Source organism: Nostoc sp., assembly GCF_036917615.1.
Lineage (GTDB): Bacteria > Cyanobacteriota > Cyanobacteriia > Cyanobacteriales > Nostocaceae > Nostoc.
Genome location: NZ_JBALCZ010000021.1, coordinates 1 through 57,671, shown reverse-complemented (window position 1 = coordinate 57,671; position 57,671 = coordinate 1). Strand labels below are relative to the sequence as shown.

The following is a 57,671-nucleotide window of genomic DNA, read 5'->3' as shown; positions in this document are numbered from 1 at the left end:
GAATTATTTGACTGCCAATTTTAGATTTTAGATTTTAGATTAAAGAACAAAGAATTTTATTTAGTTCATGCCCCGTCCCTTGTGGGCGGAATAAATCCTCTCATCCAAAATCCTGTCTGACGACACGCTACGCGAACGCATGGACATGCCCAGCATTCATAGTGGAGCGAGTGCTCTACTTGGGGAACACCCCAAGTAGAGCAACTTGCGTGGCGGAACAAATCCTCTCATCCAAAATCCAAAATCCAAAATCCAAAATTATTTGACTCAGACTTTCAAACAGAGTTAGCAATCAGATCAAGTATTAGAAATTTGACGTTGTTGAATGAGGGGAATGCGAATGATAAACTCAGCACCAACTCCTGGTTGCGAAACGCATTCTAAAGAACCGCCATGTCTTTCTGTGATAATTTGGTAACTAATAGCCAGCCCCATCCCTGTACCTTGTCCAACGGGCTTGGTTGTAAAAAAGGGATTAAATAGTTGCTTTTTAACATCTTCTGGTATTCCCAGTCCGTTGTCAGCAATGCGAATTGTGAGTTGATTTGGCGCTGGTAATTGCGTGCGAATATAAATTCGGGGATTATCCATCAGAGCTTGTTTTTTTGTTGCCCACCGACCTCTAACCACTGAATCTTCTAAAGCATCGATCGCATTCACTAAAATATTTAGAAATACTTGGTTTAACTGCCCAGCATAACATTCAATCAAGGGGATGTTGCCGTATTCTTTGATCACCTCAATTTGGTGGCGCTGGTCAGTAGCCTTGAGGCGGCTATTGATCAGCACCATCGTACTATCAATTCCCTCATGTATATCAACCGCTTTCATTTCCGCTTCATCTAAGCGTGAGAAAGTCCGTAGGGAAAGTACAATCCCTCGAATCCGCTCTGCTCCCATCATCATTGATTTGAATAATTTGGGTAAGTCTGACCTCAAGAAGTCTAATTCAATTAAATCTGTAAACTCCTCAATTGCCTTCACTGATTGGGGGTAATGTTTTCGGTAGAGATCTAACAGTAAAATTAATTTTTGAGTGTATTCATCAGCCGGGTAAAGGTTGCCGTAAATAAAGCTAACTGGGTTGTTAATTTCATGTGCAATCCCTGCTACAAGTTGTCCCAAAGCCGACATTTTTTCACTTTGCACCATCTGTGTCTGGGTGCGATGTAATTCTTTTAAGGTCATTTGTAATTGGTCATTTTTTTGGTTTAATGCTTGGGTGCGTTCTTTCACCCTGTCTTCTAGTTCCGCGTACAAACACGCATTCTCTAAGGAGATTGCCGCTTGGGACATTAATAAATGCAAAATTTCTAGGCGATCGCGCGTAAATGCTCCCAGCGTCAGGTTATTTTCTAAGTATAAAATGCCAATCAACTTGCCTTGGTTGAGAATTGGCGCACATAGAATACTCTTGGGTGAGTGGTGCAGCATATAAGGGTCAGCCGCTAGGGTTGCATCAACTACTGCATTCTCAATCACAGCCAAGGTAAGGGTATTTTTGACCCGATTGATCAGAGCAACAGGTACTGTTTGATGATCGTCAAAGGGCAGCGAGAGTGCATCCGCACCGCTACGCGAACGCAAGACAATGGCAGGCTGTTCGAGCTGGGAGAGGGCTTCAATTAACCACCGATCTCCTTTTGGCATGAGCAACGCACATTTATCAGCTCCGGCATTTTTGAGTATCACCTCAAGTAGGGTCGAGAGTAATTTCTCCAACTCAATTTCACTCGATAAAAATTGAGAAGCTTTGAGAATACTCTCCAGATCGAGGGATTCTGAGAGGCTAGTATTACTGAAGGTGTAAGTTTGGCTCGGATGAGAGGAGATCGGAATTATCGTTTCTGTCGGTTTGAAAGATGGTTGCTGTTTTTGCAAAATTGTTACCAGTAGTTGGGGATAACGGGTTTCTAAATCAACCACTTTGGCTAATGCTCCCCATCGGGCATAACAGTAATACGCCTCAGTCATGTAAGCTTGAGCAACTTTTTCTTTGCCCCAATCAAGATAGAATTTGGCAGCAAGTTCGTTCGCAAGGGCTTCTTCGTTGAGGAATTGGTTTTCTTTAGCGAGGGAAATCGCGCGATCGTACTGTTCAATCGCCTCTGCTTTTTTGCCCAAAATCCGATCCTTTTCTGCCTCAACTAAATGCCATTTATGCAGATGATTCATGGGAGCAGTGTCCGCCCACTGATGCAGCGTGCTTTGATCGGCTTCTACTTGGGCGAAAATTTCCGCTTGCTCAGTTTCTGACTGCATGGGGAAGATTGCCAATTGCGTCAGAGCGGCATAGAAATGGAAAATGGGAATAATAACGGTGCCTCCTACGGAAAGCAGATAGGGTTTGCCTTGAGCGATGTAGTCTAGTCCGTTTTTGTAATAACCAAAGACGTAGGCAAGTGATAATTTATATATATAGCCAACAGCGATCGGAGTTAATTCATTGTTCTGCTGGTGCTTAGGACGCATCACCGTTTCATTGTAGGCAGTTCCAATTAAGTAATCTGGTTGGCTTACGGTTTCCCTAAGGTTCCTCACCATCTGCCAGTGCATATCTAAATAGGCTTGAGCAGAATATTGTTTTGCCTGCGCCATCACAGCACTGTAACTGGCTGCTTCAACTGCACAGGTGTCTAATTCTACTCCACAGAAAATTTTAGTACTTATGTAAAGAGATGTGCTGTAGCCAGCGTGGATCAAATCACCACTTTCTATGCCTGCGGTATAGCTAGCTTTCAGGGTTGGTAGTACTGCCAAAAAAGCTTCCTGACGATGCTGAATAAATACCCCAAACAAAAATAGAACTGAGGATTTAAATTCCAGTAGATTGAATCGATCGAGTAATTTCAATGCCACTTCACCAAATCTATAGCCTGTTTTCACTTCTTTGAAAACAGCACACAGCACCACGCTGTGAATGGCATACCCCATAATAGATGCTGGTGCATTGCCAAACTGGAGGGATAAACGTACCATCGTTATGCTTATAAAAGGCATTAAACTCGGATTTCCCTGGTAGATCGTGCTAAACAACACTCCTAAGAGTTGCATTGCTGCCACTGACGTGGGATCGCTCATCAATGGCAAATCAACCAGTTCTCCAAGCTGTCTACCCTGGAGTTGGTGGTTCAGGTCTTGTAAGGCTACACCAATCTTGGCTTCGTCTACTTCCGTAGGGAGTTCTACCCCCAATTCTACTAGAGCATTTCTGCCAACTGCGATCGCCTCTAACATCTGGCTTTGGGCGGTCAAGGCAATAATTTGAATTTCGGAAATTTTTACTTTGTCTAAAATTGTCTGGGCATTCTGCAACACCAGTGCTGCCATCTGTTCCATACCCTCAAAGTCACCATTCAAATAGCTGGCTTCGGTGATTACGACGTAGAGATTTAGGGTCAAATTATACTGACTTTGCCAACAATCCACCTCTAGTAGATCGATTCCAGTTTGTAGATACATTCTGGCGACCGCATAGGCAGTTGAATTTCTGGCTTTACTGCCAGCTTTGAAGTTGAGTTTAGCTAAGGCTTCCCGTTCCTTTGGTTGATTAATTAATGCCTGTCCTCGATTCAAATGTCCGACAATATCGAATAGTTTTTCTTCTCGTTCTATTTCTGAAAAGTTTTGCTGAAGTAACTGTCCAATTTTGAGATGGACTGCTTGCTTTTGGTGATCAGGAATCAAGGAATAAGCTGCTTGTTGAACGCGATCGTGCAAAAATCGATAAGTCGGATTCGCTCCTACATCAGAAACTGACGCACTGTCAGACTGAATAAAGAACTTATATATTTCCGTATTCGGAATAATCAATCCTTCTTGCAACGCTTTCCATAAATCAGCTGCTGCATCTTCTAAGGATTTTTCTGAGACAATCGCTAAAGCCACCAGATCAAACTGTGTTCCAATACAAGCTGCCAGTTTGAGCATATTCTGAGTCTCGGTCGGCAATTTCTGCAATTGCAGTGCCATAAACTCCACTACATCATCAGTAATTGCTAAGGCTTTGACTTGAGCAATATCACACTGCCAATATCGATTCTCCCAATCAAAACTAATTAGCTTGTCATCATGTAATGCCTTGAGAAACTGCATCGCAAAAAACGGATTACCTTGGGATTTTTGATTAACAAATTTGGTCAATGCTTTGGCAATAAATGACTCGCAATTGAGCGTATCTGCCACTAAATGATTTATATCTGGTTCGCTTAACGATGACAAAGTAATCGTATTCACTATTACCCCAGTTTTGACGATTTTATCCACTGTTAAGATAAATGGATGGACGGGTGAAACTTCATTATCTCGATAAGCACCTAATACTAATAAATATCCTGTCTCTTGCATCAATAATTGTACCAAATTCAGCGATGCAGAATCTGCCCATTGCAAGTCATCTAAAAACATTACTAAAGGATGTTCAGCACTAGTAAAAACTTGCACGAACTTTGGAAAGAGCATATTAAAGCGATTTTGGGCAGCACTTGCTGATAGTTCTGCTGCTGGTAATGGTTTACCGATAATATTTTCTAATTCAGGAATCACGTCAATCAAGACTTGCCCATTGTCGGCAACGGTTTCCAGAATATTGCTTTTCCAGGCTTGCAGTTGTGCATCTGATTCTGAGAGTAATTGCCTGATCAAATCGCGGAACGCTTGGACAAAGGCGCTGAAGGGAATGTTGCGCTGGAATTGGTCATATTTCCCTTTAATAAAATAACCACGTTGGCGCACAATTGGTTTATGAACTTCGTTGACAATTGCTGTTTTACCAATTCCAGAAAAACCCGCTACCAACATCATTTCAGTTGCACCAAGACTAACTCGCTCAAATGCTTGCAGGAGGATTTCTACCTCGGTTTCTCGACCGTAGAGTTTTTCTCTGATGATAAAGCGATCGCACACATCCCGTTGGGCAATTGGGAAACTCTTAATTTCACCATAAACTTGTAGCTGATGTAAACAAGTTTCTAAATCAAACTTTAGTCCCAAGGCACTTTGATAGCGGTTCTCGCTATTTTTAGCCATCAATCTCTTGACAATCTCTGAAAGGAAAAACGGGATTTGTGGATTAATTTCAGATACTAAAGGTGGAAGTTTCGCAATATGACAATGCACCAATTCCATCGGATCATTAGATTGAAAGGGTAAAACTCCAGTGAGTAACTCATAAAAAGTGACCCCGACTGAATAAAAGTCAGTGCGGTAGTCAATCCCCCGATTCATTCTTCCTGTTTGTTCTGGCGAAATATAAGCTAGTGTCCCTTCTAATATATTGGGATTGATGAGTATTTGAGTTTCCCGTGGTAGTAGAGATGCAATACTAAAATCAATTAATTTAACTTCTTTTGTTTCGGGATTAATTAAAATATTGTTGGGTTTAATATCTTTATGAATAATCCGCTCTCGATAGAGAATATCTAAGGTGTTGCAGAGTGCGATCGCTATCTGCAAAAATTCCTGTAGAAACGCGATAGCTCGCGTCTCTACAGAGATGAAATAATCTTTTAAAGAAATCCCTCCAAAATCTTCCATCACCAGCGCATAGCCATTTTGGCAGGGTTCTAGGCTGTAAGTGGCGATGATTAGGGGTGAGTTGAGATTTTTGGCGATGGTGTACTGATTGCGAAACTGTACCAATTCGCCAAAACGCGGATATGGATTTTTCAGCAGTTTAATCACCACAGGTTTGTGGTCAGTCTCTCGATAACCACGATAAACCAGGGTTCTAGAACCATTGTAGAGTTGTTCACTTACTTGATATCCGGGAATATTGGCTAGAGTGCTTACCATACTGCGCTCATCCTGAAGACTTTCAGATTTAGTGTTCCCAGATATAGCCCTCCCTAATCATTCGTCAGAGACAAGATGCCCGAAAGCTTTTATGAAGTCGAGTATCTGTAACTTCAATTCTCACAAATCAAATAGAATGAGTAATAACTTATACTTAAATTTCAATAAGGAATTCTCTCCCCTGACTGAGAATAGAGTTAGCACTCAATTTTCCTGCGTGATTTTTTTCAACAATTTGACGAGCGATCGCTCGCTTATCAGGAAAGTAGCGATCGCTTTTGCGTTGCTGAATACAGCTATGAATCGTTGATGTAGAGACGTTACATTTTACGTCTCTACAAGGGTTATGGTTGCTCAAACACGCCCATTGGCCCAAGCCGAATAGTGAGTATTTCCACATCGGTAATGGCTATGTGGGGCCCTTATTGGGTGTGGGCTGGCGTGAAAACTATTCTCTAGTCCCCATTGCCCCTTATCTCCAAAGAGCGCCACGAGTTCCCCAATCCCCAGTCAAAATGCCTAATCAAATTTGGTTATCACAGTTGCAAAAACACCGAGCGATCGCAGTTATCCGCGCCCCTAAAATCGAATTGGGACAGCAAATGGCAATGGCTGTAGCATCTGGGGGAATGCAGTTAATTGAGATTACCTGGAATAGTGATCGCGCCGGGGAATTAATCACTCAACTACGCTCAGAATTACCAACTTGTACCATTGGGACTGGTACGCTATTCAATGTGCAACAGCTACAAGAAGCGATCGCATCTGGGGTGCAATTCCTCTTTACACCTCACTTTGACGCCGCAATGATTCAAGCAGCACAAGAAAAAGATGTGCCCATCATCCCAGGAGCGCTGACTCCTACAGAAATTGTTACCGCCTGGAGTCAGGGCGCTAGTTGTGTAAAAGTGTTTCCCGTGCAAGCAGTGGGAGGGGCTAATTATATCAAAAGTTTGCAAGGGCCGCTGGGTCAGATTCCCTTAATTCCTACTGGCGGCGTCACTCTAGAAAATGCTAAAGAATTTTTACAAGCGGGAGCGATCGCTGTCGGTTTGAGCGGTGAATTATTTCCCAAAAAGCTTGTCACAGAGGGAAATTGGCAGGCGATCGCATCTGGGGCAAGAAAGCTGATGCGACAGTTAGCTTAACTTAAGAATCAAATCATCAAAAATTCACGTCTATTAAAGTAATAGATAGGGAAATAAAGGTGAAAACTGATAAGTTTCCCAAGACCCCGTGATTTCAGTGTGAGTGTATCTAAAATGAAAAGACTGATTTCTCCTGACTGGGTGCGTCGCTTACAAATACTCCTCACTAGTACAGCACTGTCCTTAAGTGTTTTTACTACTACTGGAACGAGTGAAGTGTGGGCGAATTCCAAAGATCAAGTTATTGCACAAACAATCCAGACATTACAACAATCGGAGCAGCGCTGGATTCAAATTAATCTTTCAAAGCAACGATTAATAGCTTGGCAAGGTGACAAAGTTGTTTATGGAAGTGCTATTTCCTCTGGCAAAAAATCCACTCCTACTCTTGTTGGTACTTTTAAGATTCAATCCAAGTTTAAAACTACGCGGATGCAGGGAGAAAACTACAATGTTCCCAACGTTCCGTATGCGATGTTTTACCAAGGTAATTACGCTATTCACGGAGCTTACTGGCATAAGAGATTTGGCACTCCCGTGACCCACGGCTGTGTGAATATCGCACCTAAACATGCAAAATGGCTATTTGAATGGGCATCAGTAGGGACACCAATAGTCATCCAGAAATAGTAGGTGAAGCAGCCAAAAGGCAATTTAGCAGAAATTATAAATGACAACAAATCAAGACAATTTAGTGATTCCCAGCAATATTTGATGCTGGGAATATTCGGAGTTGGAATTACGGAATTTGAAATAAAATATAGAAAAGGGCATTCAACAATTTGCCCAAAGAAATAAGCGTAAATCCTGACAATTACTGTGTGAAATTACAAATGCAAATATAATTCGGGCAAAGTTTGCATTTGGGCATTTAAATGACAGATTTTTTGTAAAGGTTGTCCTTTGTAATTAGTCATTAGGAATGTAGATTAAACACAATACAAAACTTCTGTTTCGTAGGGTGCGTTAGCTAAGAGCATAACGCACCATCCCAATATTTTCGGTGCGTTACGGAAGCCATAACACACCTTACGAATAAATCCGTGTCCTTTAGTGAATAACAAAGGACAAATGTGCAAACTGGATGCGGATTAGCTTAAGACTTGTCTTGAGAAGCATTAGCGGATGAATTGCGTAAATCCTCCACATAAAGCGAGTAATCGCTCTGGAAATTTGTAGTTTTCCAGAAAATTACTTCACTTGATGATTTTTGCGTAGTTTAGAAGGTGAGGCATAATGCAATCCTGGATTCGCAGTGGTGGGATTCGTTCTTCAGGAACTTTTTGTACAGGCGTGGCGCTGATGGTGGTGACTTTATTTTCTTGGTCATCACCGTTAACAGGTACACCAAACTCGACTACAGCAACAGCTACGTCAGTCGATGAAAACAGCATCGCTCTATCTAATAGATCTCAACCTCGCTGGATTGAAATTGACCTCTCAGAGCAACGGTTACGCGCATGGGAAGGTAAAAAACTTGTTCATTCATACCGCATTTCTGGAGGTAAGCGATCGACCCCCACACCCATAGGTAGATTTTGGATTAATTCTAAGTATCGCACTCACCGAATGCGAGGCAGTGGCTACAATATTCCTGACGTTCCTTACACAATGTATTTCTACAGAGGCTATGCCATTCATGGTGCTTACTGGCATAACCGTTTTGGGACTCCAGTCAGCCACGGTTGCGTAAATTTACCTGTTAAGCAAGCTCGTAATCTTTACAACTGGGCTTCAATGGGAACTTTAGTAGTCGTGCGGAAATAATTGCAATTCTTACCTTGATGTATGGACAGGTGCGTTACACTGCGTGAAAATACCTGTCCATATATACTGCGTAGACTAAAAACACATTTTCGAGAAATTCAGGAGCTATGAGCGCCACAACTACTCAACGACTTACCCTGGAAGAGTTTCTGAAGCTTCCAGAAACAAAGCCTGCGAACGAGTATATTAACGGTAAGATTATTCCTAAATCAATGCCGAAAGGGAGACACAGCCATTTACAAGGTAAACTTTGTGCTGTTGTTAATGAAGTCACGGAAAATCAGAAGATTGCCTATGCATTTCCCGAATTACGGTGTAATTTTGGAGAACGCTCAATAGTACCCGATGTGGCTGTATTTCAGTGGGGACGTATACCGTTTACCCTTGATGATCAAGTACCTAATAATTTTGAATTTCCACCAGACTGGACGATTGAGATTCTCTCGCCAGAACAAAAACCCAACAAAGTAATTGGGAACATTCTTCACTGTCTGAAGTATGGCAGCCGCCTGGGATGGTTTCTTGATGACCTCAGTATTTTGGTATTTCTATCAGAGCAACAGCCAGTGCTACTCTAGGGAGAAGATTTTTTGCCTGTATTACCAGAAATTGAACTTGCACTAACCGTCAATCAAGTTTTTGGATGGTTAAAAATGGGCGTCTAGAAATAACTTGCCTGGAATCGAGAAAAACCAAATTATAGACATGTTTTACGCGTAAGCGCTTGTTGCTGCAACAGCTTTCTTTCGTTTTCTGTCAGTTGCACAGAGTAAGTTTTTTGCTGACCAATCATAGTACTGAATGGTTAAGGGATGTTTATGTATGCTTACCGTAACCTCAAAAATTTTCTCTTGTCAATTCGCTACGAACTTATGCAAAGCTGTACATAGATAAATATATTACTAGTATATCTATCTATGTATTTAGTTTATCCCTATTTTTCTGACTTTTCAACAAAAAAGCGCACTGTAATTTATAAAGTAAATGTGTAATTACTTATTTTTCAGTAATAATACTGATTTACTAAGCAGTCTGCTAGCTATAAGGTGGTTACTTGACAGCTAAAGGCGGTGACAACTCTGTTGAATTTTAGTACTCCTATTTGATTTTGAACAACTAAACTGCTTAGAAGCTTGACATACAAAGGACAGACTTATCATTGCATCGTCTGCCTAATTTGAGCACTCATTTGGAATAGCATAATTGCTAATTCTGTTAAGTTTGGAGTATTAATTACTACCTAATTGTTATTTTCAACTAATGATTGCTAGGGTGGCGAGTACAACAATATTTGTCAGGAGTTTTGTGATGAAAACATTCAATAAACAATTGCTTTTAGGCTTGACAGGTGCTTGTTTGGTATTTGGATATTCCAGTTTATTAGCCACAGAAACTCCTCGGCAAAGTCTGTCAACCTCAAAAGATGAAAAGTCGTTGCAAAAAGAAGCAGACAAAGACAATGTTAATCAATATCTTTTTAAGAAGAAACGGGATAGTTATAATTTCCTCGAAGCAGAGTTAAACAAAGCTATTAAGGATACAGAATTTACAGATGATAAGACTAAGGTGATAAAAAATCTTATTGTATTGGGAAAAGATAATAAGGTTAATAACATGAATGAAAATACTAAGGAACAAAAAATATTAATGGTGTCTTGGATAGATTTAACAAAGGATTACAATAAACATTGGGGAAAGCGTTTGAAGACACATGAACCTTATAAAATAAACTATACTACTTGGTTAACAGTACCTGATCAAGTAAAAGATTTTTGTAATAAATGTAAAGGCATAGGTATGAAAATTGATGACAAAGATATTGATGGCAAGGACAAAGGCAAAATGATGCTTTCGCTAAGATTGCAGCAATATTTAGGCTTACTTTTAACGCCAGGAGATAAGAAAACTCATTTTGTAGAAATATGGGTCAAAGCTAAGGATATAGAAAGGCCATGTAGCAACTCAGATATTAGTAGTTCTAGTTGTAAAAATTTTGCTCATAATAGCCTTGATAAGAACAGTTTTTTGTACAAGCAATTCAATAAAAGTCATTATTTGAATGAAAAAAAAGATAATAAACTGTATCCATTTACAGGGTTAGGTTACACATATGATTGGGGGAATCCTAAAACACATGTAGGGGCTACTGAATTTATCATAGAACCAAAAGAATCAGGAACATGGGTAGATGTTTCCTCAATAAAATCTACAGAAGAATACTGTGAAAAGAACTCTCTTCTAACAACACTTTCGCAAAAATCAAGAGGGCTTTCCTTAGTAGAGGATTTATGAATCAAGAAGAATTGACAATCACGACGCGTAAGAAATTCCTGAAAATCTTGGCGATCTTTGTTTTGGCAGTGGCAGTTACCTTTTGCGGCGATCGTTACGCGATCGCTGATGAACCGCCACCCGATGCCTCAATCATCTGTACAGAACCTAGTACGCTAGCAAAGAACTTGCGAAGCAAACTGGGGGATAAATTACTCACATACGAAGGTTGTCCAGAAGAAATGGGCGCTTGGTATATGCTACCGATGCCCAAAAACGAAAGCGATCGGATGCAAGCTGTTCACGCAGCGCTATTACCCAACAACAAAGTCCTCATTGTCAACGGTAGCAGCAACCGCAACCGTGTTACAGCACAAGACAAGATAGAAGACGGTGTTAATACTAAAAATTACGATGTCGTCAATAACACCTCTATCTTCGATCCCTCCCTTTCCGATCCGTTAATCGAGAACCCAAACATAGACTTCAATAAATCTCCTTTCCAGCGTATTGACTCACCCCTGGCAGAGATAAACGGCGAAAGCAATGACCCTTTCTGTTCCGGTCATTTACAGCTGCCCAATGGGGATGTGCTATTTATCGGGGGTAGCCGACTATACTATCCAGGTGTACGCTTCGCTGGGTCAAAACAAGCCAATATTTTTCACTGGCAAGAAAAGGACTGGCAAAAAGAAGACCAAAAGACGAAGAGGTGGGAAAACCTGGGTTTAACCAAGGATGGTCACTGGTATCCTACCCTCATTCCTTTAGCCGACGGGGCAATCGCTTCCTTCTCAGGATTCACAGCAGATCCCTCTCAGATTGTTAGCACTCTAGTGGAAATCTACGATCCTAAGCTGAAGACTTGGCAGTCTATCGATGTCAAGAATCTTCCCAACAATCCGTTTGTAACTAAGATGAACGACGAGAGCTACGGCTCTGACATCATAGACCTCTACGCCCGCATACTACCCACCAAACAGAAAAACCGATTCTTAATTACTGGAGATGGCGGTGGTAAAAATGAACCCAAAATTGCACACGCAAGTACCCATAGCTATTTCGTGACGTTCAATAAAGATCAGGACGGAGAGTATTCCATTAGCTTTGAGCCAGGTCCTGATAGACTGGCAATCAACAAAGTCTATGGCACTGCTGTCCTCGACCCCAGTTCTCCTAACGGGGATGTCCTGTTATTGGGTGGGATCATGGGCACCAATAACATTGGTATTGGCCCTGGAAAAGACGTTATCAAGGGAGCAACCATCACTGCTAGCCTAGAGCGTTGGAAAGCACCACAAGACACTAGCACTAAAGGTTCGTGGGAGATCGATAAGGACTTCTTAGGCAAAATCGATGAAGACATCCTGCTGAATACTGAGGACATCGTAGATGGCAAGGTGAAGAAATTTCCACTTAATTATAAGTATGTGAAACAGTCTTCAAGATTGGGTCGCTATGGCAAACGAGCTATGGAACAGGCGGTTATTCTACCCACCAAAGAAATTTTGGTGGTCAATGGAGGTAACTACGCCGAAACCCGTCCGGCTTACAACCCCACCCTGTTGATTCCCGATCACACCAAAACCGGACACCAAGGCTTCCGTACCAAGCTTATGAACCCGGATATCGAACCCAGGCTTTATCACAATACCGCTTTGCTCTTGCCGGATGCACGGGTGTTAGTCATGGGTGGTAATAACTCTCGTGCCGCCAGATACGATCAGGACGGAACAGTTCGTCTGGATACCAAGAATGATTTCGCCTTTGTTAACAAAGGCACTGATGGCAATAGCGGTGAGATATGGCAACATGCGATCTTTTACCCCCCCTATCTCTTCGGAAAGAGCGATCGCCCAGAAATTGCGATCGCTCCTGAAAAACTGCAATACGGTGCGTCTCAAACTATCTCTGTAAGCAATGCCTCTACAGATCAACCAGGTTCTATAGTTCTTGTAAAATTGGGATCTGTCACCCACTCCTTTGATAATGGTCAACGATTGGTAGATATCCAGATCGACAAAAAACAGATTAAATACTTGAGCGCAAACGAGCAACAACAAGGTGGCTTTAAATACAACGCTAGCATTCCCTTCACCGCTCCCACCAACGACCACTTTACCCCACCCGGCTACTACATGCTGTTCTACCTCAATAGTGCTGGAAAGCCTTCCCACGCGAAGATTGTGCAATTAGTAAATAGCTAATTGCCTCGTCGTAAATTCTTCCACAGAGGAGATATTTGTAGTAGTTTTTTAAACTCACTACTTATCAAATATCTCCCAGTCCGACTCTTAACCAGACAAGTTTAGATAAATCTGAAGTCAGGAGTTAGTTATGACAAGCGAAATCAAGGAAATTGACATCAACCAAATCGTCGAAATTGCTACCCCTTTTGATGATTTTGAACACGAATCACTGTTAGATGAGATACAGGGCAACATTCTCAAATCACACGGACGAAACCATGCTGTTTATTTGTTCTTAAAATTCAAGGGCGACATTGAAATAGGCAAGCAATGGATTGGCTGTTTTACTCACAGGTATGTCACCTCAGCACTGGAGCAAGCCGAGCAGGGAAAGCTGTATCGGCAGAATAAAGACGTATCAGGCAAAATATTCGCCAACTTCTTCTTGACAAGGGCTGGTTACATGCACTTAGGGTATACCTACCAGAATCTGCCCAATGAAGACGCATTTCGGCAAGGGATGAAAGATCCCAACATGCAGAATGAACTCGGCGACGATTCCGGCCAATGGGAGGATGGTTTTAAAAATAATGAAATTCATGCTCTGGTCTTGCTGGCAGCGGATAAGATAGTAGGCCCCAGAACCCAGGAAGCAAAGCTTGAGGAGCAGAAGGATCAGAATAAGCTGCGTCAGCAACCTGCTCTATTGAAAAACAAAGTAGCGGCAATAAAAAAAGAGCTGGATGCGATCGCCTCTATTGTCCACGAGCAAATAGGTTACGTCCTCAGAGATCAAAATTCTGGAGAAGAGATCGAACACTTCGGATTCCGAGATGGAGTCAGTCAACCGTTGTTTCTGAAGCGAGATGTTAACAAGGAAAGAGAACATAGCGACTTTTCCAAATGGGACCCCCGCGCACCCCTAAGCTTGGTTTTGTTCAAAGATCCCTTGGGTACAAAACACGAGAGTTACGGTAGCTTCTTGGTGTTCCGTAAACTGGAGCAGAACGTTAAAGCCTGGAACAAAGATGTTGTCGATAACCTAGCCCAGAAGTTGAAAGGTTCTGGAGACCCAAATCCAGCTTTAGCAGGGGCATACACTATGGGACGCTTCCAGGATGGAACACCAGTGGTGAAGACATCAAGCGGTAAAGATCCTAAAGATAACAACTTTAATTATCAAGATGATCCGCAAGGTTTCAAGTGCCCCTTCCACGCTCACACTCGCAAGGTCAATCCCCGTGGGGATACATCAGTCGTTGTATCAATCCCTCTAGAAGAGGAGAAGATGCATCGGATTGCCCGTCGGGCAATCAACTATGGCACTCTCCCCAGCGAAGAGCCAGAAAATAACGCTGGATTGCTGTTTATGAGCTTCCAAGCCAGTTTAATAAAGCAGTTCAACTTCATGCAGAAGGCATGGGCTAAACAAAAAAACTTTATCAAGCAAGATGTGGGAACAGATGTAGTCATTGGTGTAGAAAAGAAAGGAGACAACAATATAGCCGTCACGGAGACATACAATTGGCCGACTAACTGGGGCGCCCAAGAGCAGACTGAAGCTGACTTTACGCATTGGGTAACTATGAAAGGCGGAGAATTTTTCTTTACCCCCTGCATGAGTTTCCTCAAGTCGCTCGCTCCCGAACCCAGCCGCAATATTGAATTTCGGGGAGTCCCTAAACAAGAGATCAAAGCTGCTCAAGGCGTAATCGCTGAACTACAGAATTACAAGCACAGGAACTGGGCAATTGGTCTAAATGGAGATACCATTGAGCCGGACGGATTCCTCACCTTCTTCAACCAGCGAAAGCTGCCATTCAAGTTTTATTTGCAAAATCAAGTTCGATTGGGTAAATCCTCTGCCTACGATGATAATATTAAAATCCTAAATCAGTACATTGCAGATGTAATTCATCAAGAGAGTGACGCCTGCGAATATAAGATCGCTGAACTTGAGGAATACAAAGACCGGAAGTGGGGAATTGGTCTAAACGGAGATACCACTGAGCCGGACGGATTTGTTTATTTCTTTGGCGAACGAGAGCTACCATTCAAGTTTTTTGTGCAAAACGAACGTGTTTCATTGGGTGATTACTCTGCCTACGATGATGATATCAATACGCTGAATAACTACATCAGTTCTTTCAAGCAGTAACTAGGTTCTAACGGGGTTTACTTTACACTTCATCCTTCAGATGACCGTTGTGAAGTGCGATCGCTGATCGTGTAATCGCTTTCCTGATCACACCTCACTCTATATTGCTCAATTTTTTATTTCGTCATAGGCGCTGTAGCTCACTATCCTGGATTTCTCCCAAGGGGAGACGCAGCGCGTAGCTTGCTTCTCCGTAGGAGTATAAGTCGGGGAACCGCTTGGGCGCTGTACTTCCCCAACCTACATCTAAATTCATAAAAATTATTAATAATAAGGGTTTCAGATTTTTATCTAGCGAGAGTGATAAGTGATAAAAGAGGGTTAGTAAGAGGTTGTTTGAAAAGGGTCGGCTTGAGCCTCAAGTGCAACTCAGGGGCGCAATCTAAAATCCCAAAACTCCGATTCTCTCGTGGCAATTTCTCGGTAGCCAGGGTAGTGAAACACACGCTTAAGGACTTTTCAAACATCCTCTAAGACTCCAACCTAATTCTGGTGTACTGAAATGGCCATCATTAGCTTCCTCTATAGTTCTGAGTGCAATCACCGTTGAAGAAATATTTTACGGACTGACATTCAAGCCCAACTCTAGAATTCAAATATGATTCGATAGCTTTTTGGAAAATAACTGTGAAGTATTGCCCATCACCATTGAAATTGCCAAGCGCTCTGGTGAATTGCGAGGTCAACTAAAATTAAGTGGGAAAACACACACCCAAGCAGATATGATCATTGCTGCTACTGTTCAAATTCATCAATTGACCTTAGTAACGCGCAACATCCGGGATTTCGACGGCTGCGGTATCCCACTTTTAAATCCTTTTAGTTAAATAGTTAAACGCGCAGTAGTCTAACTCAACTGTGCCACGAATTGATTCTCCAAAAGCGGATCATTTTAATAAAAAAAAGCCTATTGATTTACCTCCTAGATCATCTTTACTAGCTGAATCTTCAATAATTGATGATTTGGCATTGTCAGGGATTCCTATAGTAGGGACCTTCGATAATTTCGCCATCAGGAAAGGTAGTTTTCAAGAACAGAGCGCCTTTGCTACTGGGGAAGAGCATTCCAGTTTGTTCCAAGGGTGGAATCCCCAATTTCTTAGCTCCAGTAAAATCAGTATTGGTCAGGATAGTCCAATCCAAATTAATCCCAGCGAATTCAACTTTAGTCAAATTAGCACTATCCAAAGCAGCCCCAGTAAAATCAGCATTGGTCAGGTTAGCGCCATCCAAGGAGGAGCAAGTCAAACAAGCACATCTCAGGTTAGCGCCGGTCAAGTTGGCATTAGACAAAATGGCTCCTCTCAAATCGACACCTCGCAAATTGGTGTAACTCAAATTGGCATTTATGGCTACGCCTACGCTAATATAGCGCTTCTGACTCCGTTTCAAATAACCTCTAACTCAACTGTGCCACAAGTTTATTTTCCAACAGCGTATCATTCATCAACAAGTCTTCAACGGTGATTCGCAAAAAGCGTTGCTCATCGACTTCAAAAAGGATTTTGATCCGATCGCTTCCTGGATATCCAGTTGGTGTCAGTTGGGCAATTGTCCTAGCACCTTCTTGATCGTTGAGGGGTTTGACGCTGATTTCACTACTGTCCAGACGGCGAGTAATCAAGCGATCGCCATCAAAATAAACTTCGGTATTGCCTGTATCTGCTCCCAATTCTCCGATAATTAATTCAATGCTGGGCTGATTCTCCATAGAAGCGCCTAAGACTAATTCCACTGGCTGACTCATTGGATATGCCTGTCCAGCTTTAATTAAAGAATGCCATTTGTGACGCTGATTGCGGCGATCCCAGTAGCGGATACCATAACTATGGTAAAGAAAGTCTTTGATTTGCACGCCTTGAGCTAGCTGTAATGCACCTTGAGCGATCGCTTCAAAAGGACGTTCGCAACGGATTTTTTCTGGTTTAAAATACTGTTTTATCCATGTCTGCACTACCGGCAATTGCACGGTGCCACCAACTAACAAAACTGCATTAATATCTGGAAGTTCTATCCCTTGGCGCCTTGCTTGCTGCAACAGTGTCGTCATCGACTCATCCAATAACTCAAAAAATGCGTGTTCTTTGAGGATATTTTCAAAAGTGTCGCGGTTTAGTTTCAGTTCATAGCTTTCAAATGTCTGATCATCAAAATAAACTTCACTGGCTTGGTTTTGGCTTGATAGCTGAATTTTCACCCGTTCTGCCAATCGTGTTGTCAAGGGACTTATCGTCAGTTCTTGAGTTTTGGTAAAGTAATCTACTAACCAATTATCAATATCAGTACCGCCCAAATTTTGCCCAGCTTTCGCCAGGACACGGGCAGTTTTTACTTTTTGTTTTGAATCTTCAGCCAGGGACTTATTACCCCACTTGAGGATAAATCCCAGCGGCTTTGTGGCTGCTTGCACACCTTGATCCAATCGGACAAGAGAGAAATCCAAAGTGCCGCCACCAAAGTCAATCACCAAGAGAATTTCTTGATCTGCCAAGCCATAACCCAAAGCGGCGGCTGTGGGTTCATCCAGCATCCGCACCTGTTCGACAGGAAGGGCTTGACAAACTTTTCCCAGCCAGTGACGATAAGCTTCAAAACTATCTACGGGTACAGTTAACACTAGAGAATCTAACCCACCTTCCAGGGGTGCTAGTTGTTCAATCACCTGGGTGAGGAACCATTGCCCTACTTGTTCAAAGGTGACAATTTGCCCATCTAGTTCGGGTAAAAAACCTTGGATATCTGCACCAATACCGCGCTTGAAGCTGCGGAAAAATCGCGTTTCGCCCTTGAGGTCAAGACCGCGATCGCGTACTTGTTGCCCTACTAAGACTTTATTTTGTCTTGCGTCTTCAACATAAACCAAGCTGGGAATCAGTGGCGGATTGAGACTTTGTTTAATTGATAAACCTGGTAGATTCAGGGTTTCTGGCTGCTGGGTTACAGGGTTCCAACGAGCAATGACTGTGTTGCTAGTACCAAAATCGATTGCGATCGCCATATTTTATATTTATTCTTTCGCAGGAAGACGCCAAAGTTACTTTATTTTTGATTATTCTCTATAACCCACCAAGAATGCAAATGCGCCCAGACGCTAACTTCTTTGCATCCCAACCCAGATATCGATTCAGTCCGTTGCAGCGAAGTGTTAGCTGCAACAGATAGCACAGTTAGACAATGATCCTGGGTTTTGACGTGTCCAGGATCTGCAATTAACTCATAGTTTTTCAGCCGAACTCGGTCATGCCAGTAGTCAAACAATACCTTGCTGTCGTCCATTATTGTGTGATCGCTTGTAAATATCCTCCGCGATGACGAGTACTGATTGATTCTCTGGGGATTCTGAGGATTCACTTAACAATTTAGCAGTGGGGAGTGGTCAAAAGCTGGTGACATCTTTTCCCAATGTCTCTAATCTCTCTACTAAATTACTACCTTTATTTATTGCTAATTCCAACTCTTCCTTTTCCAACTGTCCAATTTCATATTCCAAACATTTTATTTTATTTTCTATATCAGGGATAATTAAACTTGAGATAAATTCATTCATGTTTATTGAATAATTTTTGTCAATACTTTCTCTTCCTTTCTTTAATCGCTCTAGTATTTCATACACTGACATCGTTTTAATAACAGTACCAGAAAGTTCAATTCTTTTATGAAACTCAGAGATTTGGTATCTTAAGCTATCATATAATTGATTGATTTTTTCATAAACTTCAATCCAAGTTACTTTCTCAGCTACCCTTAATTTTATATCACCATAATAATTAGAATTATTTCTTAGTAATAGAAGTTTATTATTTATTAAATTATGCACTTCTGAGAATTTATGATCTGCATCATTAGGTAGCCGGAAAATACAAATAAATGTAAATGAATCTTTTTTTTTAAGCAAATCAACAGACTTTTCTAAAATTCTTTCAATCTCTAACTTTAATAACTTTAAATATTCTAACTGTGGGAGGTTTAACTCATCCTGTTTAATATTTACTAAACACATATCAAGCCTTTTGTTGTAAAAATGTATAATAAATACTAAATTTCTTTTGCTTAAAAACCCTCAGAGAAATCACAGTTATCTGTGAAAATAAATTACATAAGTAGACTTTCAGTAATAAATTATTTTTACCAACTTTATGGAGTGCGATCACCTACGGCGGGCGGACACGCCATCGCACTTTTAGACTGAAGATTCTTTTTACCGAAAGTTTCTCATGTTTTTAGGTGGTGGCTTTACTGACTGCGCCAATTTTGTTACAAAGGTTTTCAAATTATCAAATGGTACAACGGCACAGAAACCGTCTTTGTCCTTGAACTCAAGGCTAGTGATTTGAACGCCATCTCCATGCAGGCAAAGACTGGTATGAGCAACGGCGTTTCTGAGTTTTTTAACGAATTTCGGTAGAGTGTGATGGTCTTCCAATCCCCAATCTTGGATGAAGTCGGGGCATAGTCCCCACTCTTCTAGTTCTTTAATAGGTTTATTAGGAATATTCCTATAGCAATGTTCTTTGGGTAAAACCAAAAGACCGAGTAGGCAGTTGATGAGTAGCGTAACTTCAAATTGCTGGTTTTCTGAAACACACTTCATTACGTATTTTTCATACTGCTCAACGATTTCGAGAGTTCGAGCGATAAAATCGCGTTGAAAGGTTTCGTTATATTCCATTTTGCCCTCCGCGTTCTGAATAAATTTTTTAGCGAAAGTCTCTCATCTTAAGGGGACGCTTTTGTACGTAATCGTTGACGGCTGGTTGCAGCACTGCACGTTGGGGTAACTTACGACTTCAACTTACAGACTTCACCAGCTAGTTGGTGGAAGTGCACGAAGGGAAAAGATGGCAAACCTACTTAACGCGATGTGCGACTTAATATTTCGCAAAATACTAAAACCTAGTCATAGCCAATATTTTGTCGATGAGTGTTTTTTCTTGATCTAAATCGCTCATCTTTGGAATGGTTGTGAAATAAGAGTTTTGGAAAAGTCGCACACGGCGTTACTTATGTAGATTACATTGTTAAATTGCCTAAGCGATCGCTGGAGGAGTTTTGTCGCTGGGTCTAAGTGGATGCACTGGCTAATGAGTATTAGTACAGAAACTTGGTCTAACCCGGAACTCCGGGTTAGTGGTAGATAGTTTACGCTCAATCTTCATGCCGTAACTGCCATACTGCACCAAAAGCGGCCCCAGCCCCAGCTAACAATCCACTACTCATTCCTTGGATAGTTTTTTGGATTGGATCTTGGGTGAGACACTCACTTGTAACCTTACTATCATCCAAGCAGAGACTACTTTCTGCCCAACCGGCAGTACCTCCTAAAATTACACCAGTTATACTACAGCAAACAACTAGCAGCAAAAGACGTTGCGTTTTTCTAACCATAGATAGATGTGTCAAATATTATAAATAGTGATTGACTTTAAATTACTATACACATTCTTGCTAGCAAATGTCAGCTGGTTTCAAGAGAACTGGCGGCTATTCAAAACCCAGACAAGTATTAAAAAATCTGATTGAACATCGCATCTTAAAAAAATAACCTCTGGGGAAGGGATATCACCAGAAGTTTTTAATAAAGACATTGGAATAGTGAACTATTATAAAAATAAATTTATTTTTTTGCCAGCACTATTTCCTCTTTCTTAAAGACAGATCAAAGTTAATTTTGCCTGTAATTAAGGATACAAATTAGACTGAGAAATTGCATAGATGGTATTTTTATCTCTTTTGAGGCACTAATATAGACAGTTGACGGACGCCGGCTACAAATTTGGCGTGTTGTCCAACAGTCAAAACATTGAACTGACTCGATATAAGTTCCAAACTTTTGTTCACTATTGCTAACTTTTTGTAGGTGGGAACACTCATTCCAGGGAAAAATGATAGTTCTGGCACATCCTCTTGACTTAAAAAGTCTGTAGGATGGAATAGCAAAGAAGGCTGGACGCGTGTAAGTTTACACAGCCACAGGGCTATTCGGAGGTAGAGTAACGCCACTTCCGAAGAAAATGTACTTAGATACATTATGTAACTGAAGTGAATTGGCACCTTGAAAATTGGCATGGTGGTAACGGGAATCTCAGTGAGTTTATCCTTACCCATGTGCCACTGATAAGGTTTCAGAGGCTGCAAACCGTCTTTGAAACCGCCAAATAAGGCTTCCCGTTTCTTGCGTTCTTCCTTGCTCAGTTTACAGGTCATCAAATAATACGCTCGTGCTATGGGCCCCAAAAATGTGGGAAAAGTCGAAGCATCATATTCATATCCCCGTCGTGCTAAGACTTTCAATACCGCAGGAGAAAAACTGTATCCAGGCCCCCGGAAGCCGATAGGATGTTGATGAGTGACGCGCTTGATATGTTCTTCGGCCAGCGCCACCTCTTGTTCAATTTCATCCTCTGAATACAGATGTAGCCAAGGATCATGGTAGAATGAGTGATTGCCAATTTCGTGACCAGCGTTAGCGATCGCTTGTAATGCCTTGGTGTTCTTTTCCAGCGCTGCATCCTGACCCACAATGAATACTGTGATTGTCAAATCCCATTGCTGGAGAATATCTAAGAAACGAGGTACTGCGATATCCAGGTAAGAGGGGAAAGTCTCCCAACCCGGAGCGCCCTGATTTTTTAGAAAAGACCAAATATTATCCAAATCTAAAGAAAGGCTGGCTATTGGTCTGTTTCCTGGTCGCTTGTTTTTCATTATTAGTTCAGCTATTTGGACAATTATTAAGCGTAAATTATAGTGTTAGGTTTGGGCTTGATCAGCCAAGTTTCATAGTTGGACTCAGGGCTGGTTTTAGCGGAAATCTCCAGCCAGAAGGTTTGCGGTTCATTCTTTTCAAAATAAAGAGTAACTTTCAGAGCAGCATTGCATAGGCGTAGCCCGTCCGTCAGAGAGATTGCCTAGATTGAACACTAACAACTGTCCCATATTTGTAAACAAATTCTGTTTGTCTAAAAGATATTTCGGCTCAATTAGATAATGGGTTTTCAATGCTCATTTTATCTCGACTTTATCAGCCCTTTGAACAACATTTTACGCTGATACTTAATTACTGGTCATCAATATATTATAACCAAGACACATTTAAACATATGTTATAAACAAGTCTTAGCCTTCGCACCACATAAGTAAGTGGGCAAGAATAAATCAAACTATGTTACTCAATATTAAATGAATTAAATTGGCTCTTAGTAAGCGGCTCCAGCCCGATTTTCAGGGCTGCCGCTTACTACAAACCTTTAATTATTCATGCCCACTTATTCATATAAATTATTAATGATTTTTATGCTCAATTTCTATGAACACTTCCAAGAAAAAGCGATTATACAAAAAATTTTCTCAACATCCTAGTACAGCAGGCGCGTAAATCCACCTACCATCTCAATTAACAAGGGGCTTAACCAATTCTTAAGCCCCTTGTTAAAGGTGGGCAAACTGACGCCACAGCGTACTAAATATTGATTTGCTGCTTGTGAGTCAAACACATTGCAATTCCCTTTTCATAGTAAGCTGCCTCATTAATAAAAATAGGCCAAACGGTAGATGTTCCCTGATAAACAATTGTTTTATCATCAAAAGTTATAAAAATTGGATCTCCTGGATTCAAGGCTTGATAATCCTTATCTTGAAGCTCTGGATGAATTATCCCAAAGATTGTACCATCCTGTTTTTTTGGATAGTCCACAACAGATAAGTGGTCATAGAGAATCAACGTTTCCTTTGTTGATGGAATTTCACCCTGGTTAAATTGTTCCAGATAGTCCAGAACCGCATGAACAACTTTCTCTGTTTGTTGGAATAATGTCGCTTTTAATACACCTTGGGCAATAGGGCCAACCTCGATCGCAAAGCCTAATTCGCACAGGGAATTTACAAATGGGTTTTCTGCAATTGATTTAAAAGAGCAGCGATAAACCTTCACCAAAGGACTGACATGGCTCAGATAAGCAGCCAATTTCAAGTTTAAGGGATGACTGTTTACCAAAATAATTGTCAGACCCATATTAGCTGTAGTGCTGTGCAAGTCTAAGATGAAATCTGCTTGTTTATCCCCATTTGATGCTAGGGTGTCCTGAATTGATTTAGCTTGCAATTCTTCGTAACTGTTCAAAGTCGGATCTTGTAAATCCTGTTTGAGAAAACAGCGATTTAAATCCTTCTCTACATATCGCCTCCCCGCCGCAAAAGCGTTAGGATTTGCTAATAGAGTAACTGTCTCAAAACTTGGTCTAGTAATTAAATGGGGAAACTGGGCAAATTTTTGGATCACGTAGGCCCCCGTAAACTCATTGCCATGAGTTCCACCGACAATTGCAACTCGATTAATCTGGTTCACGATTACACCAACTCCGGAATGCAGCCATCGAGATATCAGTTCTCAATGTACCTTATGAAGCATTCACTTTGCCGATGCGATCGCGACCATGTGGTTGATAAAGATAAGACATATCAGGCCCATCGGGAATGATCCCGCCGGGATTGAGTGGGAATAGGTTCCCGTAGTAGTCCCGCTTCACAGTTTCTACATCGCAGGTGTCAGCTACACCTGGAAGCTGATATAGGTCACGTAGATAACTTCCTAAATTCTGATAGTCTTGAATTCGCCGCCTATTGCACTTAAACAACCCGTAGTAGGCACTATCAAACCGAAATAACGTCGTGAATAAACGCACATCTGCGAGTGTGAGGTTGTCTCCACACAGATATCGACTAGTCTGCAATGCAATCTCAATCTCATCGAGAGTTGCGAACAGTTCATTACAGGCTTGATTGTATGCTTCTTGGCTCTGGGCAAAACCGCAGCGATATACACCGTTATTTACCGCGTGATAAATCTTCTCATTCCACCAGTCAATTTTATCTTTGAGTTCTTCTGGGTAGAGATCGAGTGTGGGATTGTTGGCGAACTCCTTAAACTGAGAGTTCAGCATCACGATAATCTCTGAACTCTCATTATTGACAATAGTTTTTGTTTGGTTATCCCATAAAATTGGAACTGTGACGCGTCCGCTGTAGCCAGGTTCTGCCAGCTGATAAAATTCAAGTAGTGTGCGGCAACCCTGTTCTTCTTGGTTGAATATCCAACCGCCTTCAATGGGAGAAGGAGAGACGATACACACTGATATTACCGCTTCGAGTTTTTTGAGCGATCGCACAACCAGGGTTCGGTGCGCCCAAGGACAGCCCAGCCCAACATAGAGTTTGTAGCGCCCCGCTGCTGGTCGGTACGGATTCCCTGACTCTGTGCCAATGAACTTCCGAAACTGGCTATTAGGACGAATATACGCTCCCGACTGATTGCTAGGAGCAAGCTTTGACATCATAATCTGCCACATAGTCGTCCAGATATACTTTCCCAGCCAGATGATTAGCTTGGGAGGGAGTGTCCTACCCTTCTTCTTTGGAAGATTTTTATCGTCATCTATTGGAGTTGAGTTGCTCATCGCGACGGTCTTGCTTTCAGAGCGATTGACGTTACCACTGTCTCTAGCGTTCACATTTCTACTAAGTAGGTTTCCATGCTTACAACCCACTTTGAATTTTACTACTTTACTTTACTACGCTTTGCCTGTATTTTGTATCATCCTCATTCGGAAAAATCTTTAAACTTTAAACAAATCTTCATTCAAATTGCATTTTTGCGTTTATGTAATCTTTGTAACATCACATTGTTGGTAACAAGTTAAAGCTATCAACCATTTGTTAATAAGTAATAGTGTTTAAAACCTAGTCAAAAATCGAAGTCACAAACACAATTCTTAAGCCCCGATGCCCAATGGCAAGCTGCTTTCAAAGTTATGAGCAAAGGAAACTGACCCTGAAACTTCTCTTTTCGTCTACGCATCATATTTACTACGCATCATATTTAAAAGCATCGTTCATCCTAAGCCAAAAAACTTAGTATAAGGCTTAATTAGATACTCGACAGCATGAATAATTAACAGCGTAATTACTATTGACAAAACGGATTTTATATTACCTTGTTATAAAAAACATCACATCTTAACATTAAGTAAGCCTAAAAAAGTATAAATATAAATTTAGGAAGAAGTTACTGAAAGCAAAAACAAAAACATAAAATTTACGTAGGAATGATTGTAAATCAAGTGACTCAATCTAATAACAGGACTAACTTTGAAGAGCAAACGGATTTAGGGACTTTTATAGCTCAGGCTACTACCACAGACAAATGGGAAGTATTGTCGTACAAAGCTCCAATTTTACCTATACATGCCGCTCTACTTCGTACTGGTAAAATATTGTTTTTCTGTGGCTCAGGTAATGATCCCGCTAAGTTAAATACTCCCGATGACAGTGTGGTTTGGGATGTTAGCAAGGGAACCTTTTCCCGTCAAGCGCCTCCATTGGATAGTAATAATCAACCTATTGACCTTTTTTGCGCTGGCCAGTCCTTCCGCTCTGATGGTCTATTAATGGTTGCGGGTGGAACTCTGCGCTATGATCCATTTTATGGTTCACCCTATGCTTTTATGTTTGATCCCATTACCGAGGAATGGGTGAAAAAGCCATCAATGAATAATGGGCGCTGGTATCCTACTGTGTTAACACTAGGCAGTGGTCGGATCTTTGCGTTGTCTGGATTAGATAAAGATGGCAACCTCAACAGACAACCAGAAATTTATTCTATTTCATTTGCAAATGGTTGGAACGCTTTTCCAATAACTGGTTACTTCCCGCCATACGCAAACCTGTTTCTACTAGATGGTGGAAAAATTTTTTATTCAGGTGCTCAGATGGGCGGCAACTATCAAGCAGTGCCAACTATACTAACCCTACCAGGGGCATTTACGCAATCCATTCTCGGAAAAGCGGTACCAGGGCTGCAAGACCCTACTTTCGGCGATCAAGGTACCAGTGTACTTTTACCACCTGCACAAGACCAAAAAGTCATGATTCTCGGTGGGGGTGATCCTGCTACTAATACAGCAACAAACAGAGTCAATATTGTAGATTTCAAAGCTAGTAACCCAACTTACGTAGCAGCAAAGTCTCTAAACTATGCCCGGAAGCATCTCAGCGCAGTTTTGTTACCCGATCGCACAGTGTTTGTTTGCAATGGTAGCAAAATTGGTGAGGACATAACACAATCAATGCTGCCAGCAGAAATCTACAATCCAGCTACAAATACCTGGAGAGTAGTAGCTAAACAAAATATCCCCCGCGTATATCACTCGGTGGCCTTACTCTTGCCAGATGGTAGGGTAGCCACAGCTGGGGGTAACCCTGGACGGACTGTCAATGAACTGCGATTAGAAATCTACAGTCCTGCATATATGTCGCGGTCACGACCAATCATTCAGAACACTTCCAAAATATTGAGCTACGGGCTGCAATTTACGATTCAAACACCCCAGGCTGCAAATATTAAATGGGTTAGTCTGATTAAACCAACGGCAAACACCCATTCCTGCGATACAGAACAACGGTTAGTGGATGTACCGATTAATTCTAGAAACGCTACTTCTCTCAATGTCACCGTAACAAACAATCGAGACATAGCGCCACCAAGCTGGTACATGCTTTTTATTACTGACAACAATGGAACACCATCAGTAGCAACCTGGGTGAAATTAGCTTAGCCTTACGCGTTTATGTTCAATATACCTCTTGCAAAAGTCAAAAAATTAAGAATGTCATTCTGTTCGTGCAGCGTTACCGCAGGGTACGGAACGTAGTGGAGAGAAGAATCTCACTAGACGTTTCGCTGCGCTCAACATGACAATTTAAGCATTTATGCAAGAGGTATATACATTGCACTTTATCCAATAAAAGTCATTATTTTTAGGAGTGGAAATATGAATCACAAGCTATCACGCCGAAAGTTTGGCCAGTTGGCAGTTGCTGGAACTGTAGTATCTGGACTTAGTTATCTAGGCAACAAAGCTTTAGCGCAAACACCAAGTTTTAAAATTATAGGTATAGGTTCTGGCTCGATCATCACCACTGACCAAACGGTTATTCCAGAGGTAAACACCACTGAATCAGACAGCACTACCTCAAACAGTGAACTCACAGATATTGAGCCTGTAGGAATAGGACTTGTTTTGCAATCCTTTGTTTCGCAATCCTTAAATACAGGAAAGGTTCAGGTTATAAGTCCACTAATCTCTCAGATACTTGCTGAGTACGGTACAGCTTTAGTAGATTCTAATCAGGCATTGAGTGTCTTCAATCCTTTAAGCAATGGCACACTTGCCGATCGCATTACAGCTTTAACAGATCCTAACAAGATATTGAATGACTTTACTTCTTCTAACGATGACACAGATGCCGATAGCATTACAGCTTTAATAGATCCTAACCAGATATTGAATGACCTTGACCTTACCCTTCCTAGCGTTGCTCCCGATGCCAATCGCGTTAAACCTTTAGTAGAGTCTAACGAGACATTGAGTGGCTTCACTTGTTTAAAAGATGGCACACTTGTCGTAGCCGTTACTCCTGTTACCACTAGTAGCAAAAAGGCGACATCTACTCGCATTACATTTTTGAGTACACCTGTAAAAACTTTGATAGTTTCAGGACTCAAACAGAATCAACAGCTTGGGAGCTTGCTAGGCACTAATGATGGGCGACTCATCGGTCTAGTAGGTAAGAAGAACGGTACACCGCCCATCAGATTGGTAGATATTAACATTCAAACAGGAGAGATCAGTTTTATTAGTAAGGTTAAATTCCTGAGCGATGAGCGGGTCAGCAACCTAGCTGAGTGCCCAGATGGAAAACTCTATACCTCTTTAGTTGCATCAAATGGTAACACAACTCTGGTGCAGCTAGATTCACAAAAAAATCCGATCAGACTGGCACAATTGAAACTTAATGGTCGAGCATGGAATAATGGCTTACAAAGCTTAGTTTGCTCTGCAACAGGTCAACTCCTCGCCTTTGGAGCTATGAGGTATGAGGCACCTAATGCTGTGTATAGCATAGATAAGAACACTGGAAACATGACTCGGGTACAAGACTTTGACGCTAGTCAGATTACGCTTGCTCGTGGGTAGAAGGAATTGAGCTGATATCTAGTAAAAAAATGCCTTGCCCTCATCTTGCCTTGAGGGCTTTTTATTAGCATTGATTCGTACACCTTATTATTAAGAATATTTTGAGTATTTTAATTGATTGACAAAAGGCGCTTTATTCTAAACTCTCATAGATGCATCTCCTTTATCTTCCCTACTCCCCACTGCCCTTTCCCTAAGAAACGCATCAAATGTAAACCTATCCGGTAGCGAAGTTTGTGCGCCTGGTTTTGTTGTCGCCAAAGCACCTGCTGCTGCACCCCAAACAACTGCCTGATGTAAAGAAAGTCCTGCAAAAAGTGCTGCCGTTAAGCCGCCATTAAAAGCATCGCCAGCAGCTACTGTGTCAACCGTATGAACTGGAAACGCCGGTACAAAAAACTTTTCCTCAGCAGTGGCACAAAAAACACCTTTAGCACCTAGTTTAACGATCGCACATTTCACACCCCGTTGTAATAAAACTCCAGCTGCTTTGGCTGCTTGTTCCTCTCCATCCACAGAAAAACCCACTAACTGCGCTGCTTCAACTTCATTCGGTGTGATAATGTCCACTAACGAGTAAAGTTCATCGGGGAAATCAGATTGTGCGGGTGCAGGGTCGAGAATTACAGTTATTTTGGTTTCTTTTGCGGCTTTAGCTGCTGCAATCACGGCAGGAATCGGAATTTCTAATTGTAAAAGCAGTGCTGTAGCTTCTGGTAATAAATGGGACAATCGTTCTACATCTTCTTGATTGACACACCCATTTGCACCAGGAATTACAATAATTTGATTTTCACCAGCATGATTTACGGCGATGATGGCGACTCCAGAACTAACAGTCTGATCCACGAAAATATTGTCAATCTGTACACCAGATGCTTGCAAATTGTTGACAAGTTCCACACCAAAACCGTCTGCACCTACACGCCCCACCATTTGCGTAGGAATTCCCAATCTTGCTAATGCTACGGCTTGATTAGCTCCTTTACCTCCCGAAACTTGAAAAAAGTCTTCTCCCAGCAACGTTTCTCCTGCGACTGGTAACCGGGGTGCTGTTGCTACCAAGTCTATATTTATGCTGCCGAAGATGATAATACTCATGATGCTTATTTTTGTTGATCTTAAAGTCATTCAGCCTAATAATACAGTCAGCGATCGCAACTGTTGTTTTGGCAATGGTAGAGGTCGAATATTTGCGATCCCATTTTTTGATTTTGACGCGAATATTATTTGGTATGAAACTAAAAAAATAATCTTGTTACTCAGTTAAATCTAAATCACTCTGAGCATTTAAATTTCTCTGAACCTGATTTGCAAGAAAACCGGGTTTCTTAACGCTTCTATATTACCCTGAACAAATTACTAACGCTGAACTTGCTGAATTAGGGCTTGTGTTTGTTCATAAGCTTGGGTATCGCCTTTTTTAAGAAATAATCTTGCAGCTGACTGAAGGTCTGTGACAGCACTCTTACTATCTCCTAAAGCATATTTTGCCAGTCCTCGATTGCCGTAGGCATCAGCTAGGCTGGGATTGATTTGTAATGCTTGGTTAAAGTCTGCAATTGCTTGTTGATGATTTCCCTGTCTAAAATGGGCTAGTCCTAAATTGTAATAACCATCTTGTGAGGTTGGATCAATTTTCACTGTCTGATTAAAGTCGGCAATGGCTTTCTGAAAATCTCCTAGTTCTACATAAGAAATTCCCCGACCATTATAAGCATCTGTATGGTTGGGATTTAAACGCAGCGCTAGGTTAAAGTCAGTGATTGCTGCACTAAAGTCTTCTAATTGAGATTTAGCCAAACCTCGAAGGCAAAAACCCTCATAAAATCGTGGATTCAGCCGCACTACAGAATCAAAATCTGCGTAGACGCGTAGCGGCTTGTCGTCAGACATCGCTCCTTTGAAGTTGCCTTGCTCAAGCTTTTGCACCCCTTGATTATAGTAATCTTGAAAGTTTGCCGCCTTCAAAAGTATTTGTGCTTCTTGTGCATAAACAGCAGGCATTACACTCAGTACACTGGTTATTCCCAAGAGGGCTATTGTTCGCTTGATATGGTTCATAGCTTTACCCTTTCATAACTTGTAGCACAACATTGGATTGCCAAGGAATATGTTCAATCTGTTCCTTTACTCTAACAATTGGGCATTGGAGATTGAGGAGCGTGAAAAACTTTTTATAAGCACAGACTTAGATATCTTAAGATTAATAAACAGGAATCGTTTTTTTTCATTTTAAATTTGTAGCTTACTAAAACGTGAGGTTATACTGCACTTGAGTAATTTATGACACGCCGTCAGTATTGTAATCCACCAATAGAAGAGGCGGTCTGTGAGTTTCGCTTTGCTCCTGGACAAGCATGGAATTTTACAGTGCCAGACTTGTTCTATGAAAAAGTAAGAAATTTATACACAGGTGAGCCACAGCAGCAAAACTTAATAGCAACGGAATTTAGATTTGGGCAGATGCCGTATTCACCAACTCACAAAACTCACACAAGAATTGCTGAACTAGGAGCCGACAATGAAACTTATAAATACGCCATAGAATGGTTGAAGCAACTACGCACGATTGTTGCTGTTAACAAAATGTGGTGGGGTGAACCACTGGTAAATCTGAGCTTTGACTCAGAAATAGTTTTTGAATGGTGGCACGGAACCAAAAAGTTAACTGTTTATATTCTGGGAAATACCGCAGAATACATCAAAGTTTGGGGGACTGACATTGACAATGAAATGGAAGACGGCACGTCTTCATCACCTGGTGAACTTACGGCTCTCTGGAAATGGCTAGTTTCATAGAGGTTTGCAGTGAGCGATGTGGTTACAGATGATGAGCTATTGTATCGGTGCATTTTCCGTGGATTAGACAAATATTACCGCATTGGAGAGTTTGGATTAGAACTTACCTCGCAAGCATTTACAGATAGAAATCAAGCTCCTTCTGTTGACAGAGCAAAGCTTTGTGGTTATGACCCGCAATGCACACAGAAAAACCAAGATGATGGTGTCGTGAGTCTAATTACTGGCGAAGTTCGGATGATAAATGTTTCTCAAAATGATCAAAAAGGAAAACCGCTTTTTGATTACAAGATTGATGTTTGCCCAAGGCCAACTGATGACAATCCATCTCACGCACAAATTGAGCCATCTCCTGATTACACGAACAGAAATGTTTTTAGGAAAGTCGCAGAAAAGCTGGCACGGCTTGCAACTGAGAGAATTAACAAACAGGATTGGGAGATTAAGCCAGAGGAATTACGAACTTAGGCGATAACGTATCACCTCGGCGTGCCTAAATACGGTAATTAAAAACTGTATCATTTTCAAAGAAGCATAATGCCTAAGAGGTTGTTTGAAAAGTGTCAGCTTGAGCCTTATACCAATTCTGTTTGAAGATGCGCCATATATGACGAACGTAGACGCGGAGCGGCTTGCCGCAGGCTACCGCAAAGGGCGCAAAGGACACAAAGAAAGAAACAAATAAGAGGTCAAGAAAATTTAGCGCAGCCTCACAAAGAAATGGTATTAAATGCAACTTAGAGAAGCGATCGCAAGTCCCATAACTCTCATTATCTCGTTCAACTTCTCGATAGCCAGAGTAGTCAAACATACGTTGGATGACTTTTCAAACATCCTCTTAGGATAAAAATATTGTGGACAATAGGTCATTTCTAATGAGTAGCATTTGAGTAGCGCGATTGCAATGCGTGACCAGCCCAATTCTAAAAGTGCGATCGCTAAAAATTCATCTTAACTGGGAAGTTGTAACAGTTATCCTAAAATACTTTGTAATAGCAACCAAACATTTAAACCTACGATAACAATAGCAACTAACCAGGCTAAAGATTTTAACCACAAGGGATTCACAAACTCACCCATCAAGCGGCGATTACTTGTAAATATCACCAATGGAATCACTGCAAATGGTAACTGTAAGCTGAGGATAACTTGACTGAGAACTATGAGCCTACTTGTACTCTTTTCACCAAAAAGAACGATTGTAATTAACGCTGGAATAATGGCAAGCAGACGGGTTATTAAACGGCGTAACCAAGAGGGAAAGCGAAATTGCAAAAAGCCTTCCATAACAATTTGTCCTGCTAGAGTTGCAGTCAGTGTTGAACTTTGCCCAGAAGCAAGTAAAGCGATGCCAAAAATAGCACTGGCAGCACTAACTCCTAATAATGGTGAAAGTAATTTATAAGCATCTTGAATTTCTGCCACATTCTGATTACCAGAAAAATGAAATGTTGCAGCAGACACAATTAAAATCGCTGAATTGATAAATAGTGCTAATGACAAAGCAAAAGTTGAATCAATTGTGCCAAACTTAATTGCTTCCCATCTTTTTTCAGTATTAGGTTGCCAATCACGGGTTTGCACAATTGAGGAGTGTAAATATAAGTTGTGAGGCATCACTGTTGCCCCTAAAATACCGATAGCAATGTAGAGCATTTCTGGATTCTGTAAAATCTCTCTTTTAGGCAGATATCCCAACAAAATCCCCCCCAGATCAGGGCGGGAAAACAGAATTTCTGCTGTAAAACAGATGCCTACTGTTGCTACCAACATTATTACCAGGGCTTCTGTATAGCGAAAGCCTTTATGTTGCATAAATAGCAATACTAGGACATCCAGCGCAGTGATGCACACACCCCATATTAAGGGAATACCGAATAAAAGTTGTAGTGCGATCGCACTTCCCAATAGTTCTGCTAAGTCACAAGCGGCGATCGCAATCTCACACAGTACCCACAAACAAAAGCTTACCCTTCGACTGAAATAGTCCCGACAAGCCTGTGCCAAATCTCGCCCCGTAGCAACTCCCAAACGTACGCATAGTGATTGAAGTAATATCGCCATCAAGCTTGACAGCAGGATCACTGTTAACAGAGTGTACCCAAACTTTGACCCCCCAGCGATGTCTGTTGCCCAATTTCCAGGGTCAATGTATCCGACTGAAACCAGATACCCTGGTCCTGCATAAGCAAACATCTTGCGCCAAAAGCCGCTGCTGTTAGGGACTCTAATACTGCGGTGAACCTCTGGTAAGCTAGGTTTGTTTTCTGGGGGAGTCATTTACTTTGCCGTTAAATATTCTCATATTCTTTTCATAATGATCATAAAATATAGAATAAACATCAACCTTCAGGCAAGTATGGATGTTGTAAGCTAATCAGCATTTAAATTGCAACATAGCTACTAATTCCCTTGTTTTTGATCTAACGATGCCACTCTGGCATTTATCCCTGCAACTGCTTTATCCAAAGAGAAGCATTGTCTTTTAATCTGCGATCGCTCCGTGGTCGATTACCCTATAATCATCCCTTCAATAGAGATATGCGATCGCTTATAAACACCTCTGCGTTAGAGATAATTAACCGAATCTCTACTTAAAATCAATAGCATTGTTAGTAAATAAAGTTTTAACAACTCATACCAATTCACTCACTCCTCATGTTAGAAAGTATACAGATGGCTCCCTTACGTCTAGCCACGCTTGGATTCCTCGTATTCACCGTGAGTGTAAGCCAAGCTCAACCTGCTGCGGCAACCTACATCGCACTTGGCGACTCGATCACCTTCGGTGAAACTGACTTGCGGTATATCCCATCCTTTGGCGATACTCCTTCGGAGTCACTTCGTGAACGCGGTTATGTTGGTCTGTACGCCGATTACCTAGCTAGCCGTAACAATGGTGTTAGACCCACCGTAATCAATTTGGCGATCGATGGTGAAACCAGCACCAGTTTCTCGTCTGGTGTTGGTCGTACTCCTCCGGTGATTGGGCGAACAGATGCCATACTTGCCGCCCAGAACTTGAACTACAACCCCAACGCGCTCGTTCCTCAGCGTGACCTGTTCCTGTCACGGGTTGCAAGAGAGAAAGCTGCGGGCAACACCATTGACACAGTGAGCATTGCCTTAGGCTTCAACGATGTCGCCGCCCTCGCGTCTTTGCCCAACCCGCTCGACCAGTTGCCCGCCACCCTCGCAGCGTATCGGGCTAACTACAGTGACGTGTTGGCGCTGGTTCGCCAGCAGTTGCCCGACGCGAACTTATTTGTCCTTAACTATTACAACCCATTCCCCGCCAATCCGACCAGCCCAGCCGCCCCCATCTTCGCCGCTGGCGGGCCTTTGCTAAACAGCGTCATCCGGGATCTGGCGACGGAGTATGGCGGTTTTTACGTGGACACCGCCACACCGTTCGTAGGTAACGAGGCGGCGTACACCTTTCAAGATGAGCAGCCCGCTGGCTCAACCGTGAAGCCACCATTCGGAGGTGTACTGCCGATTGGCAACGTGCATCCTAATGCAACAGGCTACCAGGTGATTGCAAATCAGGTCGCAGCTGTGCCCGAACCATCGAGCTTGGGGGCGGTACTGGTTACTGGGGCTGCTTTCCTGCTGAGAGCGAGCCAGCGACGGCGCGTTGGCGCAGCCTCTCAAAACGAGAATCGCAGTGCCTGAAACCGAGGCGCAGATGCCTATAGGCAATTTGCCGATGCCGAAGGTTCAAGGCGCTATCAGCAGTATCTTGCCTGATACCGTCAATACCGAACAGCACTGCAAGCTCAGTGAGCCTGGGTCAGCCAACAAGTAATCAATGCTCCCGTTACCTTGGCTCACACTTTCACTGCAAGAGCAAAAATGAGCACCCATGTGATCGCATAAGTTCGGGTCAGGCAAATTTCAAAGTGTTGCCGCATCATTCAGGAGACATAGAAAAATGGTTAGTCAATTGCAGAAGTTACCCGCCGTTGAGTCCCTAGGCACATTAGAACCAGTTGCTTACTTTGACGGTGCGATGCCGACCGGCGTAACGGTATCCCATCAAGGGCGCATCTTCGTCAATTTTCCCAAGTGGGGAGATGAGGTCGCATTCACCGTGGCTGAGATCCGGGAGGGTCGCCTTGTGGCTTATCCAGATGAGGCGATTAATCGCACTAACCCAAACGACCTTGCTGCGGCGCTTGTGTCCGTGCAGAGTGTTGTCGTCGATCCTGCCGATCGCCTGTGGATTCTCGACACTGGTAGTCCAATGTTCCAGCCAACGCAGTATGGTGGCCCCAAGCTGGTCTGTGTGGATTTAGCAAGCGATCGCGTCATCAAGACGATCCTCTTTCCTCAGGATGTCGCCCTGCCGACCACCTACCTCAATGATGTGCGCTTCGACCTGCGACGCGGTGCTGAGGGTATAGCATTCATCACAGATTCGTCTGACCAAGGGGCGAACGGAATTATTGTCGTGGACTTGGCATCGGGCGAAAGCTGGCGCAAGCTGCACGATCATCCTTCTACCAAAGCTCTTGAGCCGCCAAGCTTTGTACCAATCGTTGAAGGTCGTCCGTTTATGGAGCGTCAACCGGATGGCAAAACCAAGCCACTCAAGATGGGCGCAGACGGAATTGCGATTAGTGCCGACGGGTCACGCCTATACTACTGCCCACTCGCCAGCCGACGGCTCTACAGCGTTGCCACTGATGCGCTTGTGGAGCGATCGCTCGACGATAATGCCGTTGCCGCAACGGTGGTAGATGAAGGAGACAAAGGCGGCGGTGCAGACGGACTCGAATCGGACGCGGCAGGATATATTTACGCGACAAATTACGAACACCAGGCAATCCTGCGCCGCCGCTCCGGTGGAGAGTGGGAAACGGTGGTACATGACCCGCACTTGATGTGGACAGATACGCTCTCGGTTGCAGCAGATGGGTATCTTTACGTCACAGCAAACCAGTTGCATCGTCAGGCGAAATATCAAAAAGGAAAAGACTTGCGTCAGAAGCCCTACACACTTTTCCGCATCCGCATCGACGCTCAACCTGTATTGCTGCGTTGAGGGTCGAAAGCACGATTGAGAGACATTAACGCTCAATGGACGAAGTTGTGTGAAAAATTTTTCCGATGCTTTCACAAATGACGGAAGCGGTAAATTTGATTGAGAGGTGGTTAAAAATGCTGAAACGGATTCAAACGTCGCTGCTCGAAATCGCTTATGAAGAGCGCGGCGAAGAAAATTATCTGTCTATTATCTTCGCCCACGGTTTCCCGGACGACGTGCGGACTTGGGACAAAGTTGTCGAGCCGTTGGTGGCTGAGGGTTTCCGTACACTCGCGCCGTACACACGCGGCTACGGCAAAACAAGCTTTCTCGACGACGCAATGCGAAGCGGGGAATACGTCGCGATCGCGCAAGACATCATCGAGTTTGCTGACGCGCTCGGCTTGGATAAATTCATCTTCGTCGGTCACGATTGGGGCGCGGCGGCTGGTTATCTCGCCGCGATTCTTTATCCCGAACGGGTGCAGTCGCTCGTCGCGCTGGCAGGGGGTTATGGAATGGGTTTACCCGGTTACGCACACAAACCTGTTCCGCTCGACCAAATTCGGGCTTACTGGTATCAGTGGCATTTCAATCTGGAAAAAGGACGCATCACGCTCGCCTCCGAACGGCGCGAATTCTGCCGCGAATTGTGGAAAATTTGGTCGCCAAGCTGGAATTTTGACGAGACGACTTTCGATGAAACGGCGAAGTCTTTTGACAATCCCGATTTTGTAGATGTCGTCATTCACTCATATCGTCGTCGCTGGGACAATGCTTCAAGGGATTCGCACTACAAAGAACTCGAAGCAAAACTTGTCGGAGAACCCAAAATCTCCGTTCCGACAATAACAATTGTCGGTGCGGAAGACGGCGCAACGCTCGCCGAGTCGTCCGAAGGCAAAGAACAATTTTTTATCGGCGGTTACGAACGCCGAGTTTTGAACGGCGTCGGTCATTTCATTCAACGCGAAAAGCCGGAAGCAGTGATTGAAGCAGTGCAAAAAATGCGAAATGTTAGACCCACCGTTCAATCAATAAGTAATTAATGCGAAGCTGTCGTACTCGCTCTACAAGGACTTGTGTATGCGTTTTTTCTATAAGCTTGGAGTTTCACTTCTTTTAACTCTTAAAACGTTTTTGCCACATAACCGAATGGCACTAAGATAAGCAAAAATCATTGATATTACTCGTTTTTGGGTGTGGGGTGTAGGGAATGAACAAGAGGCAACTTCTGTTTCACCTTGTGAGCGTGAATGTTTATTAACACTACACCCTACCCCCAACACCCCGCCCCTACGCATGGTTTCACGTTTTCTTAATGCCATTCCCACATAACCCAAACTATATCGCGTATCACAAGGAGATATTGCTCATAGTTAATCACGACTAATCACAAAGAGTGATTAGAAATTAATTAAAACAATAAAAGCAGTTTGCTGGCAATATACGAACAAGGTGGAGGTTGAAACCGTATCCGATCCCAAAATCATTAATTCGCGTGATGCGATCGTGAAAATCACCTCAACGGCGATTTGCGGTTCTGATTTACATCTGTATGACGGTTACAACCCCACGATGAAACCAGTTTTAGTTGTGATTACAGGTATCTATTTTGCTCTTTTGATGGCAAAACATTGTCATTCATTTAATTCCATTAATTCTTTGGTTTTGAAATTAGCAGCTATCGGTTGAGAACATCCTTCAATCTGAGGAGAGATAGAGCAAATTGCATCTGTCGTTGTTTCAAAACAATTTGATAATCCAATTGTTTTTAACAATCCTGAACGTTCTACTAATTGTTTGACTTCGGGTTGTAAACCTGTGAGAATTAAGCGGCAATTGTGCCGTTCCAAATCGTGGTAAATATCCTCTAAAGCTACTAACCCAGTTGTGTCCATATTTGGCACAAACCGCAACCGGAGAATTAAATACTTCACTTCCGGTTGATGGCGGACGAAGGTAACAAACCGTTCAGCAGCACCAAAAAATACGGGGCCATCTACCCGATAAACGGCAATTTCCCTACCTAATTCCAGAGGAGTACCAGGGGGAAATACTTCAGTTTCAGGTATTTTGACTAGGCTTAAATCACTCATCCGTTTGATGAACAAGGCTCCGGCTGCAATCAATCCCACTTCTACAGCCAGAACTAAGTCAAACAAGATTGTTACTAGCCAGGTGAGAATCATCACAGCAAAGTCGGAGTAGGTAGCACGCATCAATAAACCAATGGCTTTCCACTCAATCATCCGCACGCTAACCACCATCAAAATCCCAGCAAGTGCTGCTAAAGGAATCTGTGCTGCTAGGGGTGCTAAAGTTAAAACAATAATCGCTAAAGCAACACCGTGAATTACCCCAGATAGTCGGGTTTTAGCGCCAGAACGGACATTAATAACAGTCCTAGCGATCGCACCTGTTGCGGGGATGCCACCAAAAAATGGCACAATGATATTTGCCAATCCTTGACCAATTAATTCGCGATCGCTATCGTGTTTTTCGCTCACCGTCATCCCATCAGCCACCACCGCCGATAGCAAGGATTCAATACTTCCCAGTGCTGCTAAAGCCAAAGCGGGATTAATCAGTTCCCGAATCAAGCTAAAATTATTCCAGTGGGGGATACCGTGGGGCATCGGTAAAGATTGCGGAATGCTGCCAATTGTGGGTACAGCCAGATGGAAATAAGAAGCGATCGCTGTTGCCAAGACCAACCCCATTAAAGAACCTGGTATTGTCGTATTGATCCTGGGCCACAAAACCGTGGTTGCAATCACCACCATTGCCAACCCAACAGCAGCCCAGTTTAAAGCTTCTATATGAGTTACACTTTGCCAAACTCCCGACAAAAAATGTTCGCTACGCGGTAGTTGTAAACCAAAGAAATTATTTAATTGACCACAAAATATAATCACGGCAATACCATTGGTAAAGCCTGCTGTCACTGGATAGGGAATAAACTTCACTAGCTGTCCAAGTTTGGCAACCCCCAAGGCAATCTGGATAATCCCAGCCATCACCCCAGCAATCCAAACTTTCTCAATGCCGTACTTGGCGACAATTCCCAGCAAAATCACAGCCATTGCACCTGTTGGGCCTGTAATCTGGACTGAGGAACCACCAAAAATTGCCGCTACAATTCCTGCCACAATAGCCGTGTAAAGTCCAGCTTTTGGTTCTACTCCACTTGCTACTGCAAAGGCTAAAGCTAAAGGCAAGGCTACCACTGCTGCTGTCAGTCCTCCAGTTAAATCGCCACGCAGTCCACTAAATAAGCGATCCAGACGCTGTGGTTCTTGGAGGATATCAGATATTGCCATATTCCATTTCAACTCTCATAGACAATTTGTTGATAGACAGATAGATGTCATATGATATCCGGGCAATTAAGCATAATACCCGGAACCTCAAAGAGCCTGGAGGGAAAAGCTCCTTTATTATAGACATCTCCGAAAAAAGTCAAAATTATATTGTTATTAACTTGTAGCGGGCAATCTTGAAGAATCCGCCCGTTTTGGTTTTAAATGAAGTTACCTCAGCGGTGGATAATAAAACAGAAGTGGCAATCTGGCGATCGCTCGAACCGATTACAGTAGATCCACTGATAATGGTGGAGCAATTCCTTCTAAATTTTTTTTGAGTAAATTATTCTTTGGTAGATATTGAGTCGCGGATATCGGCTCAATATCTATATTCGATATCACAAAATCAGACTTATGTAATTATTATTTTGTCAATAGTAATTATAATAACTCCCAATATTATTTGTTGTTAATTATTTACCAAAATAGTATTTACTATAATTTAATACTTGCGATATAAGCTGAGGTTCTGGTAAGTCAATTCAGAAAAAAATCCTGATATCCAAAAATTTAAAGTATATTTTTTTATAAATCTACTTTAAACTTACTTATCAATCAATTTTGAAATCGCAATTAATTTTTCCACTATCTTGTAGGTGTTGGGAGTTATGATGGCAAAATATCTACTAGCTTTTGCTAGTGGGATGGGCTTTTTATGTTTAATTGTCGGGTTATCACCTGTGCAAGCCCTTCCTAGTTTAGAAATTGCAGATAAAAACGTAGCTGTTAATCAAGATGACGGCAGCTATGAAAAGAATTATTCCCATCAAAGGGATTTAACAAATAATATCTCCAGGAAATTGCTGATAGCTAATGAAACTCAAAAAAACCTACCCTCAGTCAATCAACAGCAAAAAATTCAAGATATAGGAGTAGATTCTGCTGTTAACTTGTGGCAGCCAATCATACCACAACCTGCAAGTTCATCTCCAACCTCAGACAAACTTGCACAAGTAACATCCGTATCCCAATTGTCTGATGTACAGCCGACTGATTGGGCTTTTCAGGCACTCCAATCTTTAGTCGAGCGCTATGGTTGTATCGCAGGTTATCCCAATCAAACCTATCGCGGTAATCGGGCGATGACTCGCTATGAATTTGCTGCTGGCTTAAATGCTTGTTTAGACCGAATCAACGAACTGATTGCGACTGCAACTGGTGATTTGGTCAAGAAAGAAGATTTAGCCACGTTGCAGAAACTACAAGAACAATTTGCGGCGGAATTGGCAACATTGCGGGGTCGAGTAGATGCTGTAGAAGCTCGCACAGCAGAACTAGAAGCAAATCGGTTTTCTACTACGACCAAACTCAGTGGAGAGGCAATTATTGCTGGTGTTGGTGCTAGCGGTGGCGCTCCTAATCAGAGTGACCCGAACATCATCCTAGTCAATAGAGTGCGGTTAAATCTTACCACTAGCTTTACTGGTAAAGATTCATTAATTACTGGATTGCAAGCCTATAACTTCTTGGGTGGAGCCGATGGACAGGGTAGCCTGCAACAAGGTTTAGGATTAGCTTCGCCACTTTTGAGTGCAAGTAGCGCTCGTACCAGTTTTGAGCCGCAATTTCCGGGGTTAAATGTCAATACTTTGTCGAGTGTTGGCGCAAACAGTGTTCAGGTTTACAAATTGCTGTATATTTTTCCTGTCGCTAATAAATTAACCTTGTTTGCGGGAACTGCGGCAGAGACATCAGATGCTTTCCCAGCAATTACGCCTTTTTATGGTGAAGGACAAGAGTCAATTTCTCGTTTTGGCAACTTGAATCCTGTGCTACGGATTTCTGGTGGGACTTCGGGTACTGGTTTAGCATCGGCGGCGGGATTTATTTTTAACATTTCGCCAAATTTTGATTTAAGAGCTTTATACGGCAGTGTAAATGCCAATTTACCCGAAAAATCTGCTAATGAAGCAGTACCAGGAGTTTCTACTACACCTTTGGGAGCAGGTTTATTTAGTGGTAGTAGTATTATTGCCACACAGTTAACCTTTAAGCCAAGTCCTGCTCTGGATATTGGTTTAAACTATGCCCACAGTTATCACGAAATCAATATTTTGGCTACAGGATTAGTTAGTAGTGATATCGGTGCTTTAGCAGGGGTTGCAGTTGGAACACCGCTTACACTCAACTCTGTTGGCGGTACGGTAACATGGCGATTGTCTCCCAAAATAGCATTATCTGGCTACGGTGCAGCAATATTTGTTGATGCTGCTTCCAATAACGTGGATGCTTCCACTACCTTTACAAGTTGGATGGCGGGAATTCACTTCAGAGATTTATTCAAGTCAGGAAACACTGCCGGGATTCTTTTTGGTCAGCCGCTTTACCGTACTGATACTGGTGGTTCTGCTCAACTTACGCCTACAGGCGACAATCGGGCGACTCCTTACCATTTAGAGGCCTATTACCGCCTTCAAGTTAGCGATAATATCAGCATTACCCCTGGTGCGTTTGTTCTCTTTAACCCAGAAGGTAACAGCAACAATGATACTACGACTGTAGGTGTACTTCGGACTACTTTTACATTTTAAGAGATTGGGAGTAGGCAGTCAAAATCCCCCAATAAATGGGGGGATTTTGAGATTGGATAGAACCTATCCCACTATTCTAAAAATCCCTACTTCTTTTCGTAAAATATGCTTGAAAACCTGGATTTTTCGTTTTCATTTCTAAATAAGCTTCAGCTTTGTAGCACATAATATTAGGCTCTCCAACGCACTGGCTCCTCAGGACTTTGTTCTGTGTTAGTATCAACTGCACGAAACCGCAAAAAGCCGTGACTACAGTATTAAAATCTCATCGGGTATCAAGAAGGCGTAAACATTCAACGTATCCTCTTCAGCGTTTGCTTGAGTATGGACACCAGTATCGTAAACAAATTTGGCTGGCGACTACTTATTCCATCCTCAATAAATTTTTCGACTTGGCACCACCCGGCTTAATTGGCGTCGCGGTGGATGTGGTAGTCAAGCAGCAGGATTCCATAATTGCACAGTTTGGGGTACGCGATGTTTTTCAACAATTTTTGATTATTTCCTTCCTCACTGTGATCATTTGGATACTAGAATCTGTTTTTGAGTACGTCTACGCTCGACTCTGGCGGAATTTGGCTCAGAATATTCAGCATGACTTGCGTTTGGATGCATACAAACATTTGCAAGAGTTGGAATTGGCTTATTTTGAAGAACGCAGCACTGGTGGTTTAATGTCTATCCTCAGTGATGATATTAACCAATTAGAGCGGTTTTTGGATGGGGGAGCGAATGATATTATCCAAGTTTCCGCAACTGTTATAATTATCGGCGCAGCTTTTTTCATTTTGGCTCCTGATGTGGCGTGGATGGCTTTGTCACCAATGCCATTTATCCTCTGGGGTTCCTTTGCCTATCAACGACTACTTGCACCTCGCTACGCTGATGTCCGGGAAAAGGTAGGTTTCCTAAATTCGCGTTTGTCAAACAATATCAGCGGAATTACTACTATTAAAAGTTTCACCGCCGAAACTTATGAAGCCTCTCGTTTGGAATTAGATAGTGACGCTTATCGCCGCAGTAATCGCAAGGCAATTACTCTTTCTGCTGCTTTTGTACCGTTAATTCGGATGCTGATTTTGGTGGGGTTCACGGCATTACTGTTGTATGGCGGGATGGCAGCGGTTTCTGGAAAAATGTCTGTAGGTACTTACAGCGTATTAGTATTTTTAATCCAGCGCTTGCTGTGGCCTTTAACAAGACTAGGCGAAACTTTTGACCAATATCAAAGGGCAATGGCTTCTACTAATCGAGTCATGAATTTGTTAGATACTCCCATCGCTATTCATACAGGTGATGTATCGTTACCTGTGGATAAAGTTTGCGGGGAAGTGCAATTTAAAAATGTTTATTTTTCCTATAAAGATAGATTTCCAGTTATTAAAAATCTGTCTTTGGATATTCCGGCGGGGAAAACCATTGCAATTGTAGGTTCAACGGGTTCTGGTAAAAGCACTTTAGTCAAACTTTTGTTGCGGTTTTACGAAGTGCAAACTGGAAGTATTACTCTCGATGGCATTGACTTGCAAAGTTTGAATTTACAAGATTTACGCCGCTGTATTGGTTTGGTGAGTCAAGATGTCTTTCTATTTCATGGCACTATAGCAGAGAATATTGCTTATGGTAGTTTTGAGACTACAGAGCAAGAAATTATCACGGCGGCGAAGGTAGCTGAGGCACACGAATTTATTATTAACCTGCCCCAAGGTTATGAGACAATTGTCGGGGAAAGAGGACAAAAGTTATCTGGTGGACAAAGACAACGGATTGCGATCGCCCGTGCAGTTCTCAAAAATCCCCCGATTCTGATTTTAGATGAAGCGACCTCAGCAGTGGATAATGAGACAGAAGCGGCAATCCAGCGATCGCTAGAACGAATTACAGTCGATAGAACTACAATTGCGATCGCTCATCGTCTTTCCACCATCCGCAATGCCGATTGCATTTATGTCATGGAACATGGGAAATTAGTAGAGTCGGGAACCCATGAGCAATTGTTGGAGAAAGATGGGATTTATTCTAGTCTCTGGCGTGTACAGTCAGGTTTGAGATAACTTTCGTACATTGTTTTGTGTCTTTATTACGAATTATTTATGTTTTTTGGTAATAGTCAACCAGAATCAGGTGATAATAAGTGGCGTCGCCAGTTAGATAAGTTTGTGAAAGCAAATCAGCAAGATTTGGCGGCGCTGTTTTGGGGATTGTGGTTAGCAAATGGTGACAGTCAGGGTACTGTTGGTATTGATTTGCAACCAACGCCGCATTTTGTTTATTGTCCGAAAGAGCAGATAGAGAATTTAAATAATAAGGTTGATAATCGGCTTCAGGAAATTTTGGGAATTGTCGAGAATCATCAGCCGGAAGTGGAAGTTGTGATGATTGGGATTGGGAAGGGTGAAATTAAGTTAATTCAGTTTGTACCAGAACCAGCACCACCAATTTGTTTTGAGCAAGCTGGTAAGGATGTGGATGGGTTATTAAATGTGCTGGAACAAAGGATGAGTGAGGATTTCTCAAGTTAATAACTTGATGAATGTTATTTTGCTAATTAAACTTTGATGCCATAAGGTTTGATTTTTATATGTCCTCAAACACCAAGCAAAGCAAAAGTTTGAAAGAAGATTTTGCTCAATTTTTTGAATCTCCAAGTCGAGAAACTTTGCGTGAATTACTCCGCAACCCTACAGGAGAGTATGATGATCTGGATTTTAAAAGAGAACTTGTTTCGGATGATGAAATAGCCAAGGATATTCTTGGTATGGCTAATAAATCTGGTGGTGCAGTTATTTTTGGTGTTGATGAAAAAAAAGAAGATAACAGCTTTAACTCTAAGGGATTGTCTTACTTAAATGATAAAACTGATTTTAAAAATAAAGTTCAAAAATATCTTCCGTCTCAGCTAGATTTTGATGTTATAGATTTTTCATACGAAGAATCAGAATATCCAAAACTAAAAGGTAAACTATTTCGGGTTATTCTTATAGAATATAATCCACGATATATTCCCTTTTTACCTAAGAAAGATAGTGATAAAATTAAGGCGCTCGCCACCTTTACCTAATACTTTAGATTTCAAATCGTAGTCCGATTCTTGGGAAGTCACTAGCCGCACATTACCGCGAGGAGGTACTTGCCCTTTCTCAATGGCTTTTAAATGTTTGCCATTCTAATCGTATTTTAATGCAAACTTTATTTGTTCACTTGCAAATGAGACTAGTAAGCCACTGGTTGAAAAATATACAGTATTAGGTTGAATATCTTCCCAATTATTGGGTAAAGCTTCCATTTAATTTACTACTGATATAGTAGTCAAATTTAATTCGCAATTTGTAATTCGTAATTATTACCCCATAGTAGGGTGGGGATTAAAATGCCCACCCTACTTGTCTAAACTAAGGCTGGTGTATTTCCAGGCTTAACTTGAGGTGTAGCAACCATTAGCATTCCGGCGGGTGCAGCTAAAGTTAACCCACGGCGCACAGGATGCACGGGACGTTTATTCACCAGCGATACTTGAAATTCTGACAAAACAGTCGCCAAGACAATTTTCATTTCATACTGGGCAAATGCCATCCCAATACAGCGACGATTACCGCCACCAAAGGGTAAATATTCATAAGGTGAATATTGTCTTTCTAAAAAGCGTTCTGGTTTGAACTGCTTGGATTGTGGGTAAACTTCTTCCCGATGATGTGCTAAATAAATACTAGGGACTATTGCCGTTCCCTCTCGCAGTTCGTAGCCCATAATTTTAATTGGGGTTTTCACAATCCGCACAAAAGCAGTCATGACAATTGGGTAAATTCGCAATGTTTCTTGGCAAACTGCTGTCAAATAGGGTAATTTAGCTACATTACTCAAATCGGGGTTAACTCCAATGGTGTTGAGTTCCTGTAGCAACTTCTCCCGCACCTCTGGTAAATAGTCAATCCAGTAAAAAGCCCATGTCAATGCAGAAGCGGTAGTTTCATGTCCTGCAACTAGCAGCGTCATTAACTCGTCGTGTAATTCTTCATCTGACATCCCTTGACCATTGTCATAACGAGCAGCCATCATCAAACTCAGGATATCTTGGCGATTTTGATCAGCTTGGGCCCGACGTTCTCGAAGCAAAGCATAAATAAGTTGATCAATTTTTTGCCGTTGTTGCAGAATCCAACCCCACGGACTCCACGTACCGAAATCTTTTTGCATGAAGCTGAAAAAGAAGGCGCTGGACATTACGGGCGAACTGATGAAGTCTAGTAAATCACTTAGCGATCGCCTCAGATCCTCAAAAAGCTGTCCTTCACTTAAACCAAATACAACCCGTAGAATAACACGCAAGGTGATTTCTTGCATCGACTCACGGATATTAAAAGACTTGCCAATTTGCCATTCATGACTCACCTGTCGGGTTATTTTACAGATATCCTCACCATAAGCCCGCATCCTTTCGCCATGAAAAGGAGGAGCTAATAATTGCCGTTGACGCTGGTGGCGATCGCCATCTGATAACATGAAGGAGCGATCGCCAAGTAAAAATTTTAATCCTATGTTTCCCCTCCCAACCTCAAAATGGCTAGAATCAGCAGTAAAAATCTGCTCAAGTGCTTGGGGTTGACTAAAGTACACAAGATGGTTATCCCCGCGACTACTCCTGATAGTAAAGGTGTCACCATAGATTTTGGCAAAATCATCCACATATTTCACTGGCTGACTAATAAACTTGATCATCCTCAGCCAGCGCGGCATTTGAGGTCCATCAGGCAAATTGTAAGTTGCTATCATAGAATTTTGTGGAGTTGATGGCTTCTGAATTTTATTGTTACGAGTTTTCATGTTTTTGAGGGTCACATAAAGCGGTATATTCTTGTAAGGCAGTCCCAATGAAAAAGTTTCATCACCAGGGACTGAGAACTAGAGACTAGCGACTAAAGACTAAGAACTAGGAACTAAGGACTAGAAAGCAAGGGGACAAAAAGGAGAATAATAACTCCTAACTCCTAACTCCTAACTCCTAACTCCTAACTTCTAACTCCTAACTCCTAACTCCGGACGGGCTAAACCATAGCTATCCGCTAACAGCACTCACTACTCAGCACTCAAGAGGCAGAATCGGAAGCAAGCAGTGCCAAAAATCATCGCTATTCTCAACGGTAAAGGAGGAGTGGGTAAAACGACTACCGCAGTCAATCTGGCTGCAAACTTTGCCAAGAAAAAAAAGGTGCTGCTGATTGACGCAGATATTCAAGGTTCTGCCAGTTGGTGGTTTGGGCGCAGTCAGCAGGGAATGGGATTTGATTTATCTCAAGAAACAGATCCCACACTTTTAGGTGATTTAGGAAAGATAACAGGTTACGATTTAGTAGTGGTAGATACACCTCCCGCGCTACGCTCTGAAGCATTAGTGGCGGTAGTTGCGATCGCAGATTATCTAGTTTTGCCTACACCCCCAGCCGCGATGGATTTAGCCATCCTCGTGGAAACAGTCAAGGAAGCCGTCATCCCCGTGGGAATCCCCCATCGGGTTCTGCTTACCAAAGTCGATACGCGCAGTCTGGGGGAAGCACTAGAAGCAAAAAGCACTCTGACTCGACTAGGTATTCCTGCTTTTAATACCTTCATCCGTGCCTACAAAGCTCATGAACGAGCAGCACTTGAAGGTGTAGCAATTACTCAATGGCGAGGAGGAAACGCACGGGAGGCGGAGTTAGACTATCGCCGCGCAGCTGATGAACTACAGCGTGATTGGAGAAAATAATGGTTAAGAAACAAAGTCTCTCTGACTTATTACAAGAAGAGGCGCAAAAATTTACACCCCCAGAAGGTGAATCTGCGATCGAAGTTACAGCAGAAAAAATTGCCGAAGAAGAGGCTTTGTCTGATGAGGAATCCTCAGCACAGACACCTGAGTCAACTTCTATTAAGCGCACAAGTCCCACTAAGGCTGATTTAGAAGCAACTGTCAAAGAGTTGACAATTAATCTGGAAAAAAGCCACAAAAAAGAAGCATCCCTCGGACAGGAAATTACTGATTTGCAGTCAAAATTATCTAAACAAAAAACATTTGCATCGGAACAACAAACGTTAATACAACAGCTAACAAAAGAACTTGACGAAACCAAAAAAACAGCACTGCAACTTGCACAAGCAAATTCCCAGATGATAGAAGAATTTAATGCTTTAAAACAAACAGCAGAAGATAATTCTAAACTTGTTGTAAAAGAAACTAGTGCGATAAAACCTGTAAAAGAACAATACAATCCATATAACTACAAAAAATCACATCGGCCATCGGAAAGACTAGCTCAAAATCAACCAGATGAGTATGCTGATAGTGTTGTCAAAGAAACTAGTGCAATACAACCAGTAAAAGACCATTACAATCCACTTAACTACAAAAAATCACATCGGTCATCGGAAACACTAGCTCAAAATCAACCTCAAAATCAACCAAATGAGTATCCTGATAGTTCTAATGAGATGTGGTTACTTGACTAAAGTCAGTTAATCTTTGCTCCCCCAACCCTTGTAAGGAAAGGGGCTGGGGGGTTAGTTTTTTGATTGCTGAATCGTTGCTCTAGGTAACAAACTGCTTTAAACGAGTTAACCTGAATAAATAAATTGATAAAACAGTAAAAAATACAACGAAAAATCCTTCAATTATAAAGATTTTACTTAAAGGAATTCCAAAAATTCCTGTATTTATGGCAACTTGATAATGTTTAATGAGCAAGAAGAATAAGTATTGCCAGTATTTATGTAATGAAAATAAACCAAGAGAGTATTTAGATAATTTTTCTACTAAGAAATTCTCTTTGATTTCCTTTAGAGATTGAAAATAACAGAAAATAGCCATTGCTCCACAAGTAATGGCGATTCTTCCATAAATACTTAAGTGATAGCCATATATACGTAAATAAATGTCATGAAACGAAAAAAGTATAAATGCTATTAGGTAGTAAAATTTAAAATGTAATAATTTATCAGGAAACTTAACTAAGTAAAAAGCTATGGGAATATAAATAACAAAATTTATTAGCCAATGATAAGGAATCCGGAAATTTAGTAAGCAACTGGCTTCAAAATAAAATAAACAAAATAATACTATTGTATAAGAAATAATTAGTCTGAAAGAATCGGATTTTATGATTTGATATAAAAAGGCCAAAATTGTCAAACAAATTAGATTAAATAGAAAATAGAAAACTGAATCACCAACAAATGGTAAGCTTGGTCTTAAGCCGATAATGATTTCCCATGAAAAATAAGGAATTTTTCTCGTAGCACTAATAAAAAATATATTCTGAACAATCACCCAAAATAAATAAATTTTAATTAACTTAGTAATTCTTTTTTGTAAGTATTTGACGCTGCCAGACTTTTGAAAAAATAAGTAAAGAGAAACAATATAAAAAATCGGAACGGCTGTTAAAGATAATTGCAGTTCAAAATTCCTTAGAATTTTAGCAAGAATAAGTACAGTAACATGAGTAGAATCATTTATAATAAATTGAAATGGTCGTAAATGCCAGATTAAAACAAAAACAATGCTTAATGCTTTTAAGGCATCCAGACTATTATTTCTTTCTATTCTCATAGCTATTTCTTTATAAACTAACTTTCTAGTAAATTTCAAAATCTACCCTAATGATCTGCTGTCTGTTTGAAAAACAGATTTGCGATCGCTCTAGCTACAGAGTTCCCTAAAATTATGTGAAAGTAACACTATTAAAGAAAAAATAGTAGCTCTGACAGAAGCCATTAGTAATACAGGGTAAGCGCATCTAATTTTGTAGATATTGATACAGACAAAAAGCTTAAAACTTTATCTGAATATCAATTTTTCATTCAAAATAGGACGAATTGTCGTAAATGATTGAAAGAACATGGGTCAAATAGCTTTTTATGTTTTATAACCACATAAAGATAAAAACGTCAATCCCACCCATTGGCTTAGTGTAGTAATTTTGAACTTATTTGTGCTTTGGGTGAACCCAAAACTACCGTGTCAATAGGGTTTTAGATGCGCTTACCCTGATTAGCAATAGATGAAAAACTTTACAGTTGGGCTATAAGCAATTCCTGAGAGTCTATCTGTAAACCCAAAACCCAACAAATCCACTGCCCAAGTTTCATTATCTCCAGAGAGTAGTGGCAAAAGCCGACGAAATTCTAATACGGAACTGTCAAAGCCATGAATTAATAAAATAGGAGTTCCACCACTCCCTTGCTTGATATAGGTTGTGGTAACTGGTTGATTAGTTAAAGGAGTAGCGAGGTCTGACGACAAGCCGCTTCTCTACGAGAGGCTACGCCAACGCGTCTACGCAGTTGCTTGAATACTCCGAGCTAGTGCGATCGAGGTAGATTCTGTCAGTTGCCCAACAGATGTAGGAAGAAAATTTGGAAACATAAATTTCAGTTTATCGTACTAGCTTGCTTCCACGCATCGCTGATTTTGTTAAACAACAAAATTACACAAACTAGCGTGCTGAAGGATTATTTGTAATATAGAAAACATAAACTAGCAGCTATCAAAACATTCTAACTCCTAACTCCTAACCGGAGGCGGAGCGTCTTCGGCTTTGCTCCTAACTCCTCACTCCCCACTCCCGCAGAATTCCTGGTATCAAAGAAAGTTTTCTAAAATGTTAAAATTTGGACTAAAGCCACGTACAATTAAAATCGCCTATCCCTTAATCCAGGAGCTAATGCCATGCCAATGGCGGTTGGCGTAATTGAAACTTTAGGTTTTCCTAGTGTCTTAGCAGCGGCAGATGCAATGGTTAAAGCTGGCGAAGTCACAATTGTGTACTATGGTCAAGCTGAAAGCGCTCGTTTGTTAGTCGCCGTCCGGGGACACATTGCTGAGGTAAAAAGAGCTGTTGAAGCCGGAATCGCAGCTGGAGAGCAAGTCAAGCTTGGTGCAGTAATTACCTACTACATCGTTCCAAATCCTCCGAAAAATGTGGAAACCATATTACCAATCCATTTCACTGAAGAATCAGAACCTTTCCGCATGTCCTAAGCAATTTTGCTATCCAAATCTATAGCGAAGCTTCGTACAATTAACTTGTAGCTCCCATATCGTTTATTCATACAGGAGATTAATAATGTCATTACAGGCAGTTGGAGCACTCGAAACTAAAGGTTTTCCTGCGGTGCTAGCAGCAGCAGATGCGATGCTAAAAGCTGGTCGAGTCACCCTCGTTGGTTATATCAGAGTAGGTAGTGCTCGCTTTACAGTTAATATTCGTGGCGATGTTTCTGAAGTAAAGACAGCTATGGCTGCTGGTATTGAAGCCGCAGAAAATGTTTATGGCGGTACACTAGAATCCTGGGTGATTATTGCTCGTCCCCATGAAAACGTTGAAGCTGTTCTGCCAATTGCTTACACAGAAGAAGTCCAACAGTATCGAGAATCTGTAGAAAGTCCCATTGTTAGATCATCGAACGGTCGATAGAGTCAACCCCCTGCGGGGGAATTGAAAATTAAAAATGAAGAATCCCCATAAATGAATTTAAAGAGAAGTCTTTTGTAAGGCTTCTGACCATTAAAACTTTAGAGGGTTGCATTCTTTGTGTTTTTAGATTTTGCATAACTGAAATTTTGAAGTAGACGGAAAGCAACAGTCAGAGTCAATAGTCAAAATCAATATTGACTGTTGACTATTCATTTTTAATAATGTAAAAGTTTTAGGAATAACTTGCCAATGTTAGAGGCGTAATCGTGGGTGAAGCTACTTTAAAAAGGATAAATTTGCCTATCAATCTCTACTATCAAGAATAGCGTAGGCGTAGCCCGTCGTAGACATCGCCATGTGGCATACTGGGGCTGATTCCACGTTATAGCGATAGTATTTATCCAAGAATTTATTTAAGGTTTTAATATAACAACTTACTAAACACCCTCTTAAACGCGATTTTACGTATATACACTGAATAAAATCAAAATATCTTCCGAAATTTAACTTAATACGATTCAGTTAAGGCTTGATCCTCCCTAACCCTCCTTAAAAAGGAGGGAATTAAGCCCATTTTAGGAGGAGCCAGCGCGGTCTTGTCCCCATGAGCGAGTGGCGTGGGTTGGGGGGATCTTCTGGGGCAAAATATCACTAACTCCAAGCGTATTGAGATTTAACTAAGTATTTTACTACGTAAGGGATTGTAGAGGGTTGAAACTTATACTGGTGAAATAACGTCTGATATTGAGTTAAATTAAATTCGTTGCTAGGCTCGGTTATAAAATGTCAGATTTCCTTAACCCATCTGCTGCAAAGCTGTATCTTCACTATTCTAGGCAGATTTCTGTTCTCAATTAGATAACATAACTTTACAAAAAGTTTAAATTCAGATAATTGACCCAAACGCCTCAGAGGCATGGGTTTGGGGCATTTTTAAATTTCAAGCAAAACATCCATGTAGAAATTTCTGCATAATTTTAGTGAATTAAGACGTAATAAAAGTGGAATCACTGAGCTATTTTCATGAGACTCATGAAATCCGGGGAAGCTGCCAGTTAAACAATTAGGTGGGACAAATGGGGGTTGTGATGCAAACTTCAAAATTGAGTTTCGAGGAACGCAATCTCACTATGACAAGGGATGTGGAACAACTAGCTTTAGATTGGCAAAAGCGCTTGCTTGCAGAATGTCCAGACCAAAATGAAGCTGCTAGGCAAAGTATTATTCTCTGGCTATTCGGATCTGACTCAAAACGGTTTGATCTGTTTAACCCTAAGGAACTCGATATTGCCAAGCAAGCGATGGAATATCGCTGGAGAATTTTACGTCAACGCTACTTCGGGCTAGGGCGAGAACGTGCTTATCGCAACTTGATAATGCGATTGGGGAGTTTAGTAACATTACGGAATAAGATTCAGACTTGGGTTTCCCTCAGCCGCGATCGCCAGCGCAGCGTCATGGATGTGTTGGAAGAAGTACTTCAAGAATTATTGCAAAGCGATAGCCACATGCAACAGCAAATGGCTGATATTGCCAAATATACAACCGATCGACGATTGGGAGATGCTCTGCTATTTGCCAGTGTAGAAGAATATTGTCTGCGACCAGTACGCAATCAACCTCTATTAGCTTACCGATTTGTAAATTACTTGCGTCGCACTCAGCGCGGTGGCTTAACCCAAGTGCCAGGCCGAGACTTGATTAGACTGGTGTCGGAAGAAGTTCTCACAGACGACAGTGAGAATCGAGTTAACTTAGTGGATAGTCAGGCGATCGCAGAATATCAACAAGCACAACAACTAGAGGAACAACTTGTGCTGCGCCAGTCAGTACAAAAAGAATTTGAAAATTATTTACAGGAAAATCTGGGGACAGATGCAGTGGAGTGGCTACGACTGTATTTGCAAGGTAAGTCCCAGGAAGAGATCGCCCACAGATTAAATAAGCAGATTAAGGAAATATACCGTCTCCGAGAAAAAGTTAGTTACCATGCTGTGCGTGTTTTTGCCCTGAAAGGGAAACCAGAACTCGTAGACAGCTGGCTCTCAATTTCCTTGCAAGAACATAACTTAGGATTAACACAAAATCAATGGCAGCAACTTGATGAAAAATTGACTCCTCTGGGGCGGCAAATCCTAGATTTGCGGAGAGCAGGTAATTCTATAGAAGCAATAGCCCAACATTTAAAACTCAAAACCCATCAAGTGCTAGGCGAATGGACAAAAGTCTATCTTGCTGCTCAAGCTTTAAGAACCCAGGAGTAGGCTGTGAGGCATCTAGTACAGCACGGCGTAAATAAGCAGACCATTCAAAAGCCCTAAAGAGCTTATTCCATAATACTTTTGACTTTTGACTTTTGACTTTTGACTTCCGCCTTGGGGTACTAGTTGCTCAATTCAGGCGGTGGGAGACAAAAAAGACAAAGGAGACAAAGAAGAAAATTGCCTCCTTGTCCTCGTCACAACTCAGTATTATCCCCAGTCCACAATCCAAAAATTTATCTTTTACTTACGTCTATTTAGGTATATATAATTGAAATTTTAACAATCAAACAAAGTATCTTTATTAACTACCTACTAAATTAGAGGCAAAATATTATATAAGTAAACACCAACTAATCAAATCTATGTTCTCTTCAGAGTGTGAATTAAATGATACCGCAGCATATGGAAAGCAAATGCTAATTGCCACTCAAATCAAGTGGGAGGAAGAAGGCGAGCGCCAGCAAATATTCCACCTGATTGATAGTCTTTTGTCCTTTGAAGCTTGCCTCTACCACCAGATTTTGCCTTTTGGATTAGAAGACAAAAATCTTTTGCTAGGTATGGTTCATCCACAAGAGGGCGAGGCACTAGATTATGTTGGTCGCATTTTGTCTTGTATCAATTGCACAATGGTAATTGAAGCGATCGCAGCTGACGCTCACCGCAGAATACTGTCAGCCTACCTCAACCATAAGAATACATCCCAGCTAGATGCAAAACTTGTGTATCAGCCAACAGCGGACTCTCCTCCAACAAATAGCCCAGCTACCATTGCTGACATACCTACTCCCTCTTTAGATGCCAACTCAAAATCAAATCAGCAACCGATATTGATGGTATTTCAGACACAAAAGCGTCAACATTCTGGGCAGCGGGTAGACTTACCTCCTATCCCAGAGCTAGACCAATCATCTCAAACTAAGACGTTCTTGACCCCTATTTCCAGAGATGAAGACGGGGAGACTTCCGAAGCAGCACTACCGGATAATTTATCTATTTTGCCCACGCAAGTTCTCGAACTATTTAGTCCGATTGAGGTGTTGCCAACACTACCACCCAAGATATTACTAGAAGAGTTACTAGGGCGAATTCTGGCTGGGGGAATTGGTCGGCTGTATTTAGAAAGACAAGCTTACGAAGGTAGGATACTGTGGAGTGACAATGGAGTCTTACAGTCTGTATTAGACAAACTCCCACTGTCGGTTTTCCAAGGAGTACTGAATGAATTAAAGCGGTTTGCTTCACTGCCTATCACCACGGTTGCAGAACCAAAACAGGTAGAGAAGGAATACGTATATCGAAAAAACCGCTTATTATTACGCTTGCGAGTCATGCCGGGAATCTACGGCGAAGAGGCAACACTCCAAGTGTTGCGGGGAGCAGCATTAAAGTTCTATCAACAACAACAGTTGGCGCGTCTGGGCGGCGATGCCTTAGGAATTTCTCACCAACTAAGCTTCAAGTTACATGAACTACAAGAACGGCTTTTACTGAATCCCAGCTTTGACTCTCAGCAATTAGAGGCAATGGTAGCCCTGAATCAACTAGTGAAAAATTTAGACCAACAGATCAAAATACTGGCACTGGATAGCAATCCATCAACAAACAGCAAATCATCTGTCTGTCAGTGAAACCGCTGATTTCGATCGCATACATAATTGTTATGTTGTAATGGAACCCTAGACCGATCAACTTTAGAGGTTCATCTCCAATAAATACAAATTTTGCGATCGTATTCTGAGTAAGATTACGGTTTAAACAAACTTATAGTAGCAAAGTTAATTTCCCGCTCTTGAATCCATTTTTTGCAAATATTTCATGCTAACTGAGGTTTTTAGTGAACTTTTCCCCTTAATGAGTACAGCCAATCCACAGACTTTGGAATGGCTTCTCAACGTTGCAATTGAACATGAGTACCCATCTGGGCGAGCGGTTGTGATGGAAGATGCGTGGGGTAACGCCGTTTACTTCGTGGTTTCTGGTTGGGTCAAAGTTCGGCGTACCGTCGGGGAAGATTCAGTAGCTCTAGCAATTTTTGGTCGTGGCGATTTTTTTGGAGAAATGGCAATTTTAGATGAATCTCCACGCTCAACCGATGTCATTGCCCTTTCACCCGTGAAGTTGCTTAGTATCTCCAGAGAGCGTTTTATTCAAATCTTGTTTAAAGATCCGCAGTTACATCACCGGATGTTGCAACTGATGGTGCGACGATTACGCCAAATTAATGTGCGCTTACAAATGCGGTCTTCACCACCAGCAGTCAAACTCGCCCATACCCTAGTGACTTTAGGCGAAAGCTATGGTCATGAATCAGACTTAGGAAAAGAAATTTTTAACGTTCCCTTTAAAGATTTAGCAGAGGTGACAGAAATCGGTGTTGAAGAAACCACGAAAATCATGGAAAAGCTGCATGAAAAAGGGTGGATTAAGATTGATAGCGCCAACAACATCAATTATCTTGTGAACTTCAAACAATTGATGAACTTGGCTGGCAAAGTGTAATTGCTTTATTTATTCAGCGCTCCAAATTTTGGTATTAAGTAGGTCAACCGACAATATGCTTCGGTTGACTTGCTTATTAGAGGTGTAGGTACTTCACAAATTTAGACCCCGTAATGGATGACACCACTCCACCCCAGAACTCTATCACTGCGTTTATAAAAAACGTCACACAGGCACAATTAGTAGCAGCAGAACCTAGTACTTACCCGGAACTGTTGCGGGAACTGGCATTATCTCCCGACCAAAAAACCCGTCAGTCCGTTGCAGGCAACCCCAACACCCCACCTAATGTACTTTTGAAACTGGGAGCAGAATTTCCGTCTCAATTGTTGGATAACCCCGTGTTTCCATTACTGCTTTTGGAAAATCTCAATTTAGTGGCAGAAATTCCCTTACCTAGCTTGCGAAGCATTCTCAGGCAGGAAAATGTTCCAGTATATATTTTAGAGCAAGTAGCAGATCGGGCAGATTTGGAAGTGCAACTGGGGCTAGTTAAAAATGTCCAAACTCCTAAAGAAGTGTTAAATCGATTAACTCAAAGCCGACATCCTCAAGTTGTGGAATCTGCTCGTCTGCAAATCAATCTGGCTGGGTATTACAAGCGTAAATATCGTGGTAAGCTTGAGCCTGCTGGCTGGTTTTACTAACAAATCTTGATAGTCTTGCAGATGCCATTAAAGCAAATAAGATTGCGAAGTGGCATCGAAGCTATGTTTAAAGATTGTAAAACTGGTGGTTATAATTTGGAATCAACGTACGCAACTGGACAACGATTAATTGCACTAATTTTATTGATTGCAATCGCCTACACAATTGCAGTTTTAGCTGGTCGCAACTCCCAAAAAATGGGACTACAACAATATGTTGGTCGGCTTCAAGAATTTTAAAGTTATGCACGCCGACATAGTGCTTTTTGGGTTGGATTATATGGGTGTTTATGGGTAGGTGCTATGGAGTTTTGGTCAGATTTGGCGATCGCCTACGGCGGGCGGGTACGCCATCGCACTTGTGCGTCTCAAGCCCGGTAAACTACCCTATTTTCAGCGGGGTCTACGTGCTATGACCCCTATTCAATCAGCGCTTTAGCCTCTTTGTCACGCCGTCAGTGCGATCGCCTTTACCTGCCAAAATAGGTGTCAGATTCGGTAGTGTCTTGTAAAGCTGAATAAATGCCTGAAACTGTTGAGCGACTCCCTGCATTGCTGGCGGTGCCATATTGAGTTCATCTAAAAACAGGATACCTTTACCGCCCTGAGGGAGGAATTCTGGCGGATACCATTTGGGCAATACGTGCGATTCGTTGATTAGTAAATCACGGTAACCAGTCCGTAAATAGCTAATCCAGCCCGACAGCAGATTACTGTCACTAAAG

The 57,671-nt window shown here is 41.9% G+C and carries 48 protein-coding genes and 4 pseudogenes; 31 read left to right on the top strand and 21 right to left on the bottom strand.

What is annotated here, in order from left to right; translation table 11 throughout:
* Nucleotides 1–297: 297 nt before the first annotated feature.
* Nucleotides 298–5,793, bottom strand: a complete 5,496-nt coding sequence (locus V7K85_RS07855) for a trifunctional serine/threonine-protein kinase/ATP-binding protein/sensor histidine kinase (RefSeq protein ID WP_334812451.1) — start codon at nt 5,791–5,793, stop codon at nt 298–300.
* 154 nt (nt 5,794–5,947) lie between these two features.
* A complete protein-coding gene (locus tag V7K85_RS07850) occupies nt 5,948–6,151 on the bottom strand; it encodes a hypothetical protein (RefSeq protein WP_334812449.1) in 204 nt (67 codons plus the stop codon).
* Between the two features lie 157 nt (nt 6,152–6,308).
* Between V7K85_RS07850 and V7K85_RS07845 the strand changes: the two genes are divergently transcribed.
* From V7K85_RS07845 to V7K85_RS07810, 8 genes and pseudogenes are all read left to right on the top strand, one after another.
* Nucleotides 6,309–6,941: a bifunctional 4-hydroxy-2-oxoglutarate aldolase/2-dehydro-3-deoxy-phosphogluconate aldolase gene (locus V7K85_RS07845; RefSeq protein WP_334812477.1), complete on the top strand. Its 633-nt coding sequence runs from the start codon at nt 6,309–6,311 to the stop codon at nt 6,939–6,941.
* A gap of 114 nt (nt 6,942–7,055) precedes the next feature.
* Nucleotides 7,056–7,571 (top strand): L,D-transpeptidase, encoded by a 516-nt coding sequence (locus tag V7K85_RS07840; RefSeq protein WP_334812447.1) that lies wholly within the window; start codon nt 7,056–7,058, stop codon nt 7,569–7,571.
* Nucleotides 7,572–7,574: 3 nt separating this feature from the next.
* Nucleotides 7,575–7,739, top strand: coding sequence for a hypothetical protein (locus tag V7K85_RS07835; RefSeq protein WP_334812445.1), 165 nt, complete (start codon nt 7,575–7,577; stop codon nt 7,737–7,739).
* Nucleotides 7,740–8,177: 438 nt separating this feature from the next.
* Entirely contained in the window at nt 8,178–8,708 is a 531-nt protein-coding gene (locus V7K85_RS07830; protein WP_334812443.1) for a L,D-transpeptidase, read from the top strand.
* 107 nt (nt 8,709–8,815) lie between these two features.
* Nucleotides 8,816–9,373, top strand: a pseudogene (locus V7K85_RS07825) (Uma2 family endonuclease).
* 643 nt (nt 9,374–10,016) lie between these two features.
* Nucleotides 10,017–11,000: a hypothetical protein gene (locus tag V7K85_RS07820; RefSeq protein ID WP_334812441.1), complete on the top strand. Its 984-nt coding sequence runs from the start codon at nt 10,017–10,019 to the stop codon at nt 10,998–11,000.
* Nucleotides 10,997–13,186, top strand: a complete 2,190-nt coding sequence (locus V7K85_RS07815) for a galactose oxidase early set domain-containing protein (RefSeq protein WP_334812439.1) — start codon at nt 10,997–10,999, stop codon at nt 13,184–13,186. Before V7K85_RS07820 ends, V7K85_RS07815 begins: the two co-directional genes overlap by 4 nt.
* Before the next feature lie 130 nt (nt 13,187–13,316).
* On the top strand, nt 13,317–15,326 hold the full coding sequence (locus tag V7K85_RS07810) for a Dyp-type peroxidase (RefSeq protein WP_334812437.1): 2,010 nt from the start codon (nt 13,317–13,319) through the stop codon (nt 15,324–15,326).
* Nucleotides 15,327–15,450: 124 nt separating this feature from the next.
* Here V7K85_RS07810 and V7K85_RS07805 read toward each other — a convergent pair whose 3' ends face one another.
* Entirely contained in the window at nt 15,451–15,582 is a 132-nt protein-coding gene (locus tag V7K85_RS07805) for a hypothetical protein (protein WP_334812435.1), read from the bottom strand.
* 358 nt (nt 15,583–15,940) lie between these two features.
* On the opposite strand from V7K85_RS07805, the gene V7K85_RS07800 reads away from it, so the two are divergent.
* Nucleotides 15,941–16,153: a PIN domain-containing protein gene (locus V7K85_RS07800; protein WP_334812433.1), complete on the top strand. Its 213-nt coding sequence runs from the start codon at nt 15,941–15,943 to the stop codon at nt 16,151–16,153.
* Nucleotides 16,154–16,298: 145 nt separating this feature from the next.
* On the opposite strand, the gene V7K85_RS07795 is transcribed toward V7K85_RS07800, so the two are convergent.
* The 9 genes from V7K85_RS07795 to V7K85_RS07755 all read right to left on the bottom strand — a co-directional run bounded on the left by V7K85_RS07795 (nt 16,299) and on the right by V7K85_RS07755 (nt 24,778).
* Entirely contained in the window at nt 16,299–16,718 is a 420-nt protein-coding gene (locus V7K85_RS07795; RefSeq protein WP_334812431.1) for a pentapeptide repeat-containing protein, read from the bottom strand.
* A 7-nt stretch (nt 16,719–16,725) separates the two neighbouring features.
* A complete protein-coding gene (locus tag V7K85_RS07790) occupies nt 16,726–18,324 on the bottom strand; it encodes an Hsp70 family protein (protein WP_334812430.1) in 1,599 nt (532 codons plus the stop codon).
* 41 nt (nt 18,325–18,365) lie between these two features.
* Nucleotides 18,366–18,602, bottom strand: a complete 237-nt coding sequence (locus V7K85_RS07785; RefSeq protein WP_334812428.1) for a hypothetical protein — start codon at nt 18,600–18,602, stop codon at nt 18,366–18,368.
* A 100-nt stretch (nt 18,603–18,702) separates the two neighbouring features.
* Complete coding sequence (locus tag V7K85_RS07780; RefSeq protein ID WP_334812426.1) at nt 18,703–19,326, bottom strand: hypothetical protein; 624 nt, start codon at nt 19,324–19,326, stop codon at nt 18,703–18,705.
* A gap of 198 nt (nt 19,327–19,524) precedes the next feature.
* The gene (locus tag V7K85_RS07775; protein WP_334812424.1) at nt 19,525–19,995 is read right to left on the bottom strand and encodes a HEPN family nuclease; all 471 of its coding nucleotides are present in this window, start codon (nt 19,993–19,995) and stop codon (nt 19,525–19,527) included.
* Between the two features lie 476 nt (nt 19,996–20,471).
* The gene (locus tag V7K85_RS07770) at nt 20,472–20,711 is read right to left on the bottom strand and encodes a hypothetical protein (protein WP_334812423.1); all 240 of its coding nucleotides are present in this window, start codon (nt 20,709–20,711) and stop codon (nt 20,472–20,474) included.
* 336 nt (nt 20,712–21,047) lie between these two features.
* Nucleotides 21,048–22,031, bottom strand: a complete 984-nt coding sequence (locus tag V7K85_RS07765) for a polysaccharide deacetylase family protein (RefSeq protein ID WP_334812421.1) — start codon at nt 22,029–22,031, stop codon at nt 21,048–21,050.
* A 754-nt stretch (nt 22,032–22,785) separates the two neighbouring features.
* A complete protein-coding gene (locus V7K85_RS07760; protein WP_334812419.1) occupies nt 22,786–23,670 on the bottom strand; it encodes an aspartoacylase in 885 nt (294 codons plus the stop codon).
* A gap of 52 nt (nt 23,671–23,722) precedes the next feature.
* Nucleotides 23,723–24,778 (bottom strand): glutathione S-transferase family protein, encoded by a 1,056-nt coding sequence (locus V7K85_RS07755; protein ID WP_334812475.1) that lies wholly within the window; start codon nt 24,776–24,778, stop codon nt 23,723–23,725.
* 648 nt (nt 24,779–25,426) lie between these two features.
* On the opposite strand from V7K85_RS07755, the gene V7K85_RS07750 reads away from it, so the two are divergent.
* On the top strand, nt 25,427–26,935 hold the full coding sequence (locus tag V7K85_RS07750) for a galactose oxidase-like domain-containing protein (protein WP_334812417.1): 1,509 nt from the start codon (nt 25,427–25,429) through the stop codon (nt 26,933–26,935).
* 216 nt (nt 26,936–27,151) lie between these two features.
* Nucleotides 27,152–28,357 carry a hypothetical protein gene (locus V7K85_RS07745; protein ID WP_334812415.1) on the top strand — a complete coding sequence of 402 codons (1,206 nt, stop codon included), beginning with the start codon at nt 27,152–27,154 and terminating at the stop codon, nt 28,355–28,357.
* 138 nt (nt 28,358–28,495) lie between these two features.
* Here the strand turns inward: V7K85_RS07745 and rbsK are convergent, their stop codons facing one another.
* Nucleotides 28,496–29,458, bottom strand: coding sequence for a ribokinase (rbsK, locus tag V7K85_RS07740; protein ID WP_334812413.1), 963 nt, complete (start codon nt 29,456–29,458; stop codon nt 28,496–28,498).
* 261 nt (nt 29,459–29,719) lie between these two features.
* Nucleotides 29,720–30,421, bottom strand: a complete 702-nt coding sequence (locus V7K85_RS07735) for a tetratricopeptide repeat protein (RefSeq protein WP_334812411.1) — start codon at nt 30,419–30,421, stop codon at nt 29,720–29,722.
* Between the two features lie 222 nt (nt 30,422–30,643).
* On the opposite strand from V7K85_RS07735, the gene V7K85_RS07730 reads away from it, so the two are divergent.
* Both V7K85_RS07730 and V7K85_RS07725 read left to right on the top strand, forming a co-directional pair.
* The gene (locus tag V7K85_RS07730; RefSeq protein WP_334812409.1) at nt 30,644–31,159 is read left to right on the top strand and encodes a hypothetical protein; all 516 of its coding nucleotides are present in this window, start codon (nt 30,644–30,646) and stop codon (nt 31,157–31,159) included.
* Between the two features lie 9 nt (nt 31,160–31,168).
* Nucleotides 31,169–31,627, top strand: coding sequence for a hypothetical protein (locus V7K85_RS07725; protein ID WP_334812407.1), 459 nt, complete (start codon nt 31,169–31,171; stop codon nt 31,625–31,627).
* 73 nt (nt 31,628–31,700) lie between these two features.
* On the opposite strand, the gene V7K85_RS07720 is transcribed toward V7K85_RS07725, so the two are convergent.
* Together V7K85_RS07720 and V7K85_RS07715 are read right to left on the bottom strand one after the other, a co-directional pair.
* Nucleotides 31,701–31,970, bottom strand: a complete 270-nt coding sequence (locus V7K85_RS07720) for a hypothetical protein (RefSeq protein ID WP_334812405.1) — start codon at nt 31,968–31,970, stop codon at nt 31,701–31,703.
* 161 nt (nt 31,971–32,131) lie between these two features.
* Nucleotides 32,132–33,439 (bottom strand): Nramp family divalent metal transporter, encoded by a 1,308-nt coding sequence (locus V7K85_RS07715; RefSeq protein ID WP_334812403.1) that lies wholly within the window; start codon nt 33,437–33,439, stop codon nt 32,132–32,134.
* Nucleotides 33,440–33,835: 396 nt separating this feature from the next.
* Between V7K85_RS07715 and V7K85_RS07710 the strand changes: the two genes are divergently transcribed.
* The 4 genes and pseudogenes from V7K85_RS07710 to V7K85_RS07695 form a co-directional block, all read left to right on the top strand.
* Complete coding sequence (locus V7K85_RS07710) at nt 33,836–34,834, top strand: SGNH/GDSL hydrolase family protein (protein WP_334812401.1); 999 nt, start codon at nt 33,836–33,838, stop codon at nt 34,832–34,834.
* Between the two features lie 259 nt (nt 34,835–35,093).
* The gene (locus V7K85_RS07705) at nt 35,094–36,206 is read left to right on the top strand and encodes an L-dopachrome tautomerase-related protein (protein WP_334812399.1); all 1,113 of its coding nucleotides are present in this window, start codon (nt 35,094–35,096) and stop codon (nt 36,204–36,206) included.
* A gap of 116 nt (nt 36,207–36,322) precedes the next feature.
* Complete coding sequence (locus tag V7K85_RS07700; RefSeq protein ID WP_334812397.1) at nt 36,323–37,237, top strand: alpha/beta fold hydrolase; 915 nt, start codon at nt 36,323–36,325, stop codon at nt 37,235–37,237.
* A 376-nt stretch (nt 37,238–37,613) separates the two neighbouring features.
* A pseudogene (locus V7K85_RS07695) lies at nt 37,614–37,772 on the top strand (glutathione-dependent formaldehyde dehydrogenase); the annotation flags it as partial.
* Nucleotides 37,773–37,828: 56 nt separating this feature from the next.
* Here the strand turns inward: V7K85_RS07695 and V7K85_RS07690 are convergent.
* Entirely contained in the window at nt 37,829–39,511 is a 1,683-nt protein-coding gene (locus V7K85_RS07690) for a SulP family inorganic anion transporter (protein ID WP_334812396.1), read from the bottom strand.
* A 176-nt stretch (nt 39,512–39,687) separates the two neighbouring features.
* Between V7K85_RS07690 and V7K85_RS07685 the strand changes: the two genes are divergently transcribed.
* The 5 genes from V7K85_RS07685 to V7K85_RS07665 all read left to right on the top strand — a co-directional run bounded on the left by V7K85_RS07685 (nt 39,688) and on the right by V7K85_RS07665 (nt 45,145).
* On the top strand, nt 39,688–39,831 hold the full coding sequence (locus V7K85_RS07685) for a hypothetical protein (protein WP_334812394.1): 144 nt from the start codon (nt 39,688–39,690) through the stop codon (nt 39,829–39,831).
* 333 nt (nt 39,832–40,164) lie between these two features.
* On the top strand, nt 40,165–42,084 hold the full coding sequence (locus V7K85_RS07680) for an iron uptake porin (RefSeq protein WP_334812473.1): 1,920 nt from the start codon (nt 40,165–40,167) through the stop codon (nt 42,082–42,084).
* A gap of 245 nt (nt 42,085–42,329) precedes the next feature.
* Nucleotides 42,330–44,138 (top strand): ABC transporter ATP-binding protein, encoded by a 1,809-nt coding sequence (locus V7K85_RS07675; RefSeq protein WP_334812393.1) that lies wholly within the window; start codon nt 42,330–42,332, stop codon nt 44,136–44,138.
* Nucleotides 44,139–44,177: 39 nt separating this feature from the next.
* A complete protein-coding gene (gene ccmS / locus V7K85_RS07670) occupies nt 44,178–44,606 on the top strand; it encodes a beta-carboxysome assembly chaperone CcmS (protein WP_334812391.1) in 429 nt (142 codons plus the stop codon).
* A 59-nt stretch (nt 44,607–44,665) separates the two neighbouring features.
* Entirely contained in the window at nt 44,666–45,145 is a 480-nt protein-coding gene (locus V7K85_RS07665) for an AlbA family DNA-binding domain-containing protein (protein ID WP_334812390.1), read from the top strand.
* A gap of 326 nt (nt 45,146–45,471) precedes the next feature.
* On the opposite strand, the gene V7K85_RS07660 is transcribed toward V7K85_RS07665, so the two are convergent.
* Entirely contained in the window at nt 45,472–46,854 is a 1,383-nt protein-coding gene (locus tag V7K85_RS07660; RefSeq protein ID WP_334812471.1) for a cytochrome P450, read from the bottom strand.
* A gap of 340 nt (nt 46,855–47,194) precedes the next feature.
* Between V7K85_RS07660 and V7K85_RS07655 the strand changes: the two genes are divergently transcribed.
* Together V7K85_RS07655 and V7K85_RS07650 are read left to right on the top strand one after the other, a co-directional pair.
* Nucleotides 47,195–47,827 (top strand): ParA family protein, encoded by a 633-nt coding sequence (locus tag V7K85_RS07655; RefSeq protein ID WP_334812388.1) that lies wholly within the window; start codon nt 47,195–47,197, stop codon nt 47,825–47,827.
* The gene (locus tag V7K85_RS07650) at nt 47,827–48,567 is read left to right on the top strand and encodes a hypothetical protein (RefSeq protein WP_334812386.1); all 741 of its coding nucleotides are present in this window, start codon (nt 47,827–47,829) and stop codon (nt 48,565–48,567) included. The genes V7K85_RS07655 and V7K85_RS07650 overlap by 1 nt, the downstream gene beginning before the upstream one ends.
* A 79-nt stretch (nt 48,568–48,646) precedes the next feature.
* Here the strand turns inward: V7K85_RS07650 and V7K85_RS07645 are convergent, their stop codons facing one another.
* Both V7K85_RS07645 and V7K85_RS07640 read right to left on the bottom strand, forming a co-directional pair.
* Nucleotides 48,647–49,705 (bottom strand): acyltransferase family protein, encoded by a 1,059-nt coding sequence (locus V7K85_RS07645; protein WP_334812384.1) that lies wholly within the window; start codon nt 49,703–49,705, stop codon nt 48,647–48,649.
* Nucleotides 49,706–50,113: 408 nt separating this feature from the next.
* Nucleotides 50,114–50,482, bottom strand: a pseudogene (locus V7K85_RS07640) (hypothetical protein); the annotation flags it as partial.
* A 303-nt stretch (nt 50,483–50,785) separates the two neighbouring features.
* Here V7K85_RS07640 and V7K85_RS07635 point away from each other — a divergent pair.
* The 7 genes from V7K85_RS07635 to V7K85_RS07605 all read left to right on the top strand — a co-directional run bounded on the left by V7K85_RS07635 (nt 50,786) and on the right by V7K85_RS07605 (nt 57,186).
* A complete protein-coding gene (locus tag V7K85_RS07635; protein ID WP_334812382.1) occupies nt 50,786–51,097 on the top strand; it encodes a carbon dioxide-concentrating mechanism protein CcmK in 312 nt (103 codons plus the stop codon).
* A gap of 85 nt (nt 51,098–51,182) precedes the next feature.
* Nucleotides 51,183–51,533, top strand: a complete 351-nt coding sequence (locus V7K85_RS07630; protein WP_334812380.1) for a carbon dioxide-concentrating mechanism protein CcmK — start codon at nt 51,183–51,185, stop codon at nt 51,531–51,533.
* 1,076 nt (nt 51,534–52,609) lie between these two features.
* A complete protein-coding gene (locus tag V7K85_RS07625) occupies nt 52,610–53,797 on the top strand; it encodes a HetZ-related protein 2 (protein WP_334812378.1) in 1,188 nt (395 codons plus the stop codon).
* Nucleotides 53,798–54,159: 362 nt separating this feature from the next.
* A complete protein-coding gene (locus V7K85_RS07620; protein ID WP_334812376.1) occupies nt 54,160–55,428 on the top strand; it encodes a pilus assembly protein PilB in 1,269 nt (422 codons plus the stop codon).
* Between the two features lie 187 nt (nt 55,429–55,615).
* Nucleotides 55,616–56,299: a Crp/Fnr family transcriptional regulator gene (locus V7K85_RS07615; protein ID WP_334812374.1), complete on the top strand. Its 684-nt coding sequence runs from the start codon at nt 55,616–55,618 to the stop codon at nt 56,297–56,299.
* Nucleotides 56,300–56,412: 113 nt separating this feature from the next.
* Nucleotides 56,413–56,946: a hypothetical protein gene (locus V7K85_RS07610; RefSeq protein ID WP_334812372.1), complete on the top strand. Its 534-nt coding sequence runs from the start codon at nt 56,413–56,415 to the stop codon at nt 56,944–56,946.
* 63 nt (nt 56,947–57,009) lie between these two features.
* Nucleotides 57,010–57,186 (top strand): hypothetical protein, encoded by a 177-nt coding sequence (locus V7K85_RS07605; protein WP_334812370.1) that lies wholly within the window; start codon nt 57,010–57,012, stop codon nt 57,184–57,186.
* A gap of 187 nt (nt 57,187–57,373) precedes the next feature.
* Here the strand turns inward: V7K85_RS07605 and V7K85_RS07600 are convergent.
* Nucleotides 57,374–57,671, bottom strand: a pseudogene (locus V7K85_RS07600) (hypothetical protein); the annotation flags it as partial.

Coding starts and splice junctions, on each gene's coding strand:
- V7K85_RS07660 (WP_334812471.1), bottom strand. CDS start 46,854: ATGATAGCAACTTACAATTTGCCTGATGGACCTCAAATGCCGCGCTGG.
- V7K85_RS07610 (WP_334812372.1), top strand. CDS start 56,413: ATGGATGACACCACTCCACCCCAGAACTCTATCACTGCGTTTATAAAA.
- V7K85_RS07790 (WP_334812430.1), bottom strand. CDS start 18,324: ATGGCGATCGCAATCGATTTTGGTACTAGCAACACAGTCATTGCTCGT.
- rbsK (WP_334812413.1), bottom strand. CDS start 29,458: ATGAGTATTATCATCTTCGGCAGCATAAATATAGACTTGGTAGCAACA.
- ccmS (WP_334812391.1), top strand. CDS start 44,178: ATGTTTTTTGGTAATAGTCAACCAGAATCAGGTGATAATAAGTGGCGT.
- V7K85_RS07780 (WP_334812426.1), bottom strand. CDS start 19,326: ATGTGTTTAGTAAATATTAAACAGGATGAGTTAAACCTCCCACAGTTA.
- V7K85_RS07620 (WP_334812376.1), top strand. CDS start 54,160: ATGTTCTCTTCAGAGTGTGAATTAAATGATACCGCAGCATATGGAAAG.
- V7K85_RS07635 (WP_334812382.1), top strand. CDS start 50,786: ATGCCAATGGCGGTTGGCGTAATTGAAACTTTAGGTTTTCCTAGTGTC.
- V7K85_RS07680 (WP_334812473.1), top strand. CDS start 40,165: ATGGCAAAATATCTACTAGCTTTTGCTAGTGGGATGGGCTTTTTATGT.
- V7K85_RS07805 (WP_334812435.1), bottom strand. CDS start 15,582: ATGAATTTAGATGTAGGTTGGGGAAGTACAGCGCCCAAGCGGTTCCCC.
- V7K85_RS07690 (WP_334812396.1), bottom strand. CDS start 39,511: ATGGCAATATCTGATATCCTCCAAGAACCACAGCGTCTGGATCGCTTA.
- V7K85_RS07705 (WP_334812399.1), top strand. CDS start 35,094: ATGGTTAGTCAATTGCAGAAGTTACCCGCCGTTGAGTCCCTAGGCACA.
- V7K85_RS07855 (WP_334812451.1), bottom strand. CDS start 5,793: ATGGTAAGCACTCTAGCCAATATTCCCGGATATCAAGTAAGTGAACAA.
- V7K85_RS07815 (WP_334812439.1), top strand. CDS start 10,997: ATGAATCAAGAAGAATTGACAATCACGACGCGTAAGAAATTCCTGAAA.
- V7K85_RS07770 (WP_334812423.1), bottom strand. CDS start 20,711: ATGGTTAGAAAAACGCAACGTCTTTTGCTGCTAGTTGTTTGCTGTAGT.
- V7K85_RS07700 (WP_334812397.1), top strand. CDS start 36,323: ATGCTGAAACGGATTCAAACGTCGCTGCTCGAAATCGCTTATGAAGAG.
- V7K85_RS07650 (WP_334812386.1), top strand. CDS start 47,827: ATGGTTAAGAAACAAAGTCTCTCTGACTTATTACAAGAAGAGGCGCAA.
- V7K85_RS07840 (WP_334812447.1), top strand. CDS start 7,056: ATGAAAAGACTGATTTCTCCTGACTGGGTGCGTCGCTTACAAATACTC.
- V7K85_RS07730 (WP_334812409.1), top strand. CDS start 30,644: ATGACACGCCGTCAGTATTGTAATCCACCAATAGAAGAGGCGGTCTGT.
- V7K85_RS07775 (WP_334812424.1), bottom strand. CDS start 19,995: ATGGAATATAACGAAACCTTTCAACGCGATTTTATCGCTCGAACTCTC.
- V7K85_RS07605 (WP_334812370.1), top strand. CDS start 57,010: ATGTTTAAAGATTGTAAAACTGGTGGTTATAATTTGGAATCAACGTAC.
- V7K85_RS07765 (WP_334812421.1), bottom strand. CDS start 22,031: ATGAAAAACAAGCGACCAGGAAACAGACCAATAGCCAGCCTTTCTTTA.
- V7K85_RS07715 (WP_334812403.1), bottom strand. CDS start 33,439: ATGACTCCCCCAGAAAACAAACCTAGCTTACCAGAGGTTCACCGCAGT.
- V7K85_RS07785 (WP_334812428.1), bottom strand. CDS start 18,602: ATGGACGACAGCAAGGTATTGTTTGACTACTGGCATGACCGAGTTCGG.
- V7K85_RS07745 (WP_334812415.1), top strand. CDS start 27,152: ATGAATCACAAGCTATCACGCCGAAAGTTTGGCCAGTTGGCAGTTGCT.
- V7K85_RS07625 (WP_334812378.1), top strand. CDS start 52,610: ATGGGGGTTGTGATGCAAACTTCAAAATTGAGTTTCGAGGAACGCAAT.
- V7K85_RS07820 (WP_334812441.1), top strand. CDS start 10,017: ATGAAAACATTCAATAAACAATTGCTTTTAGGCTTGACAGGTGCTTGT.
- V7K85_RS07710 (WP_334812401.1), top strand. CDS start 33,836: ATGGCTCCCTTACGTCTAGCCACGCTTGGATTCCTCGTATTCACCGTG.
- V7K85_RS07810 (WP_334812437.1), top strand. CDS start 13,317: ATGACAAGCGAAATCAAGGAAATTGACATCAACCAAATCGTCGAAATT.
- V7K85_RS07755 (WP_334812475.1), bottom strand. CDS start 24,778: ATGAGCAACTCAACTCCAATAGATGACGATAAAAATCTTCCAAAGAAG.
- V7K85_RS07735 (WP_334812411.1), bottom strand. CDS start 30,421: ATGAACCATATCAAGCGAACAATAGCCCTCTTGGGAATAACCAGTGTA.
- V7K85_RS07630 (WP_334812380.1), top strand. CDS start 51,183: ATGTCATTACAGGCAGTTGGAGCACTCGAAACTAAAGGTTTTCCTGCG.
- V7K85_RS07665 (WP_334812390.1), top strand. CDS start 44,666: ATGTCCTCAAACACCAAGCAAAGCAAAAGTTTGAAAGAAGATTTTGCT.
- V7K85_RS07845 (WP_334812477.1), top strand. CDS start 6,309: ATGCCTAATCAAATTTGGTTATCACAGTTGCAAAAACACCGAGCGATC.
- V7K85_RS07720 (WP_334812405.1), bottom strand. CDS start 31,970: ATGTTTGACTACTCTGGCTATCGAGAAGTTGAACGAGATAATGAGAGT.
- V7K85_RS07615 (WP_334812374.1), top strand. CDS start 55,616: ATGCTAACTGAGGTTTTTAGTGAACTTTTCCCCTTAATGAGTACAGCC.
- V7K85_RS07750 (WP_334812417.1), top strand. CDS start 25,427: ATGATTGTAAATCAAGTGACTCAATCTAATAACAGGACTAACTTTGAA.
- V7K85_RS07830 (WP_334812443.1), top strand. CDS start 8,178: ATGCAATCCTGGATTCGCAGTGGTGGGATTCGTTCTTCAGGAACTTTT.